General features: G+C 41.6%; 51 protein-coding genes and 1 tRNA gene (2 of these 52 only partly in view). 24 read left to right on the plus strand and 28 right to left on the minus strand.

Annotated elements, in window-relative coordinates:
- Positions 1 to 433, minus strand: partial view of a tyrosine-type recombinase/integrase gene (locus DW036_RS18465; RefSeq protein ID WP_118465694.1) — the 5' portion only. Its footprint begins 371 nt before the window's first position; 433 of the gene's 804 nt are visible here — the first part of the coding sequence; the start codon lies at positions 431 to 433; the stop codon falls past the left edge of the window.
- Positions 434 to 546: 113 nt separating this feature from the next.
- On the opposite strand from DW036_RS18465, the gene DW036_RS18470 reads away from it, so the two are divergent.
- Positions 547 to 954 (plus strand): restriction endonuclease subunit S, encoded by a 408-nt coding sequence (locus tag DW036_RS18470; RefSeq protein WP_233560490.1) that lies wholly within the window; start codon positions 547 to 549, stop codon positions 952 to 954.
- Here DW036_RS18470 and DW036_RS18475 read toward each other — a convergent pair.
- The gene (locus DW036_RS18475; RefSeq protein WP_118465695.1) at positions 949 to 2,328 is read right to left on the minus strand and encodes a restriction endonuclease subunit S; all 1,380 of its coding nucleotides are present in this window, start codon (positions 2,326 to 2,328) and stop codon (positions 949 to 951) included. The two genes, DW036_RS18470 and DW036_RS18475, sit on opposite strands and share 6 nt — an antisense overlap.
- A gap of 338 nt (positions 2,329 to 2,666) precedes the next feature.
- Between DW036_RS18475 and DW036_RS18480 the strand changes: the two genes are divergently transcribed.
- Both DW036_RS18480 and DW036_RS18485 read left to right on the plus strand, forming a co-directional pair.
- A complete protein-coding gene (locus DW036_RS18480; RefSeq protein WP_118465696.1) occupies positions 2,667 to 3,284 on the plus strand; it encodes a hypothetical protein in 618 nt (205 codons plus the stop codon).
- A 4-nt stretch (positions 3,285 to 3,288) separates the two neighbouring features.
- On the plus strand, positions 3,289 to 4,416 hold the full coding sequence (locus DW036_RS18485; RefSeq protein WP_118465697.1) for a glycerate kinase: 1,128 nt from the start codon (positions 3,289 to 3,291) through the stop codon (positions 4,414 to 4,416).
- A 27-nt stretch (positions 4,417 to 4,443) separates the two neighbouring features.
- On the opposite strand, the gene DW036_RS18490 is transcribed toward DW036_RS18485, so the two are convergent.
- Both DW036_RS18490 and DW036_RS18495 read right to left on the minus strand, forming a co-directional pair.
- Positions 4,444 to 5,016, minus strand: coding sequence for a flavodoxin family protein (locus DW036_RS18490; RefSeq protein ID WP_118465698.1), 573 nt, complete (start codon positions 5,014 to 5,016; stop codon positions 4,444 to 4,446).
- Positions 5,017 to 5,029: 13 nt separating this feature from the next.
- Positions 5,030 to 5,431: an FKBP-type peptidyl-prolyl cis-trans isomerase gene (locus DW036_RS18495; protein WP_118465699.1), complete on the minus strand. Its 402-nt coding sequence runs from the start codon at positions 5,429 to 5,431 to the stop codon at positions 5,030 to 5,032.
- Between the two features lie 118 nt (positions 5,432 to 5,549).
- On the opposite strand from DW036_RS18495, the gene DW036_RS18500 reads away from it, so the two are divergent.
- Positions 5,550 to 6,341, plus strand: coding sequence for an aspartate dehydrogenase domain-containing protein (locus DW036_RS18500; RefSeq protein ID WP_022208702.1), 792 nt, complete (start codon positions 5,550 to 5,552; stop codon positions 6,339 to 6,341).
- 5 nt (positions 6,342 to 6,346) lie between these two features.
- Here the strand turns inward: DW036_RS18500 and DW036_RS18505 are convergent, their stop codons facing one another.
- The 4 genes from DW036_RS18505 to DW036_RS18515 all read right to left on the minus strand — a co-directional run bounded on the left by DW036_RS18505 (position 6,347) and on the right by DW036_RS18515 (position 8,317).
- Complete coding sequence (locus tag DW036_RS18505; RefSeq protein ID WP_118465700.1) at positions 6,347 to 7,231, minus strand: D-isomer specific 2-hydroxyacid dehydrogenase family protein; 885 nt, start codon at positions 7,229 to 7,231, stop codon at positions 6,347 to 6,349.
- Between the two features lie 26 nt (positions 7,232 to 7,257).
- Positions 7,258 to 7,461 (minus strand): hypothetical protein, encoded by a 204-nt coding sequence (locus tag DW036_RS18510; protein ID WP_118465701.1) that lies wholly within the window; start codon positions 7,459 to 7,461, stop codon positions 7,258 to 7,260.
- Between the two features lie 149 nt (positions 7,462 to 7,610).
- Positions 7,611 to 7,784 (minus strand): hypothetical protein, encoded by a 174-nt coding sequence (locus DW036_RS25780; protein WP_187374635.1) that lies wholly within the window; start codon positions 7,782 to 7,784, stop codon positions 7,611 to 7,613.
- Between the two features lie 134 nt (positions 7,785 to 7,918).
- Entirely contained in the window at positions 7,919 to 8,317 is a 399-nt protein-coding gene (locus DW036_RS18515) for a DUF6249 domain-containing protein (RefSeq protein WP_118465702.1), read from the minus strand.
- Between the two features lie 142 nt (positions 8,318 to 8,459).
- On the opposite strand from DW036_RS18515, the gene DW036_RS18520 reads away from it, so the two are divergent.
- Positions 8,460 to 9,008: an RNA polymerase sigma factor gene (locus DW036_RS18520; protein WP_118465703.1), complete on the plus strand. Its 549-nt coding sequence runs from the start codon at positions 8,460 to 8,462 to the stop codon at positions 9,006 to 9,008.
- Complete coding sequence (locus DW036_RS18525; protein WP_118465704.1) at positions 9,005 to 9,379, plus strand: hypothetical protein; 375 nt, start codon at positions 9,005 to 9,007, stop codon at positions 9,377 to 9,379. Before DW036_RS18520 ends, DW036_RS18525 begins: the two co-directional genes overlap by 4 nt.
- A gap of 59 nt (positions 9,380 to 9,438) precedes the next feature.
- Here DW036_RS18525 and DW036_RS18530 read toward each other — a convergent pair whose 3' ends face one another.
- The 12 genes from DW036_RS18530 to DW036_RS18585 form a co-directional block, all read right to left on the minus strand.
- Complete coding sequence (locus DW036_RS18530; protein WP_118465705.1) at positions 9,439 to 10,686, minus strand: DUF1015 domain-containing protein; 1,248 nt, start codon at positions 10,684 to 10,686, stop codon at positions 9,439 to 9,441.
- 25 nt (positions 10,687 to 10,711) lie between these two features.
- Complete coding sequence (locus DW036_RS18535) at positions 10,712 to 10,906, minus strand: hypothetical protein (protein ID WP_118465706.1); 195 nt, start codon at positions 10,904 to 10,906, stop codon at positions 10,712 to 10,714.
- Between the two features lie 2 nt (positions 10,907 to 10,908).
- Positions 10,909 to 11,832: an NAD(P)-dependent oxidoreductase gene (locus DW036_RS18540; RefSeq protein WP_118465707.1), complete on the minus strand. Its 924-nt coding sequence runs from the start codon at positions 11,830 to 11,832 to the stop codon at positions 10,909 to 10,911.
- A gap of 109 nt (positions 11,833 to 11,941) precedes the next feature.
- Complete coding sequence (gene serC / locus DW036_RS18545) at positions 11,942 to 13,009, minus strand: 3-phosphoserine/phosphohydroxythreonine transaminase (RefSeq protein WP_118465708.1); 1,068 nt, start codon at positions 13,007 to 13,009, stop codon at positions 11,942 to 11,944.
- 274 nt (positions 13,010 to 13,283) lie between these two features.
- Positions 13,284 to 14,627, minus strand: a complete 1,344-nt coding sequence (locus DW036_RS18550; RefSeq protein WP_118465709.1) for a DEAD/DEAH box helicase — start codon at positions 14,625 to 14,627, stop codon at positions 13,284 to 13,286.
- Between the two features lie 109 nt (positions 14,628 to 14,736).
- Positions 14,737 to 16,011 (minus strand): NADH:ubiquinone reductase (Na(+)-transporting) subunit F, encoded by a 1,275-nt coding sequence (gene nqrF, locus DW036_RS18555; RefSeq protein WP_118465710.1) that lies wholly within the window; start codon positions 16,009 to 16,011, stop codon positions 14,737 to 14,739.
- 19 nt (positions 16,012 to 16,030) lie between these two features.
- A complete protein-coding gene (gene nqrE, locus DW036_RS18560; protein ID WP_007663369.1) occupies positions 16,031 to 16,657 on the minus strand; it encodes an NADH:ubiquinone reductase (Na(+)-transporting) subunit E in 627 nt (208 codons plus the stop codon).
- A 22-nt stretch (positions 16,658 to 16,679) separates the two neighbouring features.
- Positions 16,680 to 17,315 carry an NADH:ubiquinone reductase (Na(+)-transporting) subunit D gene (locus tag DW036_RS18565; protein ID WP_118295926.1) on the minus strand — a complete coding sequence of 212 codons (636 nt, stop codon included), beginning with the start codon at positions 17,313 to 17,315 and terminating at the stop codon, positions 16,680 to 16,682.
- 4 nt (positions 17,316 to 17,319) lie between these two features.
- A complete protein-coding gene (locus tag DW036_RS18570) occupies positions 17,320 to 18,006 on the minus strand; it encodes a Na(+)-translocating NADH-quinone reductase subunit C (RefSeq protein WP_118465711.1) in 687 nt (228 codons plus the stop codon).
- A gap of 14 nt (positions 18,007 to 18,020) precedes the next feature.
- A complete protein-coding gene (locus tag DW036_RS18575; protein ID WP_118465712.1) occupies positions 18,021 to 19,190 on the minus strand; it encodes an NADH:ubiquinone reductase (Na(+)-transporting) subunit B in 1,170 nt (389 codons plus the stop codon).
- A 32-nt stretch (positions 19,191 to 19,222) separates the two neighbouring features.
- On the minus strand, positions 19,223 to 20,575 hold the full coding sequence (locus tag DW036_RS18580) for a Na(+)-translocating NADH-quinone reductase subunit A (RefSeq protein ID WP_118465713.1): 1,353 nt from the start codon (positions 20,573 to 20,575) through the stop codon (positions 19,223 to 19,225).
- A gap of 353 nt (positions 20,576 to 20,928) precedes the next feature.
- On the minus strand, positions 20,929 to 22,329 hold the full coding sequence (locus DW036_RS18585; protein WP_118465714.1) for a C1 family peptidase: 1,401 nt from the start codon (positions 22,327 to 22,329) through the stop codon (positions 20,929 to 20,931).
- 245 nt (positions 22,330 to 22,574) lie between these two features.
- Here DW036_RS18585 and DW036_RS18590 point away from each other — a divergent pair, with 245 nt between their 5' ends.
- From DW036_RS18590 to DW036_RS18600, 3 genes are all read left to right on the plus strand, one after another.
- A complete protein-coding gene (locus DW036_RS18590; protein WP_118465798.1) occupies positions 22,575 to 23,783 on the plus strand; it encodes a BamA/TamA family outer membrane protein in 1,209 nt (402 codons plus the stop codon).
- A 101-nt stretch (positions 23,784 to 23,884) separates the two neighbouring features.
- On the plus strand, positions 23,885 to 25,081 hold the full coding sequence (locus DW036_RS18595; RefSeq protein ID WP_118465715.1) for a glycosyltransferase family 2 protein: 1,197 nt from the start codon (positions 23,885 to 23,887) through the stop codon (positions 25,079 to 25,081).
- A 39-nt stretch (positions 25,082 to 25,120) separates the two neighbouring features.
- The gene (locus DW036_RS18600) at positions 25,121 to 27,775 is read left to right on the plus strand and encodes an ATP-binding protein (protein ID WP_118465716.1); all 2,655 of its coding nucleotides are present in this window, start codon (positions 25,121 to 25,123) and stop codon (positions 27,773 to 27,775) included.
- Positions 27,776 to 27,858: 83 nt separating this feature from the next.
- Here the strand turns inward: DW036_RS18600 and DW036_RS18605 are convergent, their stop codons facing one another.
- Together DW036_RS18605 and DW036_RS18610 are read right to left on the minus strand one after the other, a co-directional pair.
- Entirely contained in the window at positions 27,859 to 29,634 is a 1,776-nt protein-coding gene (locus DW036_RS18605) for a biotin/lipoyl-binding protein (RefSeq protein ID WP_118465717.1), read from the minus strand.
- A 306-nt stretch (positions 29,635 to 29,940) separates the two neighbouring features.
- Entirely contained in the window at positions 29,941 to 30,444 is a 504-nt protein-coding gene (locus DW036_RS18610; protein ID WP_021967203.1) for an RNA polymerase sigma factor, read from the minus strand.
- 265 nt (positions 30,445 to 30,709) lie between these two features.
- On the opposite strand from DW036_RS18610, the gene DW036_RS18615 reads away from it, so the two are divergent.
- Complete coding sequence (locus DW036_RS18615; RefSeq protein WP_118465718.1) at positions 30,710 to 33,610, plus strand: pitrilysin family protein; 2,901 nt, start codon at positions 30,710 to 30,712, stop codon at positions 33,608 to 33,610.
- A gap of 107 nt (positions 33,611 to 33,717) precedes the next feature.
- On the opposite strand, the gene DW036_RS18620 is transcribed toward DW036_RS18615, so the two are convergent.
- Positions 33,718 to 34,356 (minus strand): trimeric intracellular cation channel family protein, encoded by a 639-nt coding sequence (locus DW036_RS18620; RefSeq protein WP_118465719.1) that lies wholly within the window; start codon positions 34,354 to 34,356, stop codon positions 33,718 to 33,720.
- Positions 34,357 to 34,477: 121 nt separating this feature from the next.
- On the opposite strand from DW036_RS18620, the gene DW036_RS18625 reads away from it, so the two are divergent.
- On the plus strand, positions 34,478 to 35,572 hold the full coding sequence (locus DW036_RS18625) for a UDP-N-acetyl glucosamine 2-epimerase (RefSeq protein WP_187374637.1): 1,095 nt from the start codon (positions 34,478 to 34,480) through the stop codon (positions 35,570 to 35,572).
- Here DW036_RS18625 and DW036_RS18630 read toward each other — a convergent pair.
- Positions 35,553 to 36,677 (minus strand): glycosyltransferase family 1 protein, encoded by a 1,125-nt coding sequence (locus DW036_RS18630; protein ID WP_147401510.1) that lies wholly within the window; start codon positions 36,675 to 36,677, stop codon positions 35,553 to 35,555. The two genes, DW036_RS18625 and DW036_RS18630, sit on opposite strands and share 20 nt — an antisense overlap.
- Before the next feature lie 199 nt (positions 36,678 to 36,876).
- Here DW036_RS18630 and DW036_RS18635 point away from each other — a divergent pair, with 199 nt between their 5' ends.
- The gene (locus DW036_RS18635) at positions 36,877 to 39,465 is read left to right on the plus strand and encodes a DUF5686 and carboxypeptidase-like regulatory domain-containing protein (RefSeq protein ID WP_118465721.1); all 2,589 of its coding nucleotides are present in this window, start codon (positions 36,877 to 36,879) and stop codon (positions 39,463 to 39,465) included.
- Between the two features lie 72 nt (positions 39,466 to 39,537).
- Positions 39,538 to 40,815, plus strand: a complete 1,278-nt coding sequence (locus tag DW036_RS18640; protein WP_118465722.1) for a replication-associated recombination protein A — start codon at positions 39,538 to 39,540, stop codon at positions 40,813 to 40,815.
- A gap of 43 nt (positions 40,816 to 40,858) precedes the next feature.
- Here the strand turns inward: DW036_RS18640 and DW036_RS18645 are convergent, their stop codons facing one another.
- Positions 40,859 to 41,152 carry a nucleotidyltransferase family protein gene (locus DW036_RS18645; RefSeq protein ID WP_118465723.1) on the minus strand — a complete coding sequence of 98 codons (294 nt, stop codon included), beginning with the start codon at positions 41,150 to 41,152 and terminating at the stop codon, positions 40,859 to 40,861.
- Positions 41,153 to 41,248: 96 nt separating this feature from the next.
- On the opposite strand from DW036_RS18645, the gene DW036_RS18650 reads away from it, so the two are divergent.
- The 3 genes from DW036_RS18650 to DW036_RS18660 are packed head-to-tail and all read left to right on the plus strand — an operon-like array spanning position 41,249 to position 44,948.
- Complete coding sequence (locus DW036_RS18650) at positions 41,249 to 42,202, plus strand: D-2-hydroxyacid dehydrogenase (protein ID WP_118465724.1); 954 nt, start codon at positions 41,249 to 41,251, stop codon at positions 42,200 to 42,202.
- Between the two features lie 16 nt (positions 42,203 to 42,218).
- On the plus strand, positions 42,219 to 43,331 hold the full coding sequence (locus tag DW036_RS18655; RefSeq protein ID WP_007663406.1) for an endonuclease/exonuclease/phosphatase family protein: 1,113 nt from the start codon (positions 42,219 to 42,221) through the stop codon (positions 43,329 to 43,331).
- Between the two features lie 30 nt (positions 43,332 to 43,361).
- Positions 43,362 to 44,948 (plus strand): endonuclease/exonuclease/phosphatase family protein, encoded by a 1,587-nt coding sequence (locus DW036_RS18660; protein ID WP_118465725.1) that lies wholly within the window; start codon positions 43,362 to 43,364, stop codon positions 44,946 to 44,948.
- 729 nt (positions 44,949 to 45,677) lie between these two features.
- Here DW036_RS18660 and DW036_RS18670 read toward each other — a convergent pair.
- The 3 genes from DW036_RS18670 to ettA form a co-directional block, all read right to left on the minus strand.
- On the minus strand, positions 45,678 to 47,114 hold the full coding sequence (locus tag DW036_RS18670) for a choice-of-anchor J domain-containing protein (protein ID WP_118465800.1): 1,437 nt from the start codon (positions 47,112 to 47,114) through the stop codon (positions 45,678 to 45,680).
- A gap of 28 nt (positions 47,115 to 47,142) precedes the next feature.
- The gene (locus tag DW036_RS18675; RefSeq protein ID WP_118465727.1) at positions 47,143 to 49,824 is read right to left on the minus strand and encodes a carboxypeptidase-like regulatory domain-containing protein; all 2,682 of its coding nucleotides are present in this window, start codon (positions 49,822 to 49,824) and stop codon (positions 47,143 to 47,145) included.
- Positions 49,825 to 50,049: 225 nt separating this feature from the next.
- Positions 50,050 to 51,747 carry an energy-dependent translational throttle protein EttA gene (gene ettA, locus DW036_RS18680; protein ID WP_044533352.1) on the minus strand — a complete coding sequence of 566 codons (1,698 nt, stop codon included), beginning with the start codon at positions 51,745 to 51,747 and terminating at the stop codon, positions 50,050 to 50,052.
- A gap of 165 nt (positions 51,748 to 51,912) precedes the next feature.
- Here ettA and DW036_RS18685 point away from each other — a divergent pair.
- The 8 genes from DW036_RS18685 to DW036_RS18720 all read left to right on the plus strand — a co-directional run.
- A tRNA-Lys gene (locus DW036_RS18685) sits at positions 51,913 to 51,985 on the plus strand.
- A 127-nt stretch (positions 51,986 to 52,112) separates the two neighbouring features.
- Positions 52,113 to 52,670 (plus strand): DUF3575 domain-containing protein, encoded by a 558-nt coding sequence (locus tag DW036_RS18690; protein ID WP_118465728.1) that lies wholly within the window; start codon positions 52,113 to 52,115, stop codon positions 52,668 to 52,670.
- A 104-nt stretch (positions 52,671 to 52,774) separates the two neighbouring features.
- Positions 52,775 to 53,281, plus strand: a complete 507-nt coding sequence (locus tag DW036_RS18695) for a DUF4251 domain-containing protein (RefSeq protein WP_118465729.1) — start codon at positions 52,775 to 52,777, stop codon at positions 53,279 to 53,281.
- A 49-nt stretch (positions 53,282 to 53,330) separates the two neighbouring features.
- The gene (locus DW036_RS18700; protein ID WP_118465730.1) at positions 53,331 to 54,149 is read left to right on the plus strand and encodes an AraC family transcriptional regulator; all 819 of its coding nucleotides are present in this window, start codon (positions 53,331 to 53,333) and stop codon (positions 54,147 to 54,149) included.
- Positions 54,150 to 54,227: 78 nt separating this feature from the next.
- Positions 54,228 to 54,635, plus strand: a complete 408-nt coding sequence (locus DW036_RS18705; protein ID WP_118465801.1) for a pyridoxamine 5'-phosphate oxidase family protein — start codon at positions 54,228 to 54,230, stop codon at positions 54,633 to 54,635.
- 102 nt (positions 54,636 to 54,737) lie between these two features.
- Positions 54,738 to 56,156: a S41 family peptidase gene (locus tag DW036_RS18710; RefSeq protein WP_118465731.1), complete on the plus strand. Its 1,419-nt coding sequence runs from the start codon at positions 54,738 to 54,740 to the stop codon at positions 56,154 to 56,156.
- A 39-nt stretch (positions 56,157 to 56,195) separates the two neighbouring features.
- Positions 56,196 to 57,524, plus strand: coding sequence for an MATE family efflux transporter (locus DW036_RS18715; protein ID WP_022391903.1), 1,329 nt, complete (start codon positions 56,196 to 56,198; stop codon positions 57,522 to 57,524).
- A gap of 96 nt (positions 57,525 to 57,620) precedes the next feature.
- Positions 57,621 to 57,671, plus strand: the 5' portion of a protein-coding gene (locus DW036_RS18720) for an OmpA family protein (protein WP_007663451.1). The gene runs 624 nt beyond the window's last position; only the first 51 of its 675 coding nucleotides appear in the window; it begins with the start codon at positions 57,621 to 57,623; the stop codon falls past the right edge of the window.

Here is a 57,671-nt window from a genome sequence, read left to right on the forward strand (position 1 = left end):
GGTCGAGATACCCCACCTTAATGTGTTCAGCTTTGATGTGAAGTAATTCACTAACACGTGCACCTGTCGCAGCCATAAACCACACAATGAAATACCATTCATCGTAACCATCGGCTTTTAATTTGACTTTGAAAAACTTGTAATCGGCATCACTGATTACGTTTTCTAAGAAGTTCTTTTGTTGTACCTTTACGAACTTCACTTTCAGTTTCTCTTGTTTCGTGAATTCTAGATACTTGTTGATACCTTGTAAACGTAGATTGACTGTCTGTGGCTTGAAGTTTTCCACCAGATACCCCTTGTAAGTCAAAAGGTTCTTTTTGTTCATTTCCCCATAATGATTTAGGAAATACTGTACCGTCCATACATACGATGTGATAGTGTTCATTGCCAAATTCGTTTTGGCGAGATAATTTTTGAATTTTGTTACCATATTACATAATTTATAAATGAATATAGCTGCAATATAACTAAGTATCGGGCATAATGTGCAATTACCCGAAGGATGGATTATGTACAGGGTAGATTCAGTCGTGAAAATTACTAATGGAAAAATCTCAAAAAGATGTAGAAAATTCCAATGGAATTTATCCAATATACGGAAGTGGTGGAATTATAGGATATGTTGATGACTATCTTTGTGAAGCGGGCTCAACTATAATTGGACATAAGGGAACTATTAACAATCCTATTTATGTGAAAGAACCATTTGGGAATGTTGACACTGCATTTATCATGAAACCCTCTGAAATCAGTAACGATTTATACTTCTATAACTTCTGTCTTGAGTTTGATTTTAGTAAATTAGATAAGAGCACAACTTTACCAAGCCTAACAAAAACAGCAATAGGAAGGCTAGTTCTTCCTTTTCCATTCTATAATGAGCAGCATTGCATTGTAGAAATAACAAATAAATACAATCAAGTATTTGATATTATAATGGAAAGTTTATAAGTTTTCCATTATCTTATTAATCTGTTTTAAAAGTTGCTCTATTGCTTTCACTATGCGTTTCTGTTCTTCTATAGGGGGAATAGGTATATTCAAATTTCCAAGAATTGTAGCATTTACATTAGGTTGACCAACTCCAAATGAATTTTGTTCAATCTGATTCCAATAATAACCGGATTTAAAGAAATACTTGACATATTGTGGAAGTATTAGACTATAAGTTCGTACACGAATTAGATATGAAGCATATATTACTTGTTCTGATAGATTTTCGATGAGATATGACTTTCCAACTGTTGCACCTGTTCTTGCAAAAACGATATCTCCGTTTTGTAGTAAGTATTGTTTTACTTTATTTTCATCATAATCTATAAATGGTACAGATTGCCAACATACATAATTATCCTGAATATCGGTGATACGAAGAAGTTTATATCTGCCTTTTGATTTTGCAGATTCACTAACTCCGTAAAGAATAGAAGTCGAAATCTTATTTATGGTTGTCCACATCCATGATTTCGGCACTTCAAACTGTACAAGCTTCGCATAATGCCCGTTATCACAAGGTGTAAAGTCAGGATTTATGCGTTTCGACAATTCAATAGCAGGCTCATCATTGAGGTCTTGTGGTACTAGCTTACCATGTATGGCAAGGTCTAGTATTTTGCTTTTGGTTTGCTTTATGATTGTCTGCAAGTCAGATTTTCCTTGCTCTATTTGGTCAATTAAAGCAAACCACCGTTCAATCTCGGCAACTATGCGTTGTTGTTCAGATAATGGTGGTAACGGCAATTTGAAGTTGTTAATGGCTTTTAGAGGTACATTTTTGATAGTGCTTCCTGTCGCTGAATCAATAGCATATTTAAGAAAATACCGCGATTCTAATATGATACACATATATTGAATGTTAATGGGAGAAATCATATTAATATAACAGGCACTCTTACCCAACATTATCTTTTCGTCATCATAGATACCGATGTTTCCTATTGTCCCATTTATTGAAACTAAAATTGATGAACGATTCAACGGCTTCTTATATTTCTCATATTCTGAAGCAGAGACTCTTTTTGTTTCATTCTTAATGACAATCTTTCTGTTTGAAAGGTTGTTACCATTAATAAAAAAATAGTCTCCCTCTGAATTGTATTGTGGCGTTCCATGTAGGCCATCGCCTATTGTGGATGTAATTTCTTCCAATATCGTCCACATCCATGAACTCGGCACCTCAAACGGCACATTCTCATAATGGAGCGTATCGGAAGAACCAGACTTCTTGCTACGCTTAATCTTACCCTCTTTGATAAGACGCTCTTTTTCTACCTTAATCCGTTCGAGCAAAACAGAGGCAAGTTCATCATTAGGGTCTTGTGGCACGAGCTTGCCATGTTCATAAGATTGAGTGTTTTTTGACGTAATTTCTCAATATCCATATTTTTCGCACAGAAAAATATTAAAACCCAACTATTTGTCTGAACCCTCTTTACTTTGCATTCTTTCTTCTTATCTATTGTCATCGTCCATCCTCATCACCGCTTTATATTCAAGCCATTCAATAATATTTTCCAATTTTATTCGTCTTTCTCGAAGGCTTTTCGTAAGTTTGTCAAAAGTACGACGCATTCCATAGAAAAAGTCTGATTATGAGTATGTATCAGGGCCTCATACTGATAATCTTAGCATGCAAGGCCCTCCCATAAGTAACATTTATCACTATGAACAACAAGCTGTTTACCTTTCTCGACCCTCTGCTGGGTTACATCGACAATGGTCGTTTCTTCCGCGAACCCTTCCGCTGGCTCTACGTCATCTTTGCCGTATTGAACTTGCTGTTTCCTATCTTTATACTGGCAAAGGTCATCGAGATGGACTTCTTCAAATATGCCGAAGGGAAATTAATCCTTGCTTTCATTCTGCTGTTCATTATCCTTTGCGCAGGAGCATGGGGAAGCTATCTGCTCTGGATGAACCGGAAAAACAAACTGAAAGAAGCTATCCAGAAAGAAAATGAATTCATTGCCATTCCTGTTGTATCGCACCTGACACAGACGGTGGGTGAATGGCTGGGACTTTATATCGGTGTCATCGGTACACTGTGTTCGGTGGTTATTGCAATCTTTGCTGCCAATGAAATCAAATACATACTGCCGATACCTTCCGGTATGTTCTTCCTGATGCCTATATACGGCTTCCTGATTGTGGTGTTCGCACGCCTGCTTGCCGAGTTATATCGCGCATTGGCCGTCATTGCCAACAACACCAAGAAATTGACAAAGACAGAAGCAAAAGCCGAAGCCAAACTGGAAGATATAGAAGACATAGAGGAAATCTAAATATATGAAGAAAGTAGTCATAGCTATTGACTCCTTTAAAGGATGTTTACCCTCGGCAGAAGCTGGAAAAGCAGCTGCCGAGGGTATTCGTTCCGTATACCCGGAATGTGAAGTTATCTGCCTGCCCATAGCCGATGGGGGCGAAGGAATGCTGGATGTACTGATTATGGCAACCAACGGTCAGGAAGTTCCGATCTCCGCCCACGATCCATTGATGAGGTGGCGCAATACTTATTACGGCATTTCCGAAAATGGGGAAACAGCTTTCATAGAAATGGCAAGCATCAGCGGATTGCCTTTAGTTCCGCCGGAAAAAAGAAACCCGATGCTGACTACCACTTACGGCACGGGAGAAATCATTCGTGATGCTCTGGAACGTGGTTGCCGCAACTTTATCATTGGCATTGGTGGCAGTGCAACCAATGATGCAGGACTGGGAATGCTTCAGGCATTAGGCTTTCGTTTTTTAGACAAGGAGGGTACAGAACTAGAGACAGGTAATGGAGAAGTATTAATTAAAGTAGCACATGTAGACACTACTCTTGTCCATCCGGCTTTAAACAGTTGCCGATTTACTGTTGCCTGCGATGTACAAAATCCATTCTATGGTCCCGAAGGAGCGGCTTATGTCTTTGCACCTCAAAAAGGAGCAGACCGGGAAATGGTAGAGGCATTGGATGCAGGGCTGCAAAACTTTGCAAAAGTCATCTGCCATACGACGGAAAAAGATATTTCCCATCATCCCGGAGCCGGTGCCGCCGGAGGTATGGGCGGTAGTCTGCTGGCTTTCCTGAATGCGGAACTGAAACCCGGCATACAACTGATGCTGGAAGCTCTTGACTTCAGTAATAAAATAAAAAGCGCTGACCTGATCATTACCGGAGAAGGAAAAGCTGACCGACAAACATTGATGGGAAAAGTTCCTTCCGGCATACTTGCTAAAGCCCGGAAACAAAATATTCCGGTAATCCTGTTAGCCGGCAATATAGAAGATTCGGATGAATTACAACAAGCCGGGTTTGAAGGGGTCTTCTCTGTTAACCCTCCATTCATATCGTTAGAAGAAGCCATGAGACCGGAAGTTGCACGCAAAAACATACAGCAAACAGTCGAGTATATTTGCAAGAAATAAATGATTAGAAGCAAGTGTGTCTCCGTATCAGAGTTTATGTATCACTCTGCGACAACGTTTCATTTCCCTTTCCGTCAGTCCGGGATGTTGTTTCGTTCCGCCTTTCTCGATGGCTGAAACAACTTTAAAGCCGCTCCATTTCAGGATTTCTTTCAGCGCTTTTACTACTCCTCTTGTCTGATTAAAGAATATATTGAAAGGATATGGAGTAGTGCAAGTGCTTACGATAACTGACTTTTTACCTTTATGCAGGCCGATAGGAATACCTCGTGAGGTCTCTCCCATCATTCCGTAAACGATGCGGTCGAACATCACTTTCAGTTGTCCCGGCAGGTTTCCCCAATAGCAGGGAGCACCGATTATCAGTGCCTGTGCTTCTTCTATCTGCTTCAGCACACGTTGTGCATCATCCTCGGGCAAACAACATTTCAGTTTCTCACGGCAACTCATACAGCCGATGCAAGGACGGATTTGCAGGTCAGCCACTCTAATCACAGTAACTTCGTCACCATTCGCCCGGGCTTCCGTTTCCATCAATTGCAGCATTTTCGAGATATGTCCTTGCTTGCGGGGACTTCCGTTGATAATCAGTATTTTCATAATTAGTCCGTATTTACGCAATTCCCAATAGCTGGACGTCAAACACCAAAGTAGAGAAAGCAGGAATAGGACCACTGCTACGTGTACCATATCCCATTGCATAAGGAATATAAACAATCCAATGATCTCCTACATGCATTCGTTGCAGGGCTATCTGCCAGCCTTCAATGACTTCATTCAGACGAAAAGCCTCAGGGTAATTCCGTTTCCAGGAGTTATCGAACTCGCGGCCATTTATCAAAGTGCCTTTATAATGCACAGTTACGATGCTATTCAAACGGGGAGTATTGCCGCCATTCCCTTCTTCCAAGACCCGATATAGAATTCCGCAAGGCAGTTCCCGGATATCATTCTCTGCACGCAAAGCCTCCAGGTACTGCTCATTCTGCAATTTATATTCTTCTTTTCGTCCCATAAGTTATAAATGATTCTTCTTTCCCACAAAAGTACAACATTTATGCTATCCACCCAAATACGGAATAAGCTCATCGTGCGTTTTTGGAGATTATATGAATAAGCGGTATCTTTGCCCCATGAAAAAATTAGTTATTGTCGGATGTGGACGACTGGCCGGAATAGTTTCGGATGCAGTTGTTAATGGCTTGTTGCCGGAATATGATTTAGTTGGAGTTTACTCACGTACAGCAGAAAAAGCTGAGCGTATAGTTAGTAAAATGCAGCAACACGGGAAATCCTGCGTAGCATGTACAACCCCGGAAGATTTACTGGCACTGAAACCGGATTATCTGGTAGAAGCAGCTTCTCCTGCTGCCATGAAAGAGTTTGCATTACCCGCCCTGAAGAACGGTACTTCCATCGTCACCTTGTCTATCGGTGCTCTGGCAGACACTGCTTTCTATCAGGAAGTGATGGAGACTGCCAAAGCGAACGGTACGCGTGTGTACATCGTTTCCGGTGCTACGGGCGGTTTCGATGTTCTGCGGACAGCTTCTTTAATGGGAAATGCAAAAGCTAAATTCTTTAATGAAAAAGGTCCTGATGCCCTGAAGGGAACAGCTGTATATGATGAGACATTGCAAACGGAGCAACGTGTTGTCTTCTCAGGAAATGCTACCGAAGCCATAGCCATGTTCCCAACAAAAGTCAATGTAGCCGTTGCTGCTTCACTGGCCTCCGTCGGCCCGGAGAATATGGAAATGTCCATGCAATCCACTCCCGGATTCGTGGGAGACACTCAAAGAGTGGAAATAAAGAACGATCAGGTGCATGCCGTAATTGATGTGTACAGCGCCACTGCTGAAATAGCAGGGTGGTCTGTTGTGAACACCCTGCTTAACATAACATCACCGATTGTATTCTTCTGATTACATTATCGGCTATATGCTTCTATATTGGCCAGTACTTTCTCGCTCAGGCGGTCAAACGCCTGACGAGTACGGCCTGTAGATACCTGCATACAGCGAACATGCGGATGGCTTGAAAGATGTGCTCCACCCAAAGCTCCCAGTGTATCACAAAAACAAAGGTTATCGCCTTTCAGCCACTTAACGAACGCGGGTTCATCCCACGCTGGAGACAGCCCGGTATTGAACAATATCTTTTTATTTCCGAGTTGTTCAAACTCAGCCTCATGCAGCAGGACTGTATTCTTATTGAGACAACAGAAAACGACTTCACTCTGAGAAAGAAGTTCCCTCAAGGGTAAGAAACGATATCCTTTGGCAGCCGCATCCTCTTTTTCACTACGGGCAAAATAAGCGATATCCGCCCCAAAGAATTTCAATGCATCGGCAATCATACCACCGGATTTGCCCAATCCTATGACACCTACTTTCAGTCCTGTGATCTCCCGGGGCATTTCCTCCCATGGTTCCTGACCAAATCCATGCAGACAACGCACCAGTTCGCTGACTACATATTCCACCACACCTTCATCCCCATAATCCCGGATACCGGTTACAGTAATCCCCCGTTCGTTCGCATAACGAATGTCTACATTGGCACTCTCCTGCGAATACAGCGAGCAGCACATACCGATATACCTTATATTCGGACACTTCTCAAGCACACTCCTGTTTATTTGTGAAGTATAACTCAATAGCACAGCATCGGCATCTCCGATACGGGTTACTATTTCATCATCCCCTGCCGGAACATCAGGGTACATCACTACCTTTTCTGCATACGAATGCAGTGTTTTTTCTGCTGACGGAATCAGACTTACGGGTTCTATTGCTACAAGTTTACGAAACATAGTTTTTTATTTTAGAGAGGACGAAGTTAGCAAAAAGAGTGATATAAAACAAAAGAGCTGCCATCGATCATACGTGACAACTCTTTCTTACTATCTTTACGACAATACTTTTTCTTGTTCTTATGCGGACGATCTTTTGCAATCCAACGTCCACCATTGCGTTCCATCTCTATCAAGCGATTCGCTTCCTTGAATGCCGCCAAGGCATCCCTACGTTTTTTCGTCTTCATTATTCTACATTTTTAAACATTACAATATAGCTGAAAGGCTAATGTTCTGCAAAGATAATGCAAATTGAATGCAGAACTTCCATGCTTGCATGAAAAAGTTCTGCCGAAATGCAGCTTATCTTATCCAAAGGTAGTCAATAAAACCAAAACTATCCTCTACTGCCCAAACTATTCTTATCCGGATTTATCTCCGAAACCATATTGCGCACTTCTTTCTTATCGACTTTGGAATATAAACCCAATTGTCGTCCGGGTAATGTTTCTTCTGCATTTTTCTGCATCATACTCTTATCTTCGAGAGCTTTTTCTTCTTTTTTATCCATATTCTTATCTGGTTTAGGTTATTTACTTATATAGTAACACACAGATAATCCTTAAGGTTCTCCCTCAATACAAAAAAAGTCGCCAATAACTGACAACTCTTTTTTATCATAAGAAAATTCCTAAATTCCAGCGATTATTTTTTACTGAGCTTCAACTCTGCAATAAAGGCCGTGATAAGCCCGATACCTCCAAATGAAAGCACACAAGCTCCATAGACCAAAGATACCGTCTCACGATAAACACGCCAATTGTCCACATCCTTATCCAAATAGCCGGGAATTGCCGAAGTGCAAATAACAAATCCTATCAACAACCCTAATCCCATGCCCACCAGCAGACATCCTAATTTCAATGCCGAAAAAGAAAAGTTACCATAAAGTTTCGGCATACAAGCCACATCCGGTTGGTACTTATCTCCCATCTTTTCAATAAGTATCAAGCGCTCCTTTTTACATACAAACAGTTCAAACAGTTTGTAAATCCCCAAAGTAATAATTGCCAAAATTGTAGGCACCATAATAAAATCCATCATATTCGTTTCGTTTTAAATTAGTATTTTTGTTCCTTTGTACACTTTAGACGCAGTGTCCTGTGTTAGGTTACACATTTCATCGAAAAAAATATTTTTAAGAAATAATGTAACCTACTACAAGGAGTTGCGTCTAAAAGGCAGAATGGAGAATAACGAAACACATATTATCCAACGCATACTGAGAGGGGAAACTGCTCTATACGAATACTTCCTGAATCAACACGGGCAACAGGTCTTTTCCCTGATTGCCCGTATCATCTGTAACCAGGAAGATGCTGAGGAGTTGACTCAAGACGTTTTTCTGAAAGCGTTCCAGCATCTCTCCTCTTTCAAAGCCGAAAGTTCGTTCTCAACATGGATTTATTCCATTGCTTATAATACGGCGATTTCGGCAACCCGTAAGAAGAAATTCGATACTTTTGCCATGGATGATACGTTGCTCGCCAACATTTCCGACCAACAAGTAGATGAAACGCTTAATGATGAAAGTGAGGAAATGATTATCAGATTAAACAGAGCCATAGAAAAACTAAACTCAGACGAACGTGCCTTGATTACCTTATTCTACTACGAAGAAAAGTCATTGAATGAAACTGCCCTGATTCTGGGCCTGACGGAAAGCAATGCAAAAGTAAAATTGTATCGCATACGCAAAAAGATATATCTACTCATAAAACAAGAGGAAGTATGAACGAAGAACAAAAAGACAAAGGGCTGAAAAAAGCCATAAAAGAGGAAAACGGATTTCGTCTACCTTCCAATTTCGCCTACCATACTATGAGGAAGGTGGAAGAAGCCGTACGCTTACGCGAAAAGAAATCGGAACGAAGAATGCTGTTTGCTACGATAGCCGCTTCCATATTCTTAATAGGATGCTGCATTGCCGGATTAGTGATTTATTTCGGTAATACAATCAGAGAAGCCTTCACCCGGCCCGAAATACTGGAAACGGAAAAGATCCAAATTCCTTCATTCTATTTACTGATACTTATCGCAATGCCTCTGTTCCTTTTCTTTGACCACTGGATGAGAAAACGATATTTTAATAAGCATCACCCTTAAAGAGAAAGCGAGGATATCCTTTGCAGGAGCATCCTCGCTTCACTTTTTTATTCCATATTTTAATTTAGCTTATGAATCACCAGCCCTGAACGTAGTTTCGGTTCAAACCACGTTGTCTTAGGCGGCATGATATTGCCTGTATCTGCAATATCCATCAATTGCTTCATGCTGACAGGATAAAGTGCCAAAGCCACTTTCATTTCACCACTGTCCACACGTTTCTTCAACTCACCCAAACCACGGATACCACCAACGAAATCAATACGTTTATCAGAACGCAGATCTTTGATACCGAGAACTTCATCCAGAATAAGGTTGGAAGAAATGGTAACATCCAGTACACCAATTGGATCATTATCGTTATAAGTACCCGGTTTAGCTGTCAGACTGTACCACTTACCATCCAGATAAAGGGAGAAATTATGCAAACCGGCAGGTTTATAGATTTCAGTGCCTTTTTCTTCTACTATGAAATTTTTGCTGACAGCAGTCAGAAATTGTTCAGGTGTCAAGCCATTCAAGTCTTTTACAACACGGTTGTAATCAATAATGGTTAGTTGGTTAGCAGGGAAACAAACGGCCATGAAGTAATTATATTCTTCATTACCGGTATGATTTGCATTCTGCTTGGCTTTCTCCGCTCCAACCAAAGCAGCGGCGGCACTACGATGGTGTCCGTCGGCAATATAAAGAGCGGGCATCTTAGCAAACTCCTTCGTAATGGCATCAATGTCTTCCTGCTTATCAATAATCCAGAAAGTATGACCAAAGCCATCACCGGGAGCAATGAAATCATATACCGGCTTTTCGGCTGTATAATGAGCGATAATAGCATCCAGAGTAGCATTGTCAGGATATGCAAAGAATACCGGCTCTATATTGGCATTATTCACACGGACATGTTTCATACGGTCTTCTTCCTTATCGCGACGGGTCAGCTCATGTTTCTTAATGACGCCATTCATATAATCAGGTACATAGGCACCTACCACTAAACCATATTGCGTTTTCCCATTCATGGTCTGCGCATAGACGTAGTAGTTTTCTTTATCATCCTGCACCAGCCAGCCTTTGTCCTGAAACATCTGGAAGTTTTCAGCAGCTTTCTGATAAACACATTCATCGTGTTCGTCGGTACCTACGGGAAAATCTATTTCGGGTTTAATGATATGATACAACGATTTTTCGTTTCCTTTTGCCTCTTCGCGCGCTTCTGCTGAGTTCAGCACATCATATGGGCGGGAAGCTACTTGCTCCACCAGATCCTGCGGTGGACGGATACCTTTAAAAGGTTTAATTATTGCCATAAGTCAAGGTGTGTGTTTTAATGGATTATTGAGATTTCTTTTTCATGAAATGCGCAATCAAATAGATTGCACTGCCTAATATCAACACAACAGATACGCCCTCGCAAAAGCCGAGGGCGAAATCTGAAAGTTCTTTTCTGAATATGCTGCTTAGTGCAAAAACACCAGCACCTATCATCAGATAGACAACTGCAAATCTATAGGCAGTTTTACTAGTCATTCTTATTTCTTATTTACGCGGAATTTCTCACAACCATCTTTCAGGAAGCCAACAATCTGCTGTGCAGCAGCAATACCTGCATTGATATTAGCTTCAGCAGTCTGTGCACCCATCTTCTTCGGTGTAGAGAAGTAACGTCCGGCAAACTTGGCAGCAAATGTTTCATGAGCTGCAGGCATAATATCCGTCATGTATTTCAAGTCACCACGTTCTTCCATCAACTGGATCAGTTCAGCTTCATTGATAACCTCTTTACGGGCAGTATTTACCAATACACCATTCTTCGGCATCTTGTTTACCAGAGCATAGTTGATAGAGTTCTTAGTATCAGCGGTAGCCGGAATATGCAATGAAACTACGTTGCAAGTAGAATAGAGCTCATCAGCAGAGTCAACAGCTGTCACACCATCTTTTTCAATCACTTCTTTCGGGCAGAAAGCATCGAAAGCGTAGATTTCCATTCCGAAACCTTTAGCAATACGAGCTACATTACGACCTACATTACCATATGCATGGATACCCAGTTTCTTACCTTTCAGTTCCGTACCGGAAGTACCGTTATACATATTACGAACAGCCATCACCATCATACCGAAAGCAAGTTCAGCCACAGCATTTGAATTCTGTCCCGGAGTGTTCATTACGCATACACCATGAGCAGTAGCTGCATCCAAGTCTACATTATCGTAGCCTGCACCTGCACGTACCACAATCTTCAGTTCTTTTGCAGCATCCAATACTGCGGCATCTATAATGTCGCTACGGATAATGATGGCATTAGCATCTTTCACTGCGTCCAGCAACTGGGCTTTCTCTGTATATTTCTCCAACAAGGCAAGTTCATAACCTGCTGCTTCAATTTCTTTGCGAATACCGTCTACAGCTACTTTAGCGAACGGTTTGTCGGTTGCAATTAATACTTTCATGATTCTTATGATATTAAAAAAGACTCACCACAGATTACACAGATTATCACAGATTTTAATCCTAAAACAATCTGTGCAGATCTGAGTAATCTGTGGTGAATAAATATTATTAATGAAGTTTCTCAAATTCCTGCATACAGTCAATCAAAGCTTGTACGCTTTCCTTCGGCATAGCATTGTAGCAAGATGCACGGAAACCACCCACTGAACGGTGTCCTTTGATACCTACCATACCTCTTTCTGTTGCAAACTTCATGAAATCAGCTTCCAGTTCTTTGTATTCGGGAGCCATCACGAAGCAGATGTTCATACGTGAACGGTCTTCTTTAGCAGCTGTACCTACAAACATTTTGTTACGGTCGATTTCAGCATACAACATATCTGCCTTTTCAGTAGCACGACGTTCCATTTCTTTCACACCACCCTGTGCCTTGATCCAACGTAAAGTCTGCAGTGCAGCATAGATTGGAACAACCGGAGGAGTATTGAACATAGAACCACTGTCAATATGTGTCTGATAATTCAACATTGTCGGGATATAGCGGGATACTTTACCCAAAGCGTCATTCTTCACGATAACAAATGTAACACCGGAAGGAGCCAGATTCTTCTGTGCACCACCATAGATACAAATATATTTAGACACGTCAATAGGACGGGAGAAAATATCAGAAGACATATCGGCAATCATCGGAACGTTTACATTCAAATCTTCCTTAAGTTCAGTACCATAAATAGTGTTGTTGGTTGTGATGTGGAAATAATCAGCATCAGCAGGTACTGTATAGTCCTTCGGAATATAAGTATAAGTAGATTCAGCGGAAGAAGCGACTTCAACTACTTCACCGAATGCTTTGGCTTCTTTCATGGCTTTTTTGGCCCATACACCTGTATTCAGGTAAGCAGCTTTCTTTTCAAGGAAGTTGAAGGGTACCATGCAGAATTCCAAACTGGCACCACCGCCCAAGAACAGTACCGAATACCCTTCAGGGATATTAAGTAATTCTTTGAATAGTGCTACAGCTTCATCCACAACGGGTTGAAAGTCTTTAGCACGGTGGCTGATTTCCATCAGTGAGAGGCCTGAACCATTGAAATCGAGAATAGCTTTTGCCGTATCCTCAATCACCTCACGAGGAAGAATAGAAGGTCCTGCATTGAAATTATGCTTTTTCATTTGAAGTTTGTTTTGGTTATACAATTTCGTTCATTAGTGTCTTTAGACCTTGCGAAATTACGGAAATATTTCTTTAAAACAAACCTTTCATAATGAAATTCCATTTTAATAGCGCATTTAGCTTACTTTTTAATGGTTTATACAGGATATATGCACCATTTTGTTATCCATACTTATCAAGAACAATACTTTTAGAGAAACTAAAAGTATTGAGGATTTATTACTTCATATTCAGAAGAATATGTGCAAATAAAGTGAATATTTATAAGAAAACTTACTTAGCCTCCTCTATTATCGTCTTTATTCCTTTGATTTTTTCACCACGTATCAGCGTAAGCAATTGCTTTATTTTGCTACGGCGCACAGCTACAAAAGCATAATGTTCTTTCACATCTACCTGTCCGACGTCTTCACGTGCCATTCCACCTTTCTTATATAGGAAACCTACAATATCGATTTTATTCAATTTATCTTTTTTTCCTTTACCAATATATAATGTAGCCCAACGAGGTTTAGCAGGCTTAGGAAGCACCTCCGGAAATTCGTAAGTATCAATATTGTCAGAAATATATTCCGGTACAAATTCTTCTTCGTGCAGAATCAAATAGGCGTTTCCTGATGCCTCCCAACGCGCCGTACGTCCATTACGATGAGTGTAGGCTTCTTCATTCACGGGAGGATGATAATGCACCACATTTTCGATGCCCGGAATATCCAGTCCGCGGGCAGCAAGATCGGTAGAAATTAATACTGAACAACTACCATTGCGGAATTTGTAGAGTGCTCGCTCACGGTCAGGCTGTTCCATACCCCCGTGAAACATATCACACGGGAACTTCTTAGCTTGCAGGTATCCGGTGACGCGCTCCACACTATCACGATAGTTACAAAATACAAGAGTGGAATGATAACCAAGCGTACAAAGCAAATTGTACAGTGTTTCCAGTTTATCTTTTTCGGGAGAAATAACTTTATGTAACTTCAGACGAGGGGCAAGAGCATCGGGATCAAGAAAATTAAGCTTAACCAGTTGAGAACTGAAGGCTGAAGATTGGGAATCCCCTCCCACTCCGGCAAATTGTGGAATTTCCTCGGCATCTGTAGCTGAAAGTAATATACGCTTTTTTAATGAAGGCAATTGTCCGATAACTTCCGCCATCTCGTCATGGAAACCAAATTCAAGACATTTATCAAACTCATCTATTACTAATGTAGTAACAGTACCCGCATCAAAATTCTCTTTTCTCAAATGATCGTTCATTCGCCCCGGTGTACCGATAATGACTGAAGGATTGATTCCTTTCATCGTCCTATGTTCCTCCATAGCAGGACGGCCACCATAACAACTCATAGCCTTAAAGGGAGTTCCCATGGATTTAAATACAGTTTCAATTTGCAATGCCAGTTCCCGCGAAGGTACCAACACAACGGCCTGTACACCTTGCACATTCGTCTTTAATGATTGTACCAACGGGAGAAGAAAAGCCAGTGTTTTACCCGAGCCTGTAGGTGAGAGTAGCACCAAATCTTTATTTTCATGATAAACCTCCCGAGTTGCCTCCTGCATCGGGGTGAGTTGTTCTATTTGCAGATTACGCAGTATATCCTGAATTTCCATAACATTCTTTTTCGATAACGGGTCAAAGATAACAAAAAAACTCCTGCGTAGCCGTAGCCTTGCAGGAGTTTCTACAAATATCGAAGTTTTTTATAAATCTTGCCTAATTTTATCCGCCGAAGTTATCGAACATCAAGTTCTGAGCCGGAACACCAAGATCGTCGAGCATCTTCTCAACAGCCTTCGACATCGGACCAGGACCACACATGTAATATTCAATATCTTCAGGAGCTTCATGGTCTTTCAGGTATGTATTGTAAATTACCTGATGAACGAAGCCCGGAGTATACTTCACGCCTGCTGCATCTGCTGCGGGATCCGGACGGTCTAATGCCAGATGGAACGTAAAGTTCGGGAAATCTTTCTCAATTTGCAGGAAGTCTTCCAGATAGAATACTTCGTTTAGGGCACGTGCACCGTAGAAGTAAGTCATCTTACGGTCAGTAGTATGCAATGTCTTCGTCAAGTGCATGATTTGCGCACGCAACGGAGCCATACCGGCACCACCACCAATCCACATCATTTCCTTCTTAGAGTCGAATATCGGGTGGAAATCTCCGTAAGGACCACTCATGATTACCTTATCACCCGGTTTCAAAGTGAAGATATAAGAAGAAGCGATACCTGCAGGCACATCCATAAAGCCTTGTCCCTGATCTTTCGGCTTGAACGGCGGAGTTGCGATACGTACCGTCAACATGATACGGTCACCTTCTGCCGGATAGTTAGCCATAGAATAAGCACGGATCGTTTCTTCGTTATTGTCACACTTCAATGTGAACAAACCGAATTTTTCCCATGCAGGCAAGTACTCGTCACCAATCAGACTCTTATCAATGTCCTTGTTATAGTCCATTGAATATTTAGGAATCTTGATCTGTGCATAAGAACCCGGGATAAAATCCATGTGCTCGCCTTTAGGCAACGCAACGATGAACTCTTTGATGAACGTAGCCACATTCTTGTTGGAAATAACTTCGCATTCCCACTCTTTTACACCAAGTACAGACTCATCGATCTTGATAGCCATATCGCTCTTCACTTTCACTTGGCAACCCAGACGCCAGTGATCCTGTACTTGCTTACGGCTAAAATGAGGAACCTCAGACGGCAGAATCTCACCGCCACCATCCAGTACCTGGCATTTACACTGTCCGCAAGAGCCCTTACCACCACAAGCGGAAGAAAGGAATACTCCATTTACAGACAATGTGTTCAGTAACGTAGAACCAGACTCCACATCCAGTACATTGTCACCGTTTATAGTCAGTTTTACATTACCCGAGGGCACCAGGAAATTCTTGGCAACCAACAGGATAACGACAAGCAGCAGAATAACCACCAGGAATACTCCAATGCTCGCTAATATTAAATTCATATCCATTGTTTTATTCCTTTCTTTATTAGATGTTCAAACCAGAGAAACACATGAATGCCATTGCCATCAGACCTACTGTAATAAAAGTGATACCTAAACCTTTCAGTGCATCGGGTACGTCAGAGTAAGCCATTTTCTCACGGATAGCTGCCAGACCTACAATGGCCAATAACCAACCAATACCGGAACCCAATGCATAAGAGATGGCATCCCAAATGTCACCGATGTACTTCGGATCACTCTCACCTACATTGATGCGCTGCTGCATGAACAGAGAAGCACCCATGATGGCACAGTTTACAGCAATCAGCGGCAGGAAGATACCCAGTGAAGCGTAGAGAGAAGGACTAAAACGTTCCACAACCATCTCCACCAACTGCACGATACCGGCAATTACGGCAATAAAAAGGATAAAACTCAAGAAGCTGAGGTCAACGCCATCAATAATAGCATTGGCAGCCAGCACCTTGGTCTGCAATAAATAGTTGACCGGAAGCGTAACCACCAATACGAAAGTTACGGCGATACCCAGTCCTACAGCAGTTTTCACATTCTTGGATACAGCTAAGTAAGAGCACATACCCAGGAAGAATGCAAATATCATGTTGTCCACAAATATGGAGCGGACAAATAAACTTATTAAATGTTCCATAATTCTTTCTGTTTACTAGTGATTACTTTTCTTGCAATTCTTTGTGACGAGCACGTTGATACCAAATGATACAAGCGCAGATGATCAAAGCCATCGGCGGCATCAGCATCAAACCATTGTTCACATAACCCAAGTTTGTCAGCCATTCATGGTTCAATATATTGAAACCGAGCAATGTACCCGAGCCTAATAGTTCACGGAAGAAAGCTACGATAATCAAAATCTTAGCATATCCCAAACCGTTACCTATACCATCCAGGCAAGATTCCCACGGACCGTTCTGCATGGCAAATGCTTCCAGACGTCCCATCAGGATACAGTTTGTAATAATCAAACCTACATAAACAGAAAGTTGTACACTTACGTCATAAGCAAACGCTTTCAATATTTCACTCACAATGGTTACCAAAGCAGCTACCACAACCAACTGAACAATGATACGGATACGGTTGGGGATGGTCTTGCGCAACAATGAAATAACCACATTGGCAAAAGCCGTAATCACTGTTACCGAAAGACCCATTACGATGGCGGGTTCCAGTTTGGCAGTTACAGCCAATGCAGAACAAATACCCAGTACCTGTACGGTAACAGGATTGTTCATGCCCAGCGGAGTTGAGAATACTTCTCTATTTTTCTTTGAAAATAACTGTCCCATATCCTTATTCCTCATCATTATTGGTTAAAAAACTCTTGTAACTATTCAGACAAGCTTTCAACATGGCATCTACACCTACAGAAGTAATCGTACCACCGGAGATACCGTCTACCTGATAATCAGGTTTCTCTACCTTGCCGTTCTTCACGACGCCCAGAGTTACTTCACCATTTTCCATTGTCTTCTTACCCAGGAACTCATCCTGAAAGTGTTGTCCGGCGATTTCAGCACCCAGACCCGGAGTTTCACTGGCATGAGAGAAATAGACACCATAAACAGTATCCTTATCGCTGTTCAGTGCAACATATCCCCAAATAGCACCCCAAAGACCGGCACCGTAAACAGGGAATACATATTTCTTCTCTCCATTCACTTCTGCAACGAATACGTGCAGGCGTTGGTATTCTTTAGCTTCTTTCTCGTAGCCAGTAGCAAATGCTCCGGTGTTCTCGGTCAGAGTACCGTCCACGTTCATCAGCATATCTCCTTTTACATATTTATTATACTCAGCTTCGGCATCTTTCACATCTTTGATTTTCAATGCAGCGAGTATTTGCTTCTTCGTATCCAGTTCCACATTCTTATTCTGAATAGTTCTCAGAGAGGAACTAACGAATGCCAGCAAAAATGCAACGATAACAACCATTACCGAAGCATAAATGATAGTATAACTATTACTATTGGTATTCATTTTCTTACGGTACTTTAATTGTTAGACTTAATTGCACGTTTCTCGCGACGGCTGATGTTACCTTGTACTACACAGTAGTCAATCAGCGGAGCGAAGATGTTCATCAGTAGGATGGCAAGCATCATACCTTCGGGATAACCGGGGTTCAGTACACGGATCACGATTGCCATGACTCCAATCAGGAAACCGAAGATATACTTACCCGTCTCGGTACGTGCCGAAGTTACAGGGTCGGTAGCCATGAATACGGCACCGAAGCAGAAACCACCCAGTACCAGGTGTTCGTACCAAGGCATGTGAGCCATAGCTGTGTCAGGCCCAACAGTATTAAATATCCAAGCCATGAACGCACCACCTACAAATACGGAAAACATTGTTTTCCAACTTGCAATACCCGTTGCCAGCAACAGGATAGCCCCCAAAGCGATAGCAATAACACTGGTTTCACCGATAGAACCCGGTATCAATCCCGTCACCATATCCCAGGAGAATGGCGGCACAGCCCCCGAAGTAGCAGCAGCTCCCAGCGGAGTAGCTACGGTCAATCCGTCAACAGCTTGTCCCAGACCGAAGACAGTGTCACCTGATACCCAAACAGCATCACCCGACATCTTCGTAGGATATGCAAAGAAAAGGAATGCACGAGTAATCAGAGCAACGTTGAACACATTCATACCCGTACCACCGAATACTTCCTTAGCAAAAATAACAGAGAATGCAGTAGCCACCGCCAGAATCCATAGCGGACAGTCTACCGGAACAATCATAGGGATCAGGATACCGGAAACGAGGAAACCTTCCTGGATTTCTTCTTTCTTCCACTGAGCCACAACGAACTCAATACCCAAACCTACTACATAAGAAACAATGATTTTAGGCAATACAGCCAGAAAACCGTAGGCAAACATTTCAATGAAGCTACCTGTAGCACCAGTATTCGTGAAATGCTGATAACCTACGTTATACATACCGAACAGTAACGCCGGTACCAACGCAATGACCACCATCGACATAATACGCTTGCTGTCGATAGCGTCGTGAATATGCGTTCCCGATTTCGAAGTCGTGCTGGGGACGAACAGGAATGTTTCGAATCCGTCGAACACAGACTGGAATGCGTGGAATTTGCCGCCCTCTTCAAAGTTCGGCTTTATCTTGTCGAGATAATTTCTTAACGCTTTCATCTTTAATTTTTAATTCTTGATTTTTAATTGAATTAGGCCATTTCAGCACGGAGCATGTCAAGTCCTGCACGAACGATACGCTGAACTTCTACCTTCGAAGAACATACGAACTCGCAAAGAGCAAAATCCTCAGGAGCTACCTCATAAATACCCAAAGCTTCCATACGGTCAATATCACCTGCAATGATAGCTTTTACCAGATATTCAGGGAAGATGTCCATCGGGAATACTTTATCGTACTCATTAGACATGATCATATGACGTTCACCACCTTTGATACGGGCGTCAAGCACATATTCCTTATTATTACCCAGCAACCAGCTGAAATAAGAATGGTTCACACTGAACTGATTGAAACGCGGCATAATCCAGCCCAGCATTTCGTGAATATCGTCACCTTCGGGAATCACTGTCAACTGGTTGTCAAAAGCGCCAAGAAAACCGTTCGGATTCACTTTTTTACCTGTAAGTACATTACCGCTGATGTAGCGTAAATCTCTACCGGTAGTCACGTTTCCGCTGAATACGTTTGTCAGCAGAGCACCGACTTTCAATTTGCAGTAAGCAGGTTTCAACACTTCAGAACCTGTTACGGCTACTTTGCGCGTCATGTCCACACGACCTGTATTGAACAGACGTCCGATGAATATAACAGCTTCCGCACCGATTGTCCATACGGTTTCACCCTTCACAACAGGTGAAATATGGTTAATCTGTACGCCTACATTGCCGGCCGGATTCGGTCCGTCAAATGCGGTAATCGTTACATTCTTGGCTTGCGTCAACGCTGCTGCCTTTTGTTTTACACTAATACTTAAATACGTCTTTGCCATTTTGGAAAGAGCGTCCAATCCTGTTTGGAAGTTTGCTTCCTCGCCTTTCAGGGCGAATTCAAAATCAGGTGCCAGCGGGTTACTGTCGAAGGCCGAAACAAAGATAGCTTTCGGATACATCGTCGGATCAGCAATCACATCATAGGGACGCTGACGGATGAACGCAAACATACCGGCTTCCAGCAATGCAGCTTTCACCGACTCGCCATTCAGGGCATTCACGTCTTTCTTACCGAATTCTTCATAGTCTTGCTCGGCTGCAGCTTCAACGACAATGTTCAGCACCTTACGGCGTGCGCCGCGCTCCACACTTGTCACTACGCCGCTAACGGGCGAAACAAATTTCAATTCAGGATGATTCTTGTCGATAAACAAGGGTCCTCCGGCCATCACATATTCCTGTTCTTTGACTACCACTTTCGGAGTGATACCCGTAAAATCATCGGGAACCAATGCGTAGAATCCCGGTTCTTTCACAGACATAAACTCTTGAGAGGCTTTACCTTTCAGGTTGATGTCAAGGCCTTTACGTAACTTAATTACATTTGCCATGCGTTTATATAAAATAATGGTTTCATTAATTTGCCGCAAAAGTAGCAAAAAAGAACGTGAATAAAGAGCAAAAACAAAAGGAATTACGGAGAAATTTCCGTAATTCCTTTCGTTAACGAACACGATAACAACAAGGGCAATCAGCAGCTTCTCGAATATCCTTCACAACATCCCCTTTCTTTCTACAATATCCTTACCGACATAGTCAAGAAAAAGAAATCAGTCATAATAGTTGATTATTAAAGCATTACAAGAAGTTAAGAGTTTGTCGACAAGGAGTTAACTTCTTGCTGGCAAACTCTTAACTTCTTATTGACAGGATATTAATTCCCTGTCCGAAAGAGAATAATTGTTTAGTATTCTTCCGAAAACATAGGATCCCAAGCCGGCAGACGAATAGGCTTCTGTTTGAATATATCCATCACCTTAGCGGGCACATACTTAGTTTCCAGAACCAGACGGAACATATATTCATCAAACCATTCATCCGTCATAATCAGATGCCCCTGATAACCGCTTGCTGGTCCCCAACTATTTTCCACCATCCACTTCACAGGCTTTCCGTCTTTATTCAGATCTACCGCCATAAGAGTCATGGCATGAGAAGAACCGCTGGAAAAAGTCTGGATACGTTGTTTCTTGTCCATATTGAAAGTAGTGCCCATAAGCGATTCGTAATCGTAATTCTTCACATCGAGCAAACCACGTTCGGAATTCAGGAACTTACCTACATCACAAGAGAAATACATCATAGTGCTGTCCTTCAAAGAAGCGATAGCCATTTCTTTGATATCCTCCACAGGCAGGTTTACATATGTCCAGTTTTTGCCATCATAACGGTGGCGGTCATAATCTATCTCATAGCATTTGTAGTATTCACGGGAAGGGTCGTTCATTACCATCACATAATTGCCCAGCAGATTCTCATCACCATATTTCTTCAGGAAAGACATCGGAGTGTGATGTTCGGTCTCCGCTGGATTACCCTTGGCATCCTTACGTACATAATCGAACTCTGTAGGTGGAACACCCAAATTCAGTACCAACATACGATATATAGTACCGAGCATTGTTGTTTTCTCTTTTTCCAATGCTACCGGTTTTGCTCCTTTAGCAGCAAGGTCACGCAATTGCAAGCCGTATTCTTTCAATTTCAAAGAAACCAGATTTGCCATACGCGAAGTATTATCACTGCTATTGGTTTCCGGCATAGCTTCCTTAGGTACCAGACCATATTTACTGACAATGTCGGCAACTCCCGTAAATGTTCCACCATCACTCAAAGGATGTTGAAAAAGCCATTCCACTGTTTTGTCGCTCATAGGTTTTTCACGGGTGTCGATAATACCTTGCAGGAAAAGATTGGCTTTCTCCAGTTGATCCCAGAAGAAAGGGTAAATCTCCGAAAATTCAAAAGATTGAAAATCATATTCGGCAATAGTCTTGGCACGCATCACGTTCAGTCCGGTGAAGAGCCAGCAACGTCCGGACGACTTCTGATCTGTAATTCCTTTGGAGTTTACCTTCACGGAAAAATGAGTATCCATTCCTGTCAGATTCTCCTGATTCAGTGCAAGTTTACGAATGTCATTGTTTCCGATGGCATTACGAAGAGCCTTATCGGCAGTGGTGCCTTGATAGCTCTGTTTAATCTGGTTCAGCATCGTTTCGCTGATTCCCCCTTTTCCGTCTTGTGCCTGCATGGAAAATAAAGCGGCACTGAAAACAAAAACTGATAAAATTCGTTTATTCATAAAATATATGGTTTGTATAGTAATTGGTCTATTTTTCCTGTCTTCTACAGGTCTGCCCCTATCAAGTCCGTACTTGCTCCGTGTCTAAGAACTTGGACATTGGCAATTCCCACTGTCAGTTCTTTGATTAGATGCAAAATTAATGGCTTTTTTGAAACTTTTAGTAAAATCTTTAGATTTATTGTCTTTTGAATTGAAAACTAATTCAAATTTATTAGTTTTCTTTGTACCCTCATTCGCATGATATGAAAAAATATACAATAGGTATTATTACGTTACTGCTTTCTGTAACAGCACTTTCCGCTCAGGAAGGAATGAATTTGATTATTACTGGAAACGATACGGCTCCTGCATTGACTAAGCGTGAATTGCGCAGACAAAAAGTAGCAAAACGAAACTTGCATTATAATATTCTGGGCGGTCCGAGCTATACACCCGATTTTGGTGCAGTACTTGGTGGCAGTGCTCTGATGACTTTCCGCATGAATCCCAGTGACACTACACAGTTGCGTTCTGTAGTTCCTGTAGCCATCGCTTTCTTGTTCAATGGTGGCATCAACCTCTTTTCCAAGCCTCAACTTTTTTTTAAAGGTGACCGTTTCCGAATCTTCGGAAAGTTTGCTTATAAGAACACGGAAGATAATTTCTACGGTCTGGGCTACAGTACAAATAAGAATTATGTTCGTAGCGACAGCACCAGCCAATACCGCTACAGTGGTATCCAGTTCAATCCCTGGTTCCTTTTCCGCTTAGGTAACAGCAATATATTTGCCGGACCACAGATAGACATCAACTATGACGATATTACAGAACCTGCCAAATATCTGGTAGACGAACCGTCCTACAAGGCAGCTGGAGGTACCGAGAAAGGCTACAAGAATTTCAATTCCGGGCTCGGCTTCCTGTTGACTTACGACAGCCGTGACATACCCTCCAACGCTTATTCCGGCATGTATCTCGATTTCCGTGGAATGATGTATACCAAATTTCTCGGAAGCGATGAAAACTTTTATCGCCTGGAGATAGACTATCGCCAATATAAAACTGTCGGTAAACGCAAAGTCATTGCCTGGACAGCACAAACTAAAAATGTGTTTGGTGATGTACCTTTGACACAATACATGCTTACCGGAACTCCTTTCGACCTGCGTGGTTATTATATGGGACAATATCGTGACAAGTCTTCCCATGTGGTCATGGCGGAATATCGCCAGATGATAAATACCGATAAGAGCACCTGGCTGAAGCGTATGCTCAACCACATAGGTTTCGTAGCCTGGACGGGTTGCGGATTCATGGGCCCCACTCCCGGTAAGATAGAAGGGGTACTTCCCAACTACGGTGTTGGATTACGTATTGAAGTACAGCCCCGTATGAATGTACGCCTTGATTTGGGTAAAAATACAGTCAACAACCAAACGCTGTTTTATTTCAATATGACAGAAGCGTTTTGATCTATAAATTATAAATCATAAATCTTCCCCTTTTCTTGCATCAGTAAAAGATTATCTATACTTTTGAGCATTATTATTTGTTTACCTTAGACAATTTCATAATGAGAACTTTCGAGATATTATTCTGGATAAGCCTTTTTATCGTATTCTACACTTATATAGGATATGGAATTGTATTATACATTCTGGTTAAGATAAAGGAAATTTTCCGTAGGCCGATCCACTACCCCATGCCTCCTGATGAAGAGCTGCCCGAACTCACACTCTTTATTGCAGCTTACAACGAAGAAGATGTTGTAGACGAAAAAATGCAGAACTGTCTGGATTTAGACTATCCTGCAGAGAAGCTGCAAATATTCTGGGTAACTGATGGCAGTAACGATCATACAAATGAACGCCTTTCACGCTGGCCACAGGCCACTGTACTCCATCAACCCCAACGGCAGGGAAAAACTGCTGCCCTCAACCGGGGAATGAAGTTTGTCAAAACACCACTCGTTATATTCACCGACGCTAATACACACCTGAACCGGGAAGCACTACGCGAAATTGTGCATGCTTTTGTCAACCCCAAAGTAGGTTGTGTCGCTGGCGAAAAACGTATTGCCGTACAAAACAAAGACAACGCCGCTTCAGGTGGAGAAGGTATTTATTGGAAATATGAATCGACTTTGAAAGCACTCGATTCACGTCTTTATTCAGCCGTAGGGGCTGCCGGAGAATTGTTCGCCGTACGTCGGGATTTGTTCGAAGACATGAGAACGGACACCTTACTTGATGACTTTATCCTCTCTCTTCGTATAGCTATGCGCGGTTACACAATCGCTTACTGTGCTACAGCTTATGCCACCGAAGGTGGTTCTGCCGATATGCAGGAAGAAGAAAAACGCAAAGTACGCATCGCAGCCGGAGGATTACAGTCTATCTGGCGATTGCGTCCATTGCTGAATCCATTCCGCTATGGCTGGCTTAATTTCCAATATGTATCCCATCGTGTTCTGCGGTGGTCTATCACTCCTATCCTCTTATTCTTACTACTACCTCTTAACGTTATATTACTCTTTACCAGCAGTTGTCCGTTATTTTATGCCGCCATTTTGGGGCTACAGATTCTATTTTACATGATGGGCATTTGGGGATATATCCTCTCAAGAAAGCATATTAAAAACAAAATACTCTTTATTCCTTATTATTTCCTCTTTATGAACGTCAATGTAATAAGGGGGTTCCGATACCTGAGTAAACGCAAAGGCAACAATAGCGGAGCTTGGGAAAAAGCACGAAGAGCTGTACAATAAAACCCCTGTTCACCAATAAATCTTAATACACAAAAAGACATGAAAAGTATTCTGAAAGACACAAATAACTCCGAAAAACTATTGAACATGGTATCAGATACATTGATACTCATGGACCAAGACGGCGTATGCGTAGATATAGCTATCCATAATGTAGATTTATGGTTCATAAAAGAAAAGAGACTACTCGGGAAGAATTTACTGGCCCTGTTGCCTCCCAGTACGTACCGTGAGTTTTATCCGGAATTTAAGAAAGTCTTGCTCCGGAAAACAAAATCAATCCGCAATTACGAACTCACATTGCGGGGTAGAAATTATTTCTTCAAATGTATCATGCAACCCTATGGTGACCTGATATTATGCCAATATCGTGACATCACGGAACGTAGTCAACGCAAACTGGAACTGGAAAGAAAAAACCGGGAACTGTATGAAATACAAAAAGCCGCCCTCATTGGCAGGTGGATATATGATACCGGTACTAAGGAATTCAGTTATACAGGTCAGACTGGTATCATGTGTACGGACGAAGAACAAAATATCCCCCTATCTGACTATCTGAATCTTGTTCTTCCCGAAGATAGGGAAAGTTTCAGCAATTGGCTCACCCGGAATCTGAAAGGAAGTATGGAAGAAAGCATAGACTATCGTATCTCCTTAGACAAAAAGGTCTTCTACATCCGCCTGAAAGCATTTACCCGCGAACGTCGCAAAAACGGCAATATCACACTGGAAGGATATATACAGAACATTACCGACATCCAGCAAAGACGTAACGATATCAACCTGCTGACGCATGCCATCAATAATTCCACGGAAGACATCTTTGCCGCCCATGAAGATGGCACACTGATATTCGCCAACCGCCAATTTAAGCAACACCACAATCTGAGCAATACGGACGACATCACCCAACTAAGGATTTATGAAATAGGTTCGTATGCCCGGAACGAAGAAGAATGGAAGAAAATGGTTGTTTCTATCAAGAATGGAGACAAGAAACAGAGTGTCACTATGTACAATCCTCTACCACTCTATCCCGAAGTGCTGGCATACGAAGGCAATGCCTATTGTGTCATTAGTGATGAAGGTTACGGAACAATCTGGGCATTCGGCCGGGATATTTCCCAACGCATCAGCCACGAACAACAAATCAAACGCTTTAACCAGATATTGGATAAGATCATCGAATATTTACCTGCAGGCATTGTTGTAAAGGATATCAAAAACAGCTTTAAATACTTATACCGCAACCGTGAGTCGTACAACCGTGAAATTACCATGCAAGAGGCCCTGGGGAAAGATGACTTCGATTTCTATCCTCTGGAAATAGCAGAAGAAAAGCGTCGACAGGACATTGAAATTGCTTCTACAGGACAAGAAATGCACTGGATAGCAGAAGAACGTGATGGTACCGGGCAGCCTCTTTTCCTTGACAAACGGAAGATGAAAATAGAAAGTAACGACTTCTCGCCCATCTTATTGAATATAGAATGGGACATCACCAACATGGAACTGATGAAACGGGAACTAATGGTTGCTAAAGAAAAAGCGGAAACTTCCGACCAACTCAAATCGGCTTTCCTTGCCAATATGAGTCATGAAATACGTACGCCTCTCAATGCCATCGTCGGTTTCTCACGCATCATCGCCGAAAGTGAAAATACAGAGGAACGCAAAGAATATTACAACATAGTGGAAGCTAACAACGAACGTCTGCTGCAACTCATCAACGAAATACTGGATTTATCAAAGATAGAAGCCGGCATTGTTGAATTCAGCATTGCTCCCGTCCGCCTACATCCGCTTTGTAAAGAGATTCATGATGCTCATGTATTCCGTTGTCCTTCCGGTGTTGAGTTAGTATTTGAACCTTCGGATGAAGATATTCGCATCGATTCGGACAAGAATCGTATTTTCCAAGTTATATCAAACCTGATAGGAAATGCATTCAAGTTCACAACTCATGGAAGTATCAGTTATGGATACCACCAGGAAGGGGAAAATATCATTTTCCATGTAACTGATACAGGAACAGGCATCGCTCCCGAAAAGATAGGAAAGGTATTCGAACGGTTCGTGAAAGCAAACAACTTTGCGCAGGGTACAGGACTGGGATTAGCAATCTGCAAAACCATCATTGAACGTCTGGGCGGAACAATTTCTGTGACTTCCGAATTGGAGAAAGGCACTACTTTCACTTTTAGCCTGCCTGCAAAGATTGCTATAGAGGAAGAAAAAGAAACGCTTGAAAGTGTATTTGAAGGGAATGGGTCGACAACCAATGAACAAAAAGCAACAACTGAAAAGAATCAGACTACACCTGAAAGTTCTCTAATGAAAACGATCCTGATAGCCGAAGATACCGACAGTAATTATATCCTGATCAAAGCCATCTTAGGAAAAGAATATCACTTGGAGCGTGCCAAAGATGGTATGGAAGCCGTCAATATGTTTGTGGAATTAAATCCGGATATCATCCTGATGGATATGAAAATGCCGAACCTCGGCGGACTGGATGCAACAAGAATCATCCGTGAACTATCACCCGATGTCCCCATCATCGCCCTGACTGCTTTTGCCTATGATCATGACCGTAAAGCAGCACTTGAAGTAGGGTGCAACGATTTCCTGACTAAACCTTTCACACAGGAGGTACTAAAAGAGACGATAAAAAAGTGGGTTAATAAGTGATTAACGGTAAGTGATTAGTGATTAGCAGGCTGCGCTATGATACCGCAGGAGCTAATCACTAATCACTTACCGTTAATCACTTATTACGCAAAGATATCGCTCCTCTGAATATAAGCTATCACATCACCCTTATTCACGGTATCTCCTTGCTTGGCACATATTTCTACGACACGTCCGGTAAATCCGGTCGGTATTTTTTCGTATTCCCCCCACGGAGTGGAAAGGTAACAGAACACTTCATCGTGCTGGTATTTACGCCCGATGAACGGAGCAACAGAAGGACCTTCAACTGATACTTCCCACAGTACCTGTCCTTTATCCGGAGCAATTATCGGGTCAGCCTTGGCGCGTTTCAGTTTTTTAATTTCTTCTTCTGAATATCCATTTTTCACCATGGCGGCATCCTTAGCGCGTTGTAACTCATCCTCAAAACGCTTCTTAGCAGTACCTGACTTATAGTCACGATACTGGCGGTCGTGCATGGCTAACTCAAAGAGTTCTTCATCATCGTCACCATATTCCCAGTTGTTATCATCCATTTCCTTCCGGAACTCATCCAGTGCATTCGGATAATTCAACTGCGGATCTGTATCTACAAACTCATAACCTTTGGACTTTGCGAGTTCTACAATCTCAAGATCCAGTTCACCCGGCAGGCGTCCGCTCTTACCCAGAATCATATCCCAGGTATGATTATCTATCATCGTCCAGCGCTCCTCACCTTTCACCAGTTGCATAACATTCATCAACGCAACATTCTTCACATACTGACTGAAAGGTGTCACCAGTGGTGGATAACCTAATTTAGGCCATACATATTCCACTTCGTCGAAAAGCATCACCAGTAAGTCATCGATACTAAGTTCAGGTTCGTTTTTCCCTCTCAGAATCATATTTATTCCTGAATGTACCCCCTTCAGATCCGCCATCATAGACCCCATCATACCACCGGGAAGTCCACATTTCAGCAACAGAGAAGACATATGTTTATTCGTAGGATCCATGAAATAACCCAGGAAATCATCTATAAATTCCTGCGTCATGGCACGCGCTTTCATATAGGCTTTCATATTGATGTCCGGCACCTGGAAACCCAGATCTTTCAACATAGCCTGCACCGAAATTACATCCGGATGTACTTTACCCCAAGACATCGGCTCCATAGCTACATCAATGATATCAGCCCCATTCTCACAGACTTCAAGAATAGATGCCATCGACAAGCCCGGTCCACTATGACCATGATATTGAATGATCACTTCCGGATGCCTCTCTTTAATTGTTTTCGTCAATCGCCCCAGCATACCCGGACGACCGATACCTGCCATATCTTTCAGACAGATTTCGGGTGCTCCGGCTTCAATCAGCTGATCAGCAACATGAGCATAATACTCCACTGTATGTACAGGCGAATGCGTGATACACAGTGTAGCTTGTGGTATCATACCTGCTTCCAATGCATATTTTATAGAAGGGATGATATTGCGCGTTTCATTCAATCCACAAAAAATACGAGTAATATCTACTCCCTGTGCATGCTTTACATGATACATCAAACGACGAACATCGGCAGGTACCGGATACATACGCAGAGCATTCAGACCACGATCCAGCATATGCGTCTGTATACCTGCTTCATTGAAAGGTTTAGTAAAAGCACGTACGGCCTTGTTGGGATTTTCGCCATACAACAGATTCACTTGCTCAAAAGCCCCTCCGTTAGTTTCCACACGGGCAAAACACCCCATTTCGATAATCAAGGGGGCAATACGTACCAATTGGTCTACACGAGGTTGATATTTACCGGAAGATTGCCACATGTCACGGTAAACAAGACTGAATTTAATTTCTTTTTTCATCGCAGTCGGTAGTTAGCGGTTTAACATATACGAATTAATAAGTTAACTTAATAAGTACAAATATAATGGTTTATTCTAACATATAGTCAAAAATGCACCCTAAATATTCACTATAAAAGTTATGTTTTATATCATATTGAAAGCACAACTTCTTTTCTTCACAATTCAAACAGCCTTCACCAATGCGTACATATAAATATACCCAGGGCAGTGCCCTGGGCTATTCGGTTAAAGTCATATAGGCTTAATTTACAGAATCACACTGTAAGAGACTCATAGTCAAGCTTGCAGCTTAACCTGTAGCTTTTAAACAAAGTCTTTCAATTCTTGTTGTAGCCGCTGGCGGGTAAAGAATATGCGGCTTTTGACAGTTCCTAAAGGCAATCCGAGCCGATCGGCTATTTCACGATACTTGAAACCGGAAACGTGCATGGAGAAGGGGACTTTATAATCACGAGGTAATGAATTGACAATGCGGTGCATCTCTTTCAAATCATAAGTTCCTTCGGCGCTTGCAAAACCGGAGTTTTGCGGCAGGTTTAAATGATAAAGGTTATCTGTCTGGTCCACGAAGGTTTGTTCGCGAACGATTCTGCGGTAATTATTAATAAAGATATTCCGCATAATGGTGTACATCCACCCTTTGAAATTTGTATCGGGCATGTACTTGTCTTCGTTATCCAACGCTTTGAGTGAGGTTTCCTGCAATAAATCATTCGCCTCCTCTTTATCGGCTGTCAACTTATATGCAAAGCGAAGCAGTTCTTCTTGCACACTAATCAAATCCTTCCTAAAACTGTAGGTATTCATACTTTGCTCTTTTAAATAGTTAATAATTATTTTAAATTCACGATTGCAAGTATAGGGAAGTTTCAGGTTTCCGAGGGGTCGAGTTTTGTTTTTATTTAGGGCAAAAACTATCAAATGACAGTTTTCACCCCCATTTTGAGAGTTTTCTGGTGGTCTTTTTAAAAAAAAGCGTATCTTTTTCCGAAGATTTCGTAAAGTGTTTGTGATTTTTTTATAGTTTTGCCTACATATAGCAAAAACACTTTATTTAAAAACACTTTATTTTATGAGACGAATTATTAATTCCATTATTCTTCTGGCTATCATGGCTATCGCTCTGCCGTCATACGGTCAAGGGCTGAAAGCATTCAAGCTGAAGAATGGTCTTTCCGTATATATATGGGAAGACAACACCAAATCGGATGTATATGGTATTGTGGCCTGCCGAACAGGCTCAGTGAACGATCCGGCAGAATATACCGGACTGGCACACTACCTGGAGCATGTAATGTTTAAGGGTACCGACAAGATCGGGGCACTGGACTGGGCTACCGAAAAGCCTCTTTATGATAAAATCATTGCCAAGTATGATGAAATGGCGGATGAAGCCGATCCCGTAAAGAAAGAAGCCATTGCTAAAGAAATCAATGAACTGACTGTAGAAGCTGCTAAAGTAAGTGTATCTACCGAATTCATGAATCTGATAGAAAGTATGGGTGGAAAGGGATTGAATGCCGGAACAAGTTTCGATGTGACATATTATCACAACTCATTCCCTCCTTATCAAATCAATAAATGGTTGGAAATCTACTCACAACGTATGATCAACCCGGTATTCCGTACTTTCCAGACCGAATTGGAAAGTGTATACGAAGAATACAATATGTATAAGGATGATCCAGGAAGCGTACAGCAGGAATTTATTTCCAGCAAAGCATACGAAGGACACCCTTATGCACGTCCTATCATCGGATTACCGGAACACCTGAAAAACCCACGTTTGAGTAAGCTGATCGACTATTATAACGATTGGTACACTCCGGAAAACATGGTGCTCATCCTCGTTGGTAACGTAGATGCTAAACAAATCAGCGGACGTATCAACGCTACTTTCGGACGCCTGCAAGCTAAACCGACTCCCGAACGTAAAACTTATCCCGACCTTGAAATCAAAGGTCGTAAGCAATATAATGCAAAGGTTGGTTATTATCCCAATGTATGCCTCGTATACAAAGGTGTACCTTCCGGACACCCCGATGAAAAACCTTTGGATATCGCCATGTCTCTGTTGAGCAACAACAGCAACACCGGTACACTGGACAAACTGACTATTGACGGTGAGTTGACTCAAGGTTATGCTTATTCAGACAGTCGTCGCGAACAGGGTCGTAATATCGTACGTTGTATCCCTCTCTACGATGAAAATCAACGTCGCTTCGAATCAAACAAGAGCGCTGAAAAGAAAGCTCTGAAAGCTATCGAAAAAGTAGCTAACGGTGAATTTGAAGAATGGCAAATCAATTCTATCAAGAACAATATGTGCCGTGATTTCGACCGCAGAATGGAATCTAACACTTACAAGGCACATATGTTGATGAATGCTTTCATCAGCGAAGAAGACTTGGGACAAGTTCTCAACTACAAAGATGAAGTAATGGCCATCACAACAGAGGATATCAAACGTGTGGCCAAGCAATACCTGACGAATGATTATCTTGCCATTTACATTGAAAAAGGAAAGCTTGATAAGAGTACCAAAATTAAGAAACCTGGATATAAACCTATCGAACCTCCTGTAGGCAAACAATCACTGTATGCTACGCAATTCAAGAACATGCCTATCGGACAAGTAGACGAGAAGTTCGTCAACTTCGCTGACGTACAAAGCAAACAGTTGAACGACCGCTCTAAAATGTACTATACACAGAATCCGGAAAATAATGTATTCAGCTTAACACTGCGTTACGGTGTTGGTGAACGCGAATTCCGCAAACTGGGTATTGCAGCAGACCTGATGAATAATGCAGGTATCATGGGTGCTTACGAGCCGCAACAATTGAAAGAAGAGCTTGGTAAACTGAATGCTACTTGTGAAGTAAGTGCTAACAGCAACTATCTCTACATCACCATGGAAGGTTATGAAGAAACTTTGCCGCAAGCTTGCCAACTCCTCGCCCGTCAAATTCTGATGCCGAAACTGGACGAAAAGCAGCTGAGCCGTATCAAAGGCTCTATGTTGGGTAGCCGTCAGCAACGCAAGGAAAATGTGAACGCTTTGTCCAACGCACTTATGCAATACATGATTTACCAGGATAAATCATCCTACATCGATGAACTGACTGATAAGGAAGTTTACGAACTGCAGATTTCCGAGCTGACAGGTGACATCAACCGTGCAGCTAACTATGAAGCAGAAATCTTCTATTGCGGAACAATGCCTTTCGACAATGCTTATGAAGTTCTCAGCAAAAACCTGCCGCTGGTTGCCAACGAAAAACCGACTACTTCACCGCAGGACAAAACGATGGCTACCGTAACGGAGAACACTGTTTACTTCCTGCCGAACTCTGATGCTGAACAGGCTCAAATCTACTTCTTCATGCCAATGGAGAAATTCGACAAGAAAGATGACGTGATTCGCGATGCATTCAATCAATATTTCTCTGGTGGTTTCAACGGATTGGTATTGGATGAAATCCGTGGAAAACGTTCTATGGCTTATTCAGCCGGAGCATATATCGGTACACCTTCATTGCCTGGCAACCCGACTTATTTGTTCGGTAACATCGGTACGCAGAATGATAAAGCCAACGATGCATTGGATGTATTCATGGGTCTGATTACAGATATGCCAAAGAATGCTGACCGTATAGACAACATCAAGAGTTACATGCGCCAGGAGATGCTGACTACACATCCTTCTTTCCGTAACAAAGCCGAGTACATGAGATCACTGCAACGCGTAGGCTATAACGATGATCCTACCAAGGAAAATCTGCCTAAGGTTGATGCGCTGACTTTCGATGATATCGTGAAGTACTACGAAGAAAATGTCAAAGGTAAACCATACTGTATCGGTATTATGGGTAACCCGAAAGATATCGACGTGAAGAAGCTGGAGAAATACGGCAAAGTAGTGAAACTGAATGAAAGAAAATTGTTCAACACGAAAGACGCAATGTTCTAACAAGAATCTCCTTTAATTAAAAAGGGTATCACCTCTTCTTCCGGTGATACCCTTTTCTTTTTCCATTCGCTTTTGCAATTATTCAGTTTGCCCTTGGAACAAAGTCTTTAATCCTTGTCTTTATCTTCTACTTCTGCTGCACTTCCCGAGAGAATCGGCAGACAGATATTATACTTCACAGCCAGAATACGTGTGACGAATACTGAAATACCGCCTGCCACCTGACATCCGTATGAATGTATCCCGATAAGATCGCATATCCAGTAAACCGTACCACCTACTACGCATGCCATAGCATAAATTTCTTTTCGGAAAATCAGTGGAATTTCATTGATAAACACATCACGGATTACACCACCTGCAGCACCTGTAATACTACCCATAATGATAGCTACCCAGAACGGATATCCCAGTGCAATACTTTTTCCCACACCGACCACTGTGAACAGTGCCAAACCAATGCTGTCGAATATAAAGAAGGTGTTATGCAAATGAATCAAATGTTTTCCAAAAAGAATCACCCACAGCAAGGCCAGTCCCGTACAAATCAAATAGATAGGATCCGTCATCCAACCTGGAGTGACACCCAGCAATACATCACGTATCGTACCGCCACCAATGGCAGTTACAAAACCTACTACATACGCCCCGAACCAGTCGAACCGCTTTGCCGAAGCCAGCCGAATGCCACTGATTGCAAAAGCAAACGTACCTATAAAATCGAGTATTTGAACAAATGTTGGCATGATAGTCAATGATTAACGTTAAATGTTTAATGATTTATAATTGCTATTCATTAAAATTATTGGCAAAGTAACGAATAATTTCCCTAAGAAAACGTATTTTTGTCTCATCAATTTATATGCAATGAAAATAACAATCGTATCGGGTGCACGCCCCAACTTCATGAAAATAGCCCCTATCACCCGGGCAATTAAAGCCGCACAAGAAGCCGGAAAGAAGATTTCATACCGTCTCATTTATACCGGACGGCAAGACGATACCAGTCTGGATGCCTCTCTGTTCTCTGATCTGGACATGAAGAAACCCGATGGTTATCTTGGAGTGAGCGGACATGACCAATCGGAAGTGACGGCTGCCATCATGCTTGCCTTCGAAAAGGAATTGAACACACATCCCGCCCAGGTAGTTCTTGTTGTAGATGACCTTACGGCCACCATGAGTTGTTCTATCGTTGCCAAAAAGCGCGGGCTGAAAGTCGCACACCTCATTGCCGGTACTCGTTCGTTCGATATGAATATGCCTCGCGAAGTGAACCGTACCATTGTAGATGCCATTTCCGACTATCTGTTTACCGCAGGTATGGTGGCTAACCGCAACCTGAATCAGGAAGGCATGATTCCCGAATACATCCACTATGTAGGTAATATTCTGATAGATACTGTCCGCTATAACCGTCACCGCCTCTTGCAACCCGTATGGTTCTCTACCATGGGATTGAAAGGACACAGCTATCTATTGCTCACTCTCAATCGTCACGAGTTGCTGAACAAAAAGAATGTGCTTAAATCTCTGATACAAACATTAGTGGATAAATCCGGAGGTATGCCCATCATTGCTCCGCTGCACCCATACGTGCAGAAGGCTATCAAGGCGCTGGAAATTCCTGCACCAAACCTACACATTCTACCGCCTCAAAGTTACCTGCACTTCGGATATCTTATTAACCATGCCAAAGGTATCATCACAGATTCCGGTAACATTGCAGAAGAAGCTACTTTCCTTGACGTTCCCTGCATCACACTCAACTCTTATGCCGAACATCCCGAAACCTGGCGTGTAGGTACTAATGAATTAGTGAACGAAGACCCCGTTGCATTTGCCGCCGTACTTGAAACGTTGATGCATGGCGAATGGAAACATACCACGCTGCCCGATCGTTGGGACGGACGTACAGCGGAACGTATTGTGCAAACGTTGATTAATGGAGAATTAAAGTAACCTGATTGTTATATCCCATTTTCGTTAAAGCCTGTTGCCGCCATTGAAGCGCTTCAGGCATCAAAGGGATATGATATAATTCACGGAGAGCCATAATTTGCGCTTCTTGTCCGTCAGCAATTGTACATACTTCCTCAAAACCTGGATCCGGAATCATCATCGAATTCACCAGACAATGTCCATATCCTTTCATCAAAGAATATATCAGTTTCAGTTTGATTCCTGTATTCTGGAAAGTCAACAGTAGATGGATACGTGCAAAAGCTATCAGAGAGTTCATTTCTTTTTGTGAAGGATTTGTAACAAGAGATACATTCGGAATTCTGGAAATTCTCTCTTGTAAATGCTTACCGGGATTTTTACCGGCAATAACCACCTGCATATCTATATCCAACTTAGGCACCAAGTTATCCAGAATATAATTAATCACCCGAACATTCTCAAGAACAGACAGATTTCCATGATATAATATGTACTTCTCATTATCCTGAATTACATCCGTCACAGTTTTTACACTAATGCTATCAAAGAAACAAGGCAAGCAATAAGTCAATACCGAAGGATATTTCTGAGTGAAATAGACAGCATCCGTATTGGTAATAGCCAATATTTTATCAGCATACAGTAATATCCGCTCATAATGTTTTAATTTCCAAGCTTCCAAATAATAATAACACTTCTCATGCCAAGAGACACACGACTTCCCCAGAAAATGATAATAATCATGCTCTACATTATGCATCCTTACCCATTTTTGCCTGTCTCTCAATAAAGAATTTGAGAGGAAATAACAGGTGTGCAGTCCTTCAAACAGAATCGGAGAATTGTCCTCACACAAACGTTCCAGTAATAACTTACTCCTCCTACTGTAAACAATATAAGGAAGAAAAGAAAACATAGAGCGCCAACCTGTAAAACGTTCGTAATAGTAGACGGTATCAGCCACCTTAAGCAAATCAGGTTGTTCATCCACCCCATATCTATATGTATGCAAAACAATCGAACAACCAGCCTCTTTCAGTGCCTTCAGCTTATAATACACATCTATCACCCCCCCATAATCAGGAGGGAATGGCACTTGAAAACTAACAACATGGAGTTTCATATATAACTTTTATAGTTAAGCAGTGACAGGGTTTATTCATCCCTGCAAAGGTAACATAAAATATAAAAAACACGCATTTTTTCTTTTGTCTTGATATAAAAGAAGAGTACATATAAACATTCCTCTTATTTCTTTAGATTATATTTACTTCTTATTTAATGGTAATTTGCTACCTTTGCACCCTCATACTGACTTAAATATGAAACAACAATATACAACTATCATCCTTTTTCTGCTGTCACTATTTGTTGCACATAGTGCATCCGCACAGATAAAAGGTGTCGTTACCGACTCCCTGACCAACGAACCATTAATGTACATCACCGTTCAATACGAGGGAAAAGGTGTAGGTGCTATCACCAATGCCGAAGGAGAATATACAGTAGAAACCCGCAAAGGTTGGAATGAGCTTACATTCTCCGCCATCGGATATGTGACCAAGAAAGTCACACTAACCCCTAACACCAGAGTGCTGAATGTAAAAATGGCGCCTGCTGATGTCATGCTCTCTGAAGTAGTGGTAAAACCTCAAAAGGAGAAATACTCCAGGAAGAATAACCCTGCCGTAGATTTCATGAGAAAAGTCATCGAAAATAAGAAAGAACTGAAACTGGAAGCCAATGACTTCTATCAGTACCAGAAATATGAAAAGATGAAGATGTCCATGAACGACGTCACTCCAGAGAAGATGGAGAAAGGCATCTATAAAAAATTCTCATTCTTTAAGGACCAGGTAGAAATATCGCCTAAGACCAACAAGATGATTCTCCCCATTTCCATCAAAGAGACGTCTTCAAAAACCATCTATCGTAAAAGTCCCAAAAGCGAAAAGACTATTATCGAAGGTATGAATTCCAGCGGTATTGAAGAATTCTTCAACACTGGAGATATGCTGGGAACCATCCTGACCGATGTATTCTCTGACGTCAATATCTATGATGACGACATCCGCCTGTTGCAACGCCGCTTCGTCAGCCCTATCGGACGAGGCGCTATCAGTTTTTATAAGTTCTATCTTATGGATACTATTATGGTGGACCGCCAGGAATGTGTACACCTTACTTTCGTTCCACAGAACTCGCAGGACTTTGGTTTTACAGGGCATCTCTATGTCGTGAAAGACTCCACCTATGCAGTGAAAAAATGTACCATGAACCTCCCTAAAAAGACTGGTGTAAACTTCGTGGACAATCTTGATATTGTGCAGCAGTTTGAACAGATGCCGGATGGCAACTGGGTACTGACAGATGACGACATGACTGTAGAATTGCAATTCGTGAAAGGTTTACAGGGGCTTGAAGTACAACGTACTACCAAGTACAGTAATTACAAATTTGAAGATATAGAGCCCCGTCTTTTCCGTCTGAAAGGTAATGTCATCAAGGAAGCCAATATGCTTAACAAAAGCGATGAATACTGGGCTTCGGTACGCCAGGTTCCCCTCACCAAAAAGGAGAGTAACATGGACGTATTTATGAATCGCATCGAACAAATCCCAGGCTTCAAGTATGTTATCTTTGGTGCAAAAGCCCTGATAGAGAACTTTGTGGAAACAGGAAGCAAAAAGCATCCCAGCAAGTTCGACTTCGGCCCTATCAATACCAGTATCACAAGTAATTATGTAAACGGTACACGTTTCCGCCTCAGTGGTATGACTACCGGTAACTTCGACCCGCACTGGAGTTTCAGTGGATATGGTGCTTATGGTACAAGAGATAAGAAATGGTTCTATAAAGGTCAGGCAGCCTATTCATTCAATAAGCGTGAGTATGTGTTATGGGAATTCCCTAAACATTATATCGCTTTCGATTACAGCTACGATGTCATGTCTCCGATGGACAAATACCTCTCAACAGATAAAGACAATATGTTTGTAGGCTGGAAGTGGACAAAGGTAGACCAAATGTCATATATGCGCGATGCTACCCTGACGTATGAGTTGGAAACGAATGCCGGTTTCTCCATCAAAGCTATGGCACGCCACCGCAACGACGAACCTGCCGGCGGTATATTGCAATATTGGAAGAACGACGGCAACATAGCTGGTTCATGGGATGATACAAATACATTCGTCAAAGATATCACCACAACTGAGCTTGGCGTTACCCTACGTTATGCTCCGGGGGAAACATTTGTCAATACGAAGCAACGTCGTGTTCCGGTGTCTCTGGATGCTCCGATCTTCTCTCTTTCCCATACCATTGGTCTGAAAGGTGTGCTGGGTGGTGAATACAACTTCAATCTTACAGAAGCCAGTATCCGCAAACGTTTCTGGTTTGGCTCCTGGGGTAAACTAGACATCACCGCCCGTGCCGGTGCACAATGGAATACGGTACCGTTCCCTTTACTGAATCTGCCCATGGCAAACCTTTCATATATCACCCAGCACAATGAGTCCTTCAGTCTTATCAACAATATGGAATTCCTGAATGACCGTTATGCCTCTCTTGCCATCACTTATGATATGAACGGGAAGCTGTTCAATCGTATTCCCCTCATTAAAAAGCTAAAATGGCGCGAAACTTTCCGTATCCGTGGTATGTACGGAACACTTACGGATAAGAATAACCCATATAAGAGCCACAATGACGAATTGTTCCTCTTCCCTATGCGCGACGGTATGCCTACCAGCCATGTGATGGGTAGCACTCCTTATTTGGAAGCCAGCGTAGGTATCTACAACATTTTCAAACTGTTGCATATCGAATATGTACGCCGCCTCACTTACACGGATATTCCAGGTGTAAAGAAAGGAGGCATACGCTTTATGATATTAATGATATTCTAACATAGCAACTTAGTGATGAATGATTAGCATGGTTACTAAACACTAATTACTAAACGTTAAACACTTATTCACATGACCCCCTTAGCAGAAAGGCTTCGTCCTAAAACTTTAGATGAATACATCGGTCAGAAACATTTAGTAGGACCAGGTGCAATACTACGCAAGATGATTGATGCGGGACGTATCTCTTCATTTATTTTGTGGGGGCCTCCGGGTGTAGGAAAAACCACACTGGCACAGATCATTGCCAATAAACTGGAAACTCCATTCTATACACTGAGTGCTGTTACCAGTGGTGTGAAAGACGTACGAGAAGTGATAGAACGCGCCAAGAGCAACCGCTTCTTCTCACAAGGCAGCCCCATACTGTTCATTGATGAAATCCACCGTTTCAGTAAATCGCAACAAGATTCTTTGCTTGGTGCTGTGGAACAAGGTACAGTGACATTGATAGGCGCCACTACAGAGAATCCCTCTTTTGAGGTAATCCGTCCATTGCTGTCACGATGCCAACTCTATGTACTGAAGTCTTTGGAGAAAGAAGACCTCATGGAATTACTGCAACGTGCCGTCACCACTGACCATATTCTGAAAGAACGTAAAATCGAACTGAAAGAAACGACTGCCATGCTCCGCTATAGTGGTGGAGATGCACGCAAACTGCTTAATATTTTGGATCTTGTAGTTTCTTCCGAAGCCAATGATCCGGTGGTCATTACTGATGAGATAGTAACCGAACGCCTGCAACAAAATCCCCTGGCTTACGACAAAGATGGAGAAATGCATTATGATATCATATCTGCTTTCATCAAGTCTATTCGTGGCAGCGATCCCGATGGTGCCATATATTGGCTGGCTCGTATGGTAGAAGCCGGGGAAGACCCTGCTTTTATTGCCCGCCGACTCGTCATCTCCGCATCGGAAGACATCGGACTGGCAAATCCAAATGCTATGCTGATTGCCAATGCTTGCTTTGATGCTGTAATGAAAGTGGGCTGGCCCGAAGGACGTATTCCACTGGCAGAGGCTACTATTTATCTTGCTACAAGCCCGAAGAGTAATTCCGCCTACATGGCCATCAACAATGCCTTGGAACTTGTACGGGAAACGGGCAATCTACCCGTTCCTCTACATTTGCGCAATGCGCCCACCAAACTGATGAAACAGTTAGGATACGGTGATAACTATAAGTATGCGCACGATTATCCCGGTCATTTCGTTAAGCAACAATTCATGCCCGATGAGTTGAAGAACCGCCGTCTTTGGGAAGCACAAGACAATGCTGCCGAGCAGAAACATGCAGAACGCATGAAAGCATTATGGGGGGAGGATAAATTAAAGAAAATGTAGAGCAGAAGCAATAGTATGCAAACTATCCAATGCCAATTCCTTATCAAATATAAATTCCCTCCCTGTTAATTCTTTTTTTCAAATGAGTATTCATCTGCTCTCGTATTCTAACTAGATCAACTGGACATCCCAGAAGCTCTTCCAACTCACTCTGAATACGATCTAACGTAAGAAGAGAAGGTGCATTACCTTCGTAACAAATATCGACATCGCTATGTTCCGTTTGTTCTCCACGAGCTACTGAGCCAAAAATACCTAAACGATTAAAACCATATTTACGGGCATTTACCTGCTTATACAGCCTCAATATTTCTAATATTTCCGGAGTAGATTTCATATCAGCACAAATTTAGATTCACACAAAGGTAGAAAAAGATAAGAAGAAAACAAATCTTTTCCCTAAATTTGCGTACTCACTTTAAACATAAACAGAATGAGAACTGTAGTATTAGACGGTTACACCGCAAATCCTGGTGATCTTTGCTGGGACAAATTGAAAGAGTTTGGCGAATGCGTAATTTATGATCGTACCGCCCCCGCCGAAGTACTGGAACGTGCTGCCGGTGCAGAAGCCCTCCTCACCAATAAAGTAGTGATCAACAGCGAAATGATGGCTGCCCTGCCCGATCTGAAATACATCGGCGTGCTGGCTACAGGCTACAACGTAGTAGACATAGCTGCCGCCCGTGAACGTGGCATCATCGTCACCAACATTCCCGCATACAGTACCCCCTCTGTTGGACAAATGGTATTTGCCCACATACTGAACATTACCCAGCAGGTACGCCATTACTCCGAAGAGGTCAGCAGAGGAGACTGGAGCAAGAGCCCTGACTTTTGCTTCTACAATACCCCACTTATTGAATTGCTCGGCAAGAAGATAGGAATCATCGGTCTGGGACAGACCGGATATAACACTGCCCGTATAGCCATTGGCTTCGGAATGAAGGTATGGGCCTATACTTCTAAATCGCGTCTGCAACTCCCACCCGAAATCAGAAAAGCAGATCTCGACCAATTATTTCACGAATGTGACATCGTCAGCCTGCATTGTCCGTTGAACGACAGTACTCGCGAAATGGTCAATGCCAGCCGTCTCTCTTTAATGAAACCTACCTCCATCATTATCAATACCGGGCGTGGGCCACTCATTAATGAACAAGATCTCGCCAATGCCTTGAATACCGGACAAATATATGCCGCCGGACTGGATGTTCTTTCCGAAGAACCACCTCGTTCAGACAATCCGTTATTGACTGCACGAAATTGCTTCATTACCCCACACATTGCCTGGGCCAACTTTGAAGCACGCCAGAGACTGATACATATAGCAGTTAGTAACCTGAAAGCATACGCGGAAGGGAAACCGGTAAATATTATAAAATAACATTCCTTTAATAAACATGGGAAAATCAGAAATTCACAGTCTCTTCCGCAGTATTCCGGTGATCCTGACAATCATTCTGGCTACTGTTACTATTATCTCCGCCTTTTCCGGGAACTTTGATCCTGCTAATTCCAAATATATGCCTGTGTTGGGATTAGCTCTTCCTGTATTGCTGATATGCAATCTGCTGGTTGCTATCTGTTGGGCATTTGCCCGCAGTCGCTGGATCCTCATCCCTTTTGCGGCATTGGCCTTCAATTACGGTTATATACTTTCCGTTTTTCAATTCAATTTTACAAAAAAAATCCCTGAAGGACATTACAGTAGTAACTATGCCGATGGATATCTGAAAGTAGCCACTTATAATGTCGGCAATTTTGGTACCGAGATCACCGGCTACTCCTGCAAAGAGATTGCCCGCTACATGAAACAGCAAGAAGTCGATGTACTCTGCTTCCAAGAATTCGGCGACAATCAGCACTTTCCGATGGACAGCATCCGCAATGTATTTTCCCACTGGCGATATGCCCTGATACCCACTGAAGACTCCATCAGCGGAGTGCTCCCTATCGCCATATTCAGCCGTTACCCACTCATCAATCCCCGTTTTATTTCTTATCCGCAAAGTGCCAACTGCAGCATGCAGTGCGACATCATATTAGGAAGAGACACTGTCCGTCTGCTCAACAACCACTTGCAGACTACCAGTGTCAATCAAAACCGTCGGAAATGGGAACGTGGTCTTAACAATACGAATGACACCCGTCGTGAAGTGGAAGTTGTACAAGGTGCTATCAACACTTTGCACGACAACTTTGTGAAGCGTGCCGAACAGACAGACAGTATCCGTCAGTTGGCCCTTGCCAGTCCTTACTCCGTAGTAGTGTGCGGTGACTTCAACTCTTTGCCGTCTTCCTACACCTATGCGGAATTAAGTGATATACTTAAAGACGGGTTCCGCACCAGTGGACGGGGTTACATGTATACCTTCCGCTACTTCAAGCGTTTGTTGCGTATCGACTATATTTTCCATTCACCTGCCATTCAGGGGTATCGCTACTACTCGCCTGATCTGGACTTATGCAGTGACCACAACCCGGTGCTGATGGAAATGAAAATAAAGAAATAAATCTAAATCATTCATCTAAAACATTTGCTTATGAAAAGACAACTACTCCTATTTATTCATTTATTACCTGCATTGCTGTTTGCACAGCAAGAAGTTATCTTCCCTGATGATTTTAAAACGAACGCTTTAGATGGGAAAGAAGTGACTATTACTAATACACTGACGCTGACAAACAATTACAGCTATGCCTACGGTTCAATCACTCTTTCTGACGGTCCGCTATGGACTCCCACAGAAAAGAATCTACCCGGTGTAGAGATGTTCAATCAAAAGAATAAAGAGAATCAAGATAATCAGATCACTGTAAAGCAAGGAGTTTACTCATTCACTGATGCAAATGGTACCTGTCGTATCGGACAGACCGTAGCAAAACTGACCGGAACCGCCAGTTACAGTAATGGTAAATACACCATTACGTTAACAAAGAAACCGGAATTTCAAGGCAATGAACGTCCCATAACCTGTGAGATTGAAGAAGATTATAATTTGAAAGTTGTCAGTTTTAATGTCGAGAACTACAAGGGAACTAATGACGTACAGCGCACCAAAATAGTAGCTGCACTGAAAGCTATGGATGCCGATATCTATGCCCTACTTGAAGTTTTTGGCAACTCTTCACTGAATGATCTTTGCACTGCATTGAACACTGCCTGTCAAACAGACCAATATAAGTACATTGAGAATTCAACAGCTAATCAAGGCATGGCTTGCTTCATTTATAACAGTAATACGGTAACTCCTTTTAGAGATCTCCAAAAAAACAAACTAGCTGACAACGGATATCTACCTGACCGAAAGATAGCACAGGCTTTTGATCTCAAGGCTAATAATGAGCGTTTTATCGTTTGCTTAAATCACTGGAAAGCAAAAGATAATAGCTATAATAAACCAGATGAATATGCCGATACAGGTGATGGTCAAGGTAGTCATGTTCTGCGCCGTGTGCACGAAGCTGAAGCTACTCTTGAATTTATCAAAACTGTTACTGCCTATTTTGAAGATGAAGATGTCCTCATCGTGGGCGACTTAAATTCATACTCCAAAGAAGATCCCATCCGAGTACTGGAAGAAGGCGAATTGATAAATGAACTTCAAAAATATGCACCTAATGAATACAGCTATGCCTTTTTTAGCAACAATAGCTACACAACCGGTTATTTAGACCATAGTTTTGCTACTGCTACATTGGATGCTCAAATACGTTATGCTCATCCTTTTCATATCAATGCCGATGAGCCTGATGCACTTAAAATTGGAGGTAAACCGCAAGAAGACAATATGTACCGCTGCTCCGACCATAATCCTATCGTTACTTTCATAAAGCTGGGTACTACTACAGGCATCGAAAACCCTACTCTTTCGCGCCCTGATTTTCAGCTGACCGGTGATCCACGCAATGGTTATCTTACTTTGGTGAGTAATACCGACTTTGTACTCACCCGTGCCGAGATTGTCAATATCAGCGGACAAGTCATTGTTGCATATGATACCAGCAACACCAGAAATACAGAAAACCATTTCACATTGCCTGTAAAAAGTTTGGTACGTGGTTTCTATCTGGTGCGTGCTTACGATGCACAAGGTAAGTGTACTACATGCAAGGTAGTGCTTCCTTAAGCCTCAAACAAGTTCTCACTGTACAAACACGAAAAGCAGTCATGTCTTAAAAGCCACACTTTATCACCTCAAATGCTATAGGTTATCTATGGCATTTGAGGTGATAAAGTGTGGCTTTCCAAACAATAAAGAGTATTAATACTATCACCAGAGCTGGTATTCCTCTGGCATGATCAACAACAACTAAACCATCAGCAGCTATTTTTCTTTTTCTGTTGTTATTATTATATCTTTTGTCTTCTTTATTAGCAAAAGAAATCGCATGAACCATGCAGAAAAGATACATGTATTCTACCTAAGCACGCAATTCGGGTAGTAATACCAATTACTCAATAATAAACTAGTAAACACCAATACCTTTAAATATTTCTTTGGACACTAAGTTCTGTATACTAAAGTCTTACATTGTCGTTAGTGGGTGCTGGAAAAAAATATCTTCATATTTTCTTATCCTTTATGTGGCTCTGCAAAAGTAAGCATTAAAGCAACTGTGAGTTGGTGCACGTTTCCAGTCTGTTTCTGTATCAGAAAACTAATGGAAAATATTTTTAATTAAAAATTGCACCTAATCTTAATTATCACATTTAAAGATTTTAACAGTCAAAATTACATCGGTAAATTACTAATTTATATTATTTTCTGCACATTTATATTTTACAATAGGAGCAGTACAAAAAAAGGCTACCTCAATTTCTAAGGTAGCCTTTTCTATAAAACTTAAGATTTCATTTATTTCGGTATCCCTACATAAATATTATCCAGTTGATAAGTAGTAGAAACCAAATTATCACCCTTTGTACCATTACCCAGATATTTGAAGCCAATATATATCGTCTTACCTGTATAAGCAGAAAGATCTATAGTATGATTGGTCCAGTTTGAATCATAACCACCTACAGAAGACTTATCAATCACTAAACTAGAAGTCAAATCAGTCCAAGTTGAAGAAGCAATACTTCCCGGTTCTCCATTAAAGTCTTCAGAAACCATCACACTGAATGCATCACCATTATAATAACCCAACTTCATATCGAACTTCAATACCATATCCATTCCTAATTTCAAAGCAGGGGTCATCAGCCAATTCTCTAATACGCCTTCGTGCTTATTTGCAGAAATATTTGCATACAAATTACCACTGAATGATCTATATTCCCAGTCATAAGAGCCTTGTAACAAAGCATTCAGCCAACCATTTAAAACAACTTTTTCATAGGCAACACCCGATTCAAAGTTTTCATCCAATACCACTTCTGCAATTTCACTTGGTAAACTCACTGTCCACTTGCTTTCGTTATTATCAACTTTGGCACGAGCCTCTTTTTCAACAGTATTAGTATTCGTCACACTCTCTTCACGAGATACCTTGATATTATCAAGCTGAATTGTGGTATTAACAGAGGAAGAACCTGAATATTTAAAAGCGATATACACATTCTTACCAGCATATTTATCCATATTCATAGTACCGGCAGTAGCTAATTTCCCATAGCCACTGACTGGTTCCTTAGGAATATTAAAGCTAGAGGTTACATCTACCCATGTAGCTCTCTCCAGATTAGCCTTACTTGCAGCTCCAACATAATCTTCTGAAATAAGAACTGAAAGCACATCTCCTTTATAATATCCGGTACAAACATCAAAGCTAAACAAATCCCCTTTAGTAATCATTGTATTAGGAGAAATAAACCAATTGACTGTATTAGCTCTTACATTGCCACATTGAGTATAGGTGTTTCCACTATAACTTTGATCTTGCCAGGTATTAGTACCTTCCAATATAAAATTAGTCCAACCTGGAATTTCTGTAACATCATATACCGTAACATTTCTTTGGAAATCAACATCTAGTGCACTGATTTCAGAAACAATTGTTTCTTTCTGAATCAAATTATATTTAACTGTGGCTTCTGAACCTTTCTCTGCAGTATAATAATTCTTATTCAACCATTCTTCTATTTTAGTCTTGGCTACAGCTTTCGGATCATCAGAGTTATCTTCACCCTGATTAAAGCCGTTAGCTCCCGTATAAGTTCCGCCATAAGTCAACTGTAATTTGACTAAATTGTCCGGAGTATATTCTTGAAAACCATCAAAATCGGGTTCATGATTACATGAGGTAAACATGAATGCCAATGCTGCAGTTGCTAATAATATCTTTTTCATATTCATCAATTCTTTTACTATCATAAAATTAGAATCTAACCTTCATACTCATAGACCATGTACGTCCAAAGCCATAGAATACAGTTGCATCTTTCCAACCATGACCACCAGTTTTGGCACCATTGTCTGTAGCATCCGTAATATACTGTTCATTCAAGAGGTTATTACAATTAGCATTCCATGTTGCATCCAAACCTGCAAATTTGAAACGATAACTGATATTTGCATCAAACGTAAATGCAGATGGAATACGCCATGGTTGTGCCACATCTACCGGATCACCATTAAGAGCACCAGTTGTGATCAATCCTGCAATATCATAATCAGAATAATTACGTCCGTAGAAGTTTCCATCAACGCCAATACGAAGCCCTTTCATTACTTCATAATTCAATCCTAAAGCAGCTGTAGTTTGAGCAGAGTTACCAATTTTTATATCCTTGGTATTCATCAAAAGCTTAGCATGTTCAGGCGAACCCGGAGTTACTTCCATCATATTTTTATCTACAGCTTGTCCATTTTGATTATACATATAACCTAATACGCCATCTTTAGTCATTGTCCAATCACCGAATGAGAACATACCGTTTATAGTCAAGTTACGTACTGGGCGGAACTGGAAGTCCAATTCTATACCTTGGTGAAGTTCATTCACTCCATTCAAATATACATAAGAACTTTCCTGAGCAACAGTCAAACGTTTCTGAATAGTACGATCATTCCAAGTTGTACGATATAAGTTCAAATTAGCAGAGAACAGACTAGATACATAACCATAACCTAATTCAAAAGAGAAAACTCCTTCATTCTTGCAGTTCGGATTAAACTCATTACTAGTCTGAGAGTTCAAGAAAATACCACCTGAGAAGTACGGAGTACGGGAATAATAACCAATATTAGCAAATATATTATTATGAGAATCCAGATTATAATTGAGACCTCCCTTAATACCATAACCAACTTTTGTTTTCTTAGGAGATTCTTCATTGTCTGCATAGAAATAGTCTTTACGCCAGTTAGTAGCAGCATTCACATTGCCAGATACAATTACAGAAAGTTTATCCTGTGTATACTCTAACTGTCCGAAAGCTCCATATTGAGCAATATAACTATCAAAATTACGATATACGACATCACCTACTCCCAAACGTGCATTTTGCCATGCAATATCATCTTTCTTATAAGGTACGCTTGCTCTATCCGTATCTACAACATAGGCACCACCCAATAAATCGGCAACTTCAGCCTTGTGTCCACCATTATAATAACGTAAGTCGATACCACCTTGCAAATTAAAGTTATCATTCAATTGATTACTATAAGTAGAAAGTAAACCATACCACATGTGGGTATTCTTATTCTTTGCCAGAGCTGCAATACTACCATTATTTGATTTTGCATTGTCTTCCATCAAAGCACCAAAATCAAAAGTACCATCAACTTTACGATAATTTGTATTAGGAATACCATTCGTTGCACCATAAAGTTTTGAATAGGAAGCACCTACACCACGATAACCATAACCATCGCCAATAGACAAATAAAGTGAAGAAGACAAACTTGATTTACGATCAATTTCCCAAACATGATTCAGAGAGATCTGAGGCTTGTGATACACATTATAACTCGTTCCCGTCATAATATTCCCATTCATATCATAACCAAAAGCTGCATTATAACGATAACCAACACCGTTATTAATTTTCTTCTGCTTATCCCATTCTTCAATAGTCAATTCATCATAACGTTTATTATGAGTCTGAGGAGCACCAGTTGCAGTCAAAGACAAAGAATGATTATCTCCAATACGCTTAGAAATATTCACAAACCAAGAATATGCATCAAATTCACAACCTTGGACATAACCGTCACCCCAAGTTTTTGCACCTAATACAGAAAAAGCCCAACCATCTTTAGTCAATCCTGAAGACAAACTAAATAATACTTTATTATAGCCATCATTACCAATTCCATAGGATAATGTACCGCCTTGCTTTGCATCTATAGAGTTCGTTATGACATTAATAGAACCTCCGACAGAAGGAGAAGAAACTTTAGAAGCTCCCAAACCTCTCTGAACCTGCATAGAACGAGTAACATCTGACAAACCAGCCCAATTAGACCAGTAAACGCCTCCCCACTCCATATCATTCATCGGGACACCATTAATCATAATACCTACGTTAGTCTGTCCGAAACCACGTACAGTAACGCGCGATTCACCAAAACCTCCATTATCTTTTGAAGCATAGATACCAGGAGTTGATTTCAGAATTTCAGGAAATTCTTGTGAACCCAAACGTTCTGAAATAAATACAGGGTCGACAGTAGAAACAGCAACCGGAGTTTTACGAGAAACAGCGATGGAAGAAGTAATCGTCACGTCATTCAGCATCACTGCATCTGGCTCCATCTTGATAATACCTAAATCTACTGAAGATTTTTTCTGTGTAACTTTCGTCTTTAAATCTTTATATCCAACGTACTTGAATACCAATGTAGCATTAGGCCCAACTTTTTGTGTAAAGTTTCCATCGATATCCGTTACACTACCCTGGCTAGTACCCTCTACTACGACAGAGGCGCCTATCAACGGTTCGCCTGTTTCTGAGTCAACAAGCTGCCCCTTCACTGTAGTCTGGGCAAATGCCGCAGCACTGAATACAGACAGCACAGCCACTAACAGGAAATGAATTAGATGTTTTTTCATACTTCTGTTTTTTGTTAATTAAATGTGTTAATTAAATATTAAATACTGTTTTAAGACGCAAATATAATTAATAAGATTTAGATTTGTATTACATTTCTGCTACAAAATTTCAGAGTAGATAGGAGTTATTGAGACTTTTTATAACAAGAAAGCCCTACAAGTTTTTTGCAGGGCTTTCTATTTGTCACTAAAATATAATTTATGCTGTCAGATTCCTATCAATCATCAGTCATTCATTAGCTTTCTATAACGAACACGGGTAGGTTCTTCTTTTCCTAAACGTTTCTGTTTATTTTCCTCATATTCTGAATAAGAACCTTCGAAATAGAAGACATTGGAGTCTCCTTCGAACGCAAGAATGTGAGTACAAATACGATCGAGGAACCAACGGTCGTGGCTGATGATTACGGCACATCCGGCAAAATCTTCAAGACCTTCTTCAAGAGCACGAAGGGTATTTACATCTATGTCATTGGTAGGTTCGTCCAGCAAGAGTACGTTACCTTCCTCTTTCAATGCCATAGCAAGGTGCAGACGATTACGTTCACCACCGGAAAGCACACCGCAAAGTTTCTCCTGATCACCACCGGAGAAGTTAAAACGTGACAGGTAAGCGCGCGCATTAATATCGCGTCCACCCATACGAATCAGTTCCGTACCACCGGATATAACCTGATAAACACTCTTATTCGGATCGATGTCACTGTGTTGCTGGTCTACATAAGCCACCTTTACGGTCTCTCCTACTTCAAATTCACCTTTATCTACGGTTTCCAATCCCATAATCAGGCGGAACAGCGTAGTTTTACCGGCACCATTAGGACCGATAACACCAACGATACCATTGGGAGGAAGCATGAAATTGAGATCATCGAATAGTAACTTATCACCATAGGCCTTGGCCACATGTTTCGCTTCGATAACTTTATTACCAAGACGCGGACCATTGGGAATGAAGATTTCCAGTTTCTCTTCCTTCTCCTTGATATCTTCGTTCATCAATTTATCGTAAGAGTTCAAACGTGCTTTTCCCTTCGCCTGACGTGCCTTAGGAGCCATGCGTACCCAATCCAACTCACGTTCCAATGTTTTACGGCGCTTACTCGCTGTCTTTTCCTCCATTTCCATACGCTTGGTCTTCTGCTCCAGCCAGCTGGAGTAGTTACCCTTCCAAGGAATACCTTCACCACGGTCGAGTTCAAGAATCCAACCTGCTACATGATCAAGGAAATAACGGTCGTGAGTAACGGCAATTACCGTACCTTCGTATTGTTGTAAATGTTGCTCCAACCAATCAATAGATTCAGCATCAAGGTGGTTGGTAGGCTCATCCAGCAACAGTACGTCAGGCTTCTGCAACAGCAAGCGACAGAGTGCCACGCGACGGCGTTCACCTCCTGAAAGATGTTCCACACTTGCATCTTCGGGCGGGCAACGAAGGGCATCCATAGCACGCTCCAATTTACTATCCAGATTCCAGGCATCAGTGGCATCGATAATATCCTGCAACTCTCCTTGACGTGCAAATAGTTTGTCCATCTTATCAGCATCCTCATAGTATTCAGGCAGACCAAACTTCTGATTAATCTCTTCATACTCAGTCAATGCATCTACAATGGGCTGCACACCTTCCATTACAATCTCTTTTACTGTTTTTGTAGGGTCCAGATAAGGCTCCTGAGCCAGATAGCCTACTGAGTAACCCGGTGAAAATACCACTTCGCCCTGATAAGACTTGTCCAACCCGGCGATAATCTTCAGCAAGGTAGATTTACCGGAACCGTTCAAACCGATGATACCGATCTTTGCGCCATAGAAGAACGAAAGATAGATGTTCTTCAACACCTGCTTATTGTTCTGCTGAATGGTCTTGTTCAGCCCTACCATAGAAAAGATAATCTTTTTATCGTCAACTGTTGCCATAAAGTTTTAAGTGTATTATATTAATAATGTATTTACTTTAATACTATGCAGCGCTCTTTGCAATCTGCCACAAAACTTTGGCAAAGATAAGAAAAAAAGAGAAATCCTTTTGCTTTTTCAAAAAATGTCTCTATCTTTGCGCCCGCTTAACAGCGATAAAGGTCTGATTCGCTAGCTCAGCAGGTAGAGCACAACACTTTTAATGTTGGGGTCTTGGGTTCGAGCCCCAAGCGGATCACAAAAAAGGAACTTTGAAAGTTCCTTTTTTTTATTCAAAGCGGGCTAAAGCATCTGATTGATAGCTCCTTACAGATCAAAACACAAAGAAGACTTTAACTAAATAACTATATCTAAACTATTTCGTCATGAAGAGAAAATTACTATTGCTGGCCCTTTTGGCCTTATCCTTATCTGCCGTTCAGGCTCAGACTCAACTTAAATGGAATGCTTTATATTGGGCCATGGGCGTAGTGAACATGTCGGCAGAAACCAAACTTGCAGATAAGTGGACATTTAATGGAGATGCCGTATACTCACCCTGGAAAAGCATCGAGGGCAACCCTATGAGATTCGGCCAACTAATTGTAGAAGGCAGATATTACCCTAAAGGAGCATTCAACGGACTCTATGTGGGAGGATATGGCAGTTATCACAGACTGTTTAAATTCACAAAATGGAATTATATCAATCATGATAAATATCAAAAAGGCAACGGCATGTCTTTCGGAGCCACTTTAGGCTATCAAGTTAAAATTAACGACCGTTGGGCAGTGGACCTCTTCGCAAGCTATGGATGGCAACATTCCAGATATAAAGGCTATATTAAATCCACCGGAGAAATGTATGTGGGCAAAAATGCCAGCGCCGAATGGTTACCTTACAAATTAGGCGCATCTTTTGCATATCGGCTGGGAAAGAGATAAACATAGAATAATTCTAAATATCATTAAAAGAGCACGTACCTGATTATCTTTATCAGTACATTTGATTGTTACTCATATATATAACCCATAAAATATAAGTATGTATGAAAGCAATCCGAATTATTTTTTCCTTATTGCTGATTATGGCAATCAGTATACCGACTCTTTCTGCACAAACTAAGAAAGAAAAGAAAGAGCTAAAGAAACAAGCGGTTGAAAAACTCATCACATCCGGGAAATATAAAATAGATGTGAACCGGGCACTTCCTGCAAGGGGACGATCTGTGATGCTGACTTCTCCATATTCTGTAGAAATCAGGAACGATTCCATCATATCCCATCTGCCTTATTATGGAAGGGCCTATTCAATTCCTTATGGTGGCGGAGAAGGGCTTAACTTCAAAGCTCCACTTACCGACTACAAGCTGGATTGGGATAAGAAAGGAACAGCAAAAATTAAATTCACGGCACGGAGCACGGAAGATAAATTCGATTTTGATATTGACATTTTTAGCAACGGCTCCTCTACCATTTTCGTAAACATGCAAAAACGCCAGTCCATCAACTTTCAGGGAGAAGTAGATATGACGGAAAAAGAAATGGAAAAATAAGATATATAACCTGCCAATGATTACCTTTGTGCAATGATATCCCAAATTTATGTACAAAGAATACCCACCCTGTAGCCTGCTCTCCCCCTATATTGACAAATATTGGGAATTTAAAGGCAATCCCGAATATGGAATGCGCATCAACATACTTCCCGACGGATGCACGGATTTTATCTTCACCCTTGGAGAGGCTACACAGACGGTAGATGGTAGGCTAACCATGAAACCTTACCGTTCCTACTTCATTGGACCGATGAATAGTTACTCGGAACTGGTAGCTTATGCGGAAACCGTTCATATGCTGGGAGTCCGTTTTCTACCTTCCGGATTATCACGTTTCATACAATTACCCCTGCACGAACTAACCAATCAAAGAATTTGTGCTGATGAAGTAACTAACTTCTTCGATGCCTCGTTTGCAGAAAGACTATGTGAAGAGAATAACTTTGGAGACAGAATAAATATAATAGAAGAATTATTCATCAAGTCTTTATACAAATATGATCTACAAACGGACCCACAGATTGTGTTTGCCATAGAACAAATAAACCGTCATCAGGGAAAACTCCCGGTACAATCATTAGTGGAAGATATTTGCCTATGCCAACGACAATTCGAACGTAAATTCAAAATGAATACAGGATACACTCCCAAAATATACAGCAGAATTATGCAATTCAAGAATGCGGTAGATTTATTGAGGAGTGCTACCTGCGATAACCTGTTATCTACTGCTGTTCATGCAGGATACTATGATGTCCCCCATCTTTCAAGAGAAATAAAAAGGATGTCAGGTAATACCCCCTACTCTTTTCTGGCCCTTCCTTCGCCGGAAGAAGAAGTCACGCTGACTTACGTAGAAGCATAAATGTCGTTTTTATACAATGAAGGAATATCTCCGGCTACTTATATTTGCACCATTCAATTAACAAAACAGATTAAAAAGATGGAAACACTTGAAAAGAAAGCCGCAGAAATGCTTCAAAAGAGCGAAATAGTAGTTCTTACCTCTATTAACCAAGAGGGATATCCCCGCCCTGTACCAATGAGTATGGTTAAAACCGAAGGTATTTCAACCGTTTGGATGTCAACCGGAAACGACTCATGGAAAACAGTTGATTTTCGCAAGAATCCGAAAGGTGGTTTATGTTTCTATGCCCAGGGAGACAGTGTTTGCATGACCGGTGATGTAGAAGTTATCACAGATGCAGACATCAAACAAGAACTTTGGCAAGACTGGTTCATCAACCATTTTCCCGGCGGCCCGACTGACCCGAACTATGTCATATTAAAGTTCAAGGCTAACCATGCCACTTACTGGATAGAAGGAAAGTTCATCCACAGAAAAGTTTAATGAGTATTAAGCTGTGTTCAATAAAAAGATAATCTACCGGAAATTAACTCAATAAAGAATATAAATTCATATATTTGCGTTTACTATAAAACGAACTTATATATGAAAATCAAAACTTTATTATTCCTGTTTATCTGTCTCTCTTTAAGTGCCTGCAAGGATGATAACGATCCAAGTGGTAACGGTGATCGTCCTGATACGCAGGCATGGATAGAGGATACCATGCGCGAACATTACTATTGGTACAATGAAATACCGGCAGCCGGTAAGCTGAATTATGCGAATGATCCGGAAACTTTCTTTAAATCGTTATTGTCTGATAAAGACGGGAAAGTTCGTGGAACCCAACACCAGTACTTCTCCTATATCAAAGCACTCACAGGAGGAAATACGCGTAGTACGATAAATGAAGAGTATTCATACGGCTTTGAATTTACGGGTATTTATGCTGATAAAACACATCAGGACATACTTGCGCTCGTACTATATGTAGTGAAAGGTTCGCCGGCTGATGATGCCGGATTGCAACGAGGCGACTGGATTACAAAAATCAATGATGCTCCGGTGACAGATACTAATTTTGCATCATTATCCGGTGGTGAAGCCTGTTCATTAACAATAGCCAAATGGGACCCGGCAACAAAGAAGTTTGTGCCTCAGAATGAAAAAATAAATTTAGCATCAGCCCGGAAAGTTGAAGATGATCCGGTATATACATGGAACGTCATCGAGAGTCCGGCTAAAAATAAAAAAGTAGGTTATCTGCTTTACAACCATTTCACTGCAGGGAAAAGCGATGATGACACGTCTTACGACGACCATTTAAAATCTCTCTCAGGCTCTGATTTCAACGGAGTGGATGAATTTGTCTTGGATTTACGGTACAACAATGGTGGAGCATTATCTTCCGGTATCTTATTATGTACCATTCTCCAACCGGGAAATCAAATTGGCAGCAAATTAGGTTACCTACAATACAACGATAAACAAAAAAACAAAAAGGTCCAATTTAATACGAACAAGAGTTTACTCGGATCAAACGGGAAAAACCTGAACCTGAAAACACTGTATGTATTAGTAAGTAGTTCCAGTGCATCCGCTTCGGAAATGGTGATCAACTCCCTGGAACCTTTTATGAATGTTGTGGTAATTGGAGAAACAACTGTAGGTAAAAACGTCGGTTCACTGGAATATACAAGCGACGACAAGAAGTGGGAAATGCACCCTATTGTTTGTCAAATATACAATTCAGTAGACTTTACTGATTATGCTGATGGAATAGCGCCGGACGTACAACTTGACGAAGCATTCACATACGTTGATGCTCAAACTGTATCTCCCATTGAAATGTTTCCTTTAGGAGATCCGAATGAACACTTATTTAAAGCTGCCATAGACCTGATTGACGGAAAAGCCACCCTTACCCGGAGTATAGATGCACCGGGCATAGTCACTTATAAGAAGGTCCCTGGTAACTCTATAGACAGAAAAGCAACCGGCAGTGTGATTATTAACAAATAATCCGTAAATTTGCAGTCCGAAATTTACAGACTGTAAATCATGCAAGGAACAAAGAATCTGACTAAAGGGCCTATCAATCGCCAGCTATTTAATCTGGCGATACCTATTATGGCTACTTCCTTTATCCAGATGGCGTACAGCCTGACGGACATGGCATGGGTAGGCCGTTTAGGCAGTGAAGCAGTTGCTGCTGTCGGTGCAGTGGGTATACTCACCTGGATGTCCGGTTCCATAGCCTTACTGAATAAAGTAGGTTCTGAAGTCAGCGTAGGGCAATCTATCGGGGCTCGTAGCGAACAAGATGCACGGCAGTTCGCTTCGCATAATATCAGTATTGCCCTGCTCATTTCTGTATGCTGGGCAGCCCTGTTATTTCTATTTGCCGATCCTATCCTGCATATATTCGAACTGAAAGAGCATATCACACAGAATGCCGTAACTTACCTGCGCATTGTCTCAACAGGATTACCTTTCGTCTTTCTATCGGCCGCTTTCACAGGAATATACAATGCGGCAGGACGAAGCAAAACACCTTTCTACATCAGTGGTACCGGATTGATAATGAATATCATACTCGACCCGCTATTTATCTTCGGTTTTGGCTGGGGAACAGTGGGTGCAGCCCTTGCCACATGGTTATCCGAAGCTACTGTATTCGGTATTTTCATTTATCAGCTACGATATAAAGACAATCTGCTGGGAGGCTTCCCTTTTCTTACCCGTCTTAAAAAGAAATACACCCACCGTATATTCAAGCTCGGGCTTCCGGTAGCTACGCTGAACACCCTGTTTGCCTTTGTCAATATGTTCCTTTCACGTACGGCTTCGGAACAAGGGGGACACATCGGACTTATGGCTTTCACTACCGGAGGACAAATAGAAGCCATTACTTGGAATACCTCGCAAGGTTTCTCTACCGCATTAAGTACCTTCATTGCACAGAATTATGCTGCCGGAGAAAAATCAAGAGTAAAAAAGGCCTGGCGCACTACACTCTGGATGACATCCATATTCGGTACCCTATGCTCATTACTCTTCATCTTCTTTGGAAGTGAAGTGTTTTCCATTTTCGTACCCGAACCGGAGGCTTTCCGCGTAGGCGGTGATTTTCTGCGCATAGACGGTTATTCACAACTCTTCATGATGCTGGAAATTACCATGCAAGGCGTATTCTACGGGTTAGGAAGAACGATTCCACCAGCAATCATCAGTATATCATGCAACTATATGCGTATACCCGTAGCCCTGCTTCTGGTACACATGGGAATGGGTGTAGATGCTATATGGTGGGCTGTAAGTGCAACAACCATTGCTAAGGGACTTATCCTCACACTCTGGTTTATACTTATAAAAAGAAAAATTCTCTAAAAATGGAGAACAAAAGACCTAAACATAACATCAACATAATTGTTATATATCTAACTTTGCATTACAAACATAGTAACATTTTTAAAAGAACAACTTATGAAAAAGATGAAAATTAGTGTACTGCTATTGAGCGGTGCTATATTATTA

The organism is Bacteroides sp. AF39-11AC (genome assembly GCF_003474285.1).
In the GTDB taxonomy this organism is placed as follows: Bacteria; Bacteroidota; Bacteroidia; order Bacteroidales; family Bacteroidaceae; genus Bacteroides.

What these genes read in the sequence shown, in the direction of transcription:
- DW036_RS18470 (WP_233560490.1), top strand. Translation starts at nt 547, where the DNA reads ATGGAAAAATCTCAAAAAGATGTAGAAAATTCCAATGGAATTTATCCA.
- DW036_RS18480 (WP_118465696.1), top strand. Translation starts at nt 2,667, where the DNA reads ATGAACAACAAGCTGTTTACCTTTCTCGACCCTCTGCTGGGTTACATC.
- DW036_RS18485 (WP_118465697.1), top strand. Translation starts at nt 3,289, where the DNA reads ATGAAGAAAGTAGTCATAGCTATTGACTCCTTTAAAGGATGTTTACCC.
- DW036_RS18490 (WP_118465698.1), bottom strand. Translation starts at nt 5,016, where the DNA reads ATGAAAATACTGATTATCAACGGAAGTCCCCGCAAGCAAGGACATATC.
- DW036_RS18495 (WP_118465699.1), bottom strand. Translation starts at nt 5,431, where the DNA reads ATGGGACGAAAAGAAGAATATAAATTGCAGAATGAGCAGTACCTGGAG.
- DW036_RS18500 (WP_022208702.1), top strand. Translation starts at nt 5,550, where the DNA reads ATGAAAAAATTAGTTATTGTCGGATGTGGACGACTGGCCGGAATAGTT.
- DW036_RS18505 (WP_118465700.1), bottom strand. Translation starts at nt 7,231, where the DNA reads ATGTTTCGTAAACTTGTAGCAATAGAACCCGTAAGTCTGATTCCGTCA.
- DW036_RS18510 (WP_118465701.1), bottom strand. Translation starts at nt 7,461, where the DNA reads ATGAAGACGAAAAAACGTAGGGATGCCTTGGCGGCATTCAAGGAAGCG.
- DW036_RS25780 (WP_187374635.1), bottom strand. Translation starts at nt 7,784, where the DNA reads ATGGATAAAAAAGAAGAAAAAGCTCTCGAAGATAAGAGTATGATGCAG.
- DW036_RS18515 (WP_118465702.1), bottom strand. Translation starts at nt 8,317, where the DNA reads ATGATGGATTTTATTATGGTGCCTACAATTTTGGCAATTATTACTTTG.
- DW036_RS18520 (WP_118465703.1), top strand. Translation starts at nt 8,460, where the DNA reads ATGGAGAATAACGAAACACATATTATCCAACGCATACTGAGAGGGGAA.
- DW036_RS18525 (WP_118465704.1), top strand. Translation starts at nt 9,005, where the DNA reads ATGAACGAAGAACAAAAAGACAAAGGGCTGAAAAAAGCCATAAAAGAG.
- DW036_RS18530 (WP_118465705.1), bottom strand. Translation starts at nt 10,686, where the DNA reads ATGGCAATAATTAAACCTTTTAAAGGTATCCGTCCACCGCAGGATCTG.
- DW036_RS18535 (WP_118465706.1), bottom strand. Translation starts at nt 10,906, where the DNA reads ATGACTAGTAAAACTGCCTATAGATTTGCAGTTGTCTATCTGATGATA.
- DW036_RS18540 (WP_118465707.1), bottom strand. Translation starts at nt 11,832, where the DNA reads ATGAAAGTATTAATTGCAACCGACAAACCGTTCGCTAAAGTAGCTGTA.
- serC (WP_118465708.1), bottom strand. Translation starts at nt 13,009, where the DNA reads ATGAAAAAGCATAATTTCAATGCAGGACCTTCTATTCTTCCTCGTGAG.
- DW036_RS18550 (WP_118465709.1), bottom strand. Translation starts at nt 14,627, where the DNA reads ATGGAAATTCAGGATATACTGCGTAATCTGCAAATAGAACAACTCACC.
- nqrF (WP_118465710.1), bottom strand. Translation starts at nt 16,011, where the DNA reads ATGGATATGAATTTAATATTAGCGAGCATTGGAGTATTCCTGGTGGTT.
- nqrE (WP_007663369.1), bottom strand. Translation starts at nt 16,657, where the DNA reads ATGGAACATTTAATAAGTTTATTTGTCCGCTCCATATTTGTGGACAAC.
- DW036_RS18565 (WP_118295926.1), bottom strand. Translation starts at nt 17,315, where the DNA reads ATGGGACAGTTATTTTCAAAGAAAAATAGAGAAGTATTCTCAACTCCG.
- DW036_RS18570 (WP_118465711.1), bottom strand. Translation starts at nt 18,006, where the DNA reads ATGAATACCAATAGTAATAGTTATACTATCATTTATGCTTCGGTAATG.
- DW036_RS18575 (WP_118465712.1), bottom strand. Translation starts at nt 19,190, where the DNA reads ATGAAAGCGTTAAGAAATTATCTCGACAAGATAAAGCCGAACTTTGAA.
- DW036_RS18580 (WP_118465713.1), bottom strand. Translation starts at nt 20,575, where the DNA reads ATGGCAAATGTAATTAAGTTACGTAAAGGCCTTGACATCAACCTGAAA.
- DW036_RS18585 (WP_118465714.1), bottom strand. Translation starts at nt 22,329, where the DNA reads ATGAATAAACGAATTTTATCAGTTTTTGTTTTCAGTGCCGCTTTATTT.
- DW036_RS18590 (WP_118465798.1), top strand. Translation starts at nt 22,575, where the DNA reads ATGAAAAAATATACAATAGGTATTATTACGTTACTGCTTTCTGTAACA.
- DW036_RS18595 (WP_118465715.1), top strand. Translation starts at nt 23,885, where the DNA reads ATGAGAACTTTCGAGATATTATTCTGGATAAGCCTTTTTATCGTATTC.
- DW036_RS18600 (WP_118465716.1), top strand. Translation starts at nt 25,121, where the DNA reads ATGAAAAGTATTCTGAAAGACACAAATAACTCCGAAAAACTATTGAAC.
- DW036_RS18605 (WP_118465717.1), bottom strand. Translation starts at nt 29,634, where the DNA reads ATGAAAAAAGAAATTAAATTCAGTCTTGTTTACCGTGACATGTGGCAA.
- DW036_RS18610 (WP_021967203.1), bottom strand. Translation starts at nt 30,444, where the DNA reads ATGAATACCTACAGTTTTAGGAAGGATTTGATTAGTGTGCAAGAAGAA.
- DW036_RS18615 (WP_118465718.1), top strand. Translation starts at nt 30,710, where the DNA reads ATGAGACGAATTATTAATTCCATTATTCTTCTGGCTATCATGGCTATC.
- DW036_RS18620 (WP_118465719.1), bottom strand. Translation starts at nt 34,356, where the DNA reads ATGCCAACATTTGTTCAAATACTCGATTTTATAGGTACGTTTGCTTTT.
- DW036_RS18625 (WP_187374637.1), top strand. Translation starts at nt 34,478, where the DNA reads ATGAAAATAACAATCGTATCGGGTGCACGCCCCAACTTCATGAAAATA.
- DW036_RS18630 (WP_147401510.1), bottom strand. Translation starts at nt 36,677, where the DNA reads ATGAAACTCCATGTTGTTAGTTTTCAAGTGCCATTCCCTCCTGATTAT.
- DW036_RS18635 (WP_118465721.1), top strand. Translation starts at nt 36,877, where the DNA reads ATGAAACAACAATATACAACTATCATCCTTTTTCTGCTGTCACTATTT.
- DW036_RS18640 (WP_118465722.1), top strand. Translation starts at nt 39,538, where the DNA reads ATGACCCCCTTAGCAGAAAGGCTTCGTCCTAAAACTTTAGATGAATAC.
- DW036_RS18645 (WP_118465723.1), bottom strand. Translation starts at nt 41,152, where the DNA reads ATGAAATCTACTCCGGAAATATTAGAAATATTGAGGCTGTATAAGCAG.
- DW036_RS18650 (WP_118465724.1), top strand. Translation starts at nt 41,249, where the DNA reads ATGAGAACTGTAGTATTAGACGGTTACACCGCAAATCCTGGTGATCTT.
- DW036_RS18655 (WP_007663406.1), top strand. Translation starts at nt 42,219, where the DNA reads ATGGGAAAATCAGAAATTCACAGTCTCTTCCGCAGTATTCCGGTGATC.
- DW036_RS18660 (WP_118465725.1), top strand. Translation starts at nt 43,362, where the DNA reads ATGAAAAGACAACTACTCCTATTTATTCATTTATTACCTGCATTGCTG.
- DW036_RS18670 (WP_118465800.1), bottom strand. Translation starts at nt 47,114, where the DNA reads ATGAAAAAGATATTATTAGCAACTGCAGCATTGGCATTCATGTTTACC.
- DW036_RS18675 (WP_118465727.1), bottom strand. Translation starts at nt 49,824, where the DNA reads ATGAAAAAACATCTAATTCATTTCCTGTTAGTGGCTGTGCTGTCTGTA.
- ettA (WP_044533352.1), bottom strand. Translation starts at nt 51,747, where the DNA reads ATGGCAACAGTTGACGATAAAAAGATTATCTTTTCTATGGTAGGGCTG.
- DW036_RS18690 (WP_118465728.1), top strand. Translation starts at nt 52,113, where the DNA reads ATGAAGAGAAAATTACTATTGCTGGCCCTTTTGGCCTTATCCTTATCT.
- DW036_RS18695 (WP_118465729.1), top strand. Translation starts at nt 52,775, where the DNA reads ATGAAAGCAATCCGAATTATTTTTTCCTTATTGCTGATTATGGCAATC.
- DW036_RS18700 (WP_118465730.1), top strand. Translation starts at nt 53,331, where the DNA reads ATGTACAAAGAATACCCACCCTGTAGCCTGCTCTCCCCCTATATTGAC.
- DW036_RS18705 (WP_118465801.1), top strand. Translation starts at nt 54,228, where the DNA reads ATGGAAACACTTGAAAAGAAAGCCGCAGAAATGCTTCAAAAGAGCGAA.
- DW036_RS18710 (WP_118465731.1), top strand. Translation starts at nt 54,738, where the DNA reads ATGAAAATCAAAACTTTATTATTCCTGTTTATCTGTCTCTCTTTAAGT.
- DW036_RS18715 (WP_022391903.1), top strand. Translation starts at nt 56,196, where the DNA reads ATGCAAGGAACAAAGAATCTGACTAAAGGGCCTATCAATCGCCAGCTA.